The following is a 55,758-nucleotide window of genomic DNA, read 5'->3' as shown; positions in this document are numbered from 1 at the left end:
GGACAAAGGCAGGAAGGTGCTGAAGTCCGCCGTTGCGCTGCTGGCCGACCTGCCGGACCACCCGATTCTGGACCGCGGCAGGATCATCGGGCTGTGGCAGTACGATCCGGGCAGGGCCAGGATCGCGTACTGGCTCTTCGATGGCCCCACGCCCGCCGCGGAGCAGCGCATCGCCGAGGTGGAGGCCTGGATCCAGGAGGACCTGGGTGATTTCCGGTCCTTCAGCCTGGATTCGGTGGCCTCACGGCAGGAACGCTGTCTCTTATACACATCTAGATGTGTATAAGAGACAGCCGCCAACGGCCAGGCCGGCCGCTGAGCCGCCCGGCCGCTGAGCCGCCCGGCCGCTGAGCCGCCCGGCCGCTGAGCCGCCCGCTACGCCACCGGCGAAGGATCCGCTGATCCGCCAGGCGGGCGCCCGGCGTCGCCGCTCCGGTGCGCGCGAAAGAAGTCCCGCAGCAGCGCACCGCATTCCTCCTCCTGCACCCCCGCGTAGACCTCCACCCAGTGGTTGAGCCGGCGCTCGCGGAGGATATCGAAGACGGATCCGGCCGCGCCTGCCTTCTCGTCCCAGGCCCCGAACACCACCCGGTGGATCCGTGCCAGCACGATAGCCCCGGCGCACATGGCGCACGGCTCCAGCGTCACCACCAGTGTGCAGTCCTCGAGCCGCCAGCCGTCGCCGCGCCCGCCGTCGGGGATGGAACGCTCACGGAGCCGGGCGGCAGCCTCACGGATGGCCACGACTTCCGCGTGGGCAGTGGGATCCCCGTGCGCCTCCCGTTCGTTGCGGCCCGATCCGAGCACGGTGCCGTCGGGACCGATGACGACGGCGCCGATGGGCACGTCCTCGGTGGCCAGGGCCCGCCGGGCTTCTTCGAGGGCAAGGCCCATCCATTCGACGTGTTGTGGATCTGCCGGGGTCATGGGTCAATGATAGTTTCTAAGGGTACTTAGCTTCTGAGGGCACCTCGCCGGGAGAGATGATGAAATCGGTGACTGATCGGTTCGGCCGGTGGCTGGGCCCGTACGCGGCACTCTGGATCACGCTCATCGTCGGCGGCATCCTGGTGATCACCCTGACGCTGCTCGGAGCCGAGGTGTACGACAGCGTGGTGGACCAGAACGGTGTTTCCGGCCTGGACAAACCTGCCCTCGAACTCGCCAAACAGTACCGGACTCCGTGGCTGGACAGCACGGTCACCGCCTTCACCAACATTGGCGGCGGCATCGGCATGCCCATCCTGGCGAGCATCCTCGTGGCCTGGCTGATTTATGTCAGCCGCAGCTGGCGGCCCCTCATCCTCGTGGGCGGCGCCGCCGCCGTCTCCGTTACGGCCACCAGCGTGGGCAAGACGCTCCTGGGCCGCACCCGCCCGGACCACATCGATGCCGTGCCTCCCTTCGAGTTTTCTCCCTCATTTCCCAGCGGCCACACGCTCAACAGCACGGTGGTGATCGGCGTGGTGGTCTACCTCGTGTGCCTCCAGGTCAAAAAGACCTGGGTCCGGGCCGGCGTCGTCGCGGCGGGGGCCGTGTTCATCATCGCCATGGGCCTGAGCAGGGTGTTCCTTGGCCACCACTGGATGACGGACGTGATGGCCGCCTGGCTGCTCGGGCTGGCGTGGGTGGGCATGGTGATCCTCGCCCACAGGCTGTTCCACGTGATCCGGCGCCGGGAGCACGCAGGGCCGGCACCCACCTTCGAGCACCCCGCACACCTGCCGGACAAGGAGGCCCCCGAGGCCGGTGGAGATGCCGGAAGCCGGGGCAGGAAGGCAGCCTCCGGATGATAGTTTTGACGCATGCGCACACTCGTCGTGGACCATCCGCTGGTCGCCCACAAACTCACCGTCCTGCGGGATAAGAACACCCCGTCGCCGGTTTTCCGCCAGCTGACCGAGGAGCTTGTTACGCTCCTCGCCTATGAAGCCACCCGCGACGTCCGCACGCAGCCGGTGACCATCGAAACGCCGGTTTCCACCACCGTGGGCACCGCGTTCACCAAGCCCACGCCGCTGGTGGTTCCCATTCTCCGAGCCGGCCTCGGCATGCTCGAGGGAATGACCAAGCTGGTCCCCACCGCCGAGGTCGGCTTCCTGGGCATGGCCCGGGACGAGGAAACCCTGGACATCATCACATACGCGGAGCGCCTGCCGGAGAACCTGACGGACCGGCAGATCTTCGTCCTGGACCCCATGCTGGCCACCGGCGGCACCCTGCGCGAGGCCATCAAGTTCCTGTTCAAGCGCGGCGCCTCGGATGTCACCTGCATCTGCCTGCTGGCCGCCCCGGAAGGACTCGCCAAACTCGAGGAAGAGCTCTCGGACGCCAACGTCACCATCGTCCTGGCCTCCATCGACGAGAAACTGAACGAGAAGTCCTACATTGTGCCCGGCCTGGGCGACGCTGGAGACCGCCTGTACGGCATCGCCGGCTGACCGGTCCGGGTCTTCCGGAACCCAGCGTGCCCGGCTAGCCTGTGCACCATGGACTGGAAACTCGAACTTGTGTTTGTCCCTGTGTCCGATGTGGACCGCGCCAAGGATTTCTACGTCAACAAGGTGGGCTTCAACGCCGACTACGACGAGCGGCCCATGGACGGCATCCGCTTCGTCCAGCTCACCCCGCCGGGCTCCGGCTGCTCGATTGCCATCGGCGAGGGCCTCAACGATGCCCCTCCCGGCACGGCGCCGAGCCTTCAGCTGGTGGTCAGCGATATCCACGCCGCCCATGGCCAGCTCAAGGCCAACGGCGTGGACGTCAGCGACGTCGACGTCCAGGCGTGGGGCCACTTCGTCTACTTCGCCGATCCCGACGGCAACAAGTGGGCGGTGCAGTACATCCCCCGGTCCGCCACCTAGGTCCGCACCGGCCACGTCTCCAGCGGCCAAAGTAACAGACACGCGGCCTGCGTGTGTGGTGAGGCAGGATGGATTCATGAACCTGCCTGCCGATTCCGTCGCCGCAACCCTGACTGCCCGCGCTGTCCTGTTCGACATGGACGGCACCCTGGTGGATTCCACCGCGGTGGTGGAACAGGTGTGGGGTGAGTTCGCCGCGCGCTACGGCCTGGACATCGCGGAGATTCTGCGGACCTCCCACGGCGTCCAGGCGGGCGACACGGTGCGGCGTTTCGCCCCGGCAGGTGCTGACGTGGTGGCTCTCACCGCTGAACTCGGCGCGATGGAACGGGTACGGACAGAGGGCATCGTGGCTCTTCCCGGGGCCGCCGATCTGCTTCGCAGCCTCCCCGGGGACGCCGTGGCACTGGTGACGTCCGCCGACCGGATCCTGGCGGACATCCGGATGGACGCGGCGGGCCTGCCCATGCCGGCCACGGCCGTCACGGCCGATCTCGTCACCCGGGGCAAGCCGCATCCGGAAGGCTACCTGCGCGCCGCTGAACTCCTTGGCGTGGCGCCCGAAGAGGCCGTGGTCTTCGAGGACGCGCCCGCCGGTATCGCCGCCGGCGTTGCGGCCGGAATTCGCACCGTGGCCGTGGGCCCGAACGCTGGCGTCATTCCGGACGGCGTCCTCCACATCCCGGACTATTCCGCGGTTTCGGCTTCGGTGGAGGCCGATGCCGACGGCCGCCGGGTCATTTCCTTCGTACTCTGACGCGCGTGCTCTGACGCGCGTGCTCTGACGCGCGGGCGGCAGCCGCCCTGCCGGTCAGGACAGGTCGCAGGCTGTCGCGCCGCCCACGGTCCGGGCCTGGAAGTTTGCCGCCACCCATGCTGAGATCCTGGCGGCGGCGTCCGAGCCCGTTTCACCTTGCATCATGCTCCCGCCGATGAAGTAATGGATCTTGCCGTCGGCCACCAGCCGCTGGAACTGCTCCAGCGTTGGTGCGGGATCCGTCCCGTTGAACCCTCCCACGGCCATCACCGGAAGTTCGGTGGCCAGCTGGTATCCGGCCGGGGTTGGAACCCACGACGGCGTGCTGGTGCCCAGGAGCCCGCCCATCCCGCCGCCCCCGAGGCCTGCCGCGGCGCCGGTTCCCCGCGTGCCGGGTGCCCTCAAGCCAAAACCGCCCGGATTGCCCCGCGCTGCACCGGTCACCGACGGCCCTGCGCTCACAATGGCACCGGCATGGGCTGTGGCCGCGGTGGTAAGGGAGTACGCCAGCGGCGCGGCGAGGACCGCCGCGACGGCCAGTGCCGCCGTCGTGCGATGCAGCGTCTTCCCCACCTGCAACTTTCCCGGCTGTGCCGTCCCGGCAGGTGCGGCGCCGGGCCGCGCGCCCCGGACGGCTGCTGCGAGGAGCAGGACAGCCGCGGCGAGTGCGCCCATCAGCACGGCCCAGCGCAGCCACGGGAGGTAGGCCGGAGACCTGCCCAGCAGCTGGAACGCCATGCTGCCCGCGGCCGCCACCGCAGCGGCCAGCGGCAGCGCGGCGGCGGGACGGTCGCGCCGCTGCCACAGCAGAATCCCGCCCAGACCGGCCAGGCCCGCGATCCCGGGCGCCAGCGCCACCATGTAGTAGGGATGGATGATCCCGGCCATGAAGCCGAAGGTGAGGCCGGTGACCAGCACCCACAGGCCCCAGATGACCACGGAAGCACGGACAGCGTCCGTTCGCGGTGCCTGCCGGCCGATCCACACCAGCGCGCAGGCCAGGATCAGGACGGCGGGGAGGAGCCACGCGATCTGGCCGCCGAACTCGCTGTTGAACAGCCGCAGCAGCCCCGGCGTTCCCCAGCCGCCTCCGCCGCCCACGCTGCCGGTCTCGTCGCCGCTGAGCGGGCCCAGGCCGTTGTAGCCCAGCGTCAGTTCCAGGATGGAGTTGGTCTGCGAGCCGCCGATGTACGGGCGGTTTTCCGCGGGGATGAGTTCGACGGCGGCCAGCCACCAGCCGGCAGCCACCACCATGGCGGCGCCGGCGCCGGTGAGGTGCAGCACCCGCTTGCCCAGCCCGGCAGGGGCCGCGAGCAGGTAAGCGGCGGCCAGGCCCGGCACTACCAGCAGGACCTGGAGCTGCTTGGTGAGGAATCCGAAGCCGAGCAGCACGCCGGGCGAGCAGGAGCCAGCGGAAGGTCGCGTCCTGGATGGCGCGCAGCACCGCGTAAGCGGCCGCCGTCATGAGCAGCACCAGCAGGGCGTCGGGGTTGTTGAAGCGGAACATCAGGACCGCCACCGGAGTGAGTGCCATCACGGCTCCCGCCAGCAGGCCGCCGAGGTGGGCCAGCCGGCCATCGCCGGTGGCCGGGGCCGCGGCACGGCGCACGGCAAGGTACACGATCCATACGGTGGCCACTCCCATGAGCGCCTGCGGCACCAGGATGCTCCAGGAGTTCAGCCCGAAGAGGCGCACGGAGAGGCCGGTCATCCACAGCGCGGCAGGCGGTTTGTCCACCGTGATGGCGTTCGCGGCGTCGGACGAGCCGAAGAACCACGCCGTCCAGTCCTGCGAGCCGCCTGGGCCGCCGCCGAGTAGAACGCGTTGGCCCAGCCGGACGCGCCCAGGTTCCACAGGTAGAGGGCAGCCGTTCCCAGGAGAAGCGCGGCAAGCTCCAGCCGTGCCCGCATGGCGGCCACCGTGTTCCTGGCCGCGGCGCCCGGGACGGCTGTGCCCGGACCGGCGTTGCCCGGGACGGCTGTGCCGACTTGGTTGGCGCCCGGTCCGGGGGTGCGGCCGGGCCACTGGCTGGACCGGTGTGTGCGGCGGGGCGTGAGCCGGTCGGCTGGGCGGGGGCGGAACCCGGCGGCTCGGGGTGCCGGGTGCCAGGGGAATGGTGTTGGTCATGGTTGCCTACTTGCTCAGCTTGTACACGGTGGAATTGCCCACGGTCTGGGCCTCGAAGTTGGCAGCCACCCACGTGGCCACCTCGGAGTTTCCTCTGCGGGGCCGCCGCCACCCATGCCGCCACCACCCATGCCTCCGCCGGAGATGAAGTAGCCGATCTCGCCGTTGGCCACCATTTCCTGGAACTGCGCCAGTGTGGGGTAGGGGTCGCCGCCGTTCCAGCCGCCCAGGGCAATCACATTGGTCCCTGTGGCCAGTTCCAGGCTCGCGGCCTGGCTGGCGCCCGAGACGATCCCGGACCATCTCGCCGTGCTGGACTTCAGCAGCGAGGCGAGCTCGGAGTCCGGCGCAGCGGCGCTGCCAGCCTGGCCGTCCGCGGCGCCGTCCGCGCCGCCAGCCTGGCCGTCCGCGCCGCCAAGCCTGCCGATTTGCCCGCCGGGGCCGCCCATCGCGGACGCGGTGGGGCCCGACGTCGGGATGGAACCGGAATGGGGCTGGGAAGCGGTGGCAAAGGTCCAGGCCGTGCTGCCGAGCCCCCGGCGAGCAGCGAAAGCGCCACGACGCCGCCGCTGCCGCCCGCCGGAACCGTGCCGGAACAGCGTGGTGGCTGTCGAGCCGGACCAGCAGCGCTGCCGCGCCAGAACGCCCAGGACCACGGCCGCGATCCTGATCCACGGCAGCCAGGAAGCGTCCCGGCCCAGGAGCACTGCGGACCAGACCGACCCGGCCAGGACAGCGGCGGCCAGGACGATCCGCGCGGGCCAGTAGCCGCGCCCGCGCCACAGCTCGACGGAGCCGATGCCAATCAGGGCGGCGATGGCCGGGGCCAGGGCGACGGCGTAGTACGGGTGGACCGTGCCGCCCATGAAGCTCAGGATCCCCGCGGTGACCAGCAGCCAGCCGCCCCACAGCATCAGGGCTGCCCGCGTGCGTGAGGGGCGGGCTTCGCGGCGGGTGAACCAGAGGCCGGCCGCGAGCAGGATCAGGGCCGAGGGAAGCAGCCAGGACACTTCGCCGCCAAAGCTGGCGCCGAACATCCTGGTGATCCCGGCCGCCCCGCCGAAGCCCACGTTGCCGCCCAGGCCGCCGCCGGGGCCGCCACCCAGGCCGCCGCTGCCCAGGCCTCCTCCTGGTGCGCCGCCGTTCGATCCGGTGATGCGGCCCAGGCCGTTGTAGCCGAACGTGAGCTCCAGGAAGCTGTTGCCTTCCGAACCGGCCATGTACGGACGTTCCGAGGCAGGCGTGAGCTGGAACAGGGCAATGTAGCTGCCTGCCACCAGCACAATCCCGGCGGCCGCTGCCAGCAGGTGCAGCAGCCGCCGGCCGAGCGGGGCGGGTGCGGCCCAGAGGTACGCGAGAGCGAGGCCGGGCACGATCAGGAATCCCTGGAGCATCTTGGTCAGGAACGCCAGCCCGATCACGGCACCGGCCGCGGCCAGCCATTTCCAGCCCGCCTTTTCAATGGCGCGGGTGGTGAGGAAGGCGGCGAGCACCAGGCACAGCGTGAGGAGGGCATCCGGGTTGTTGAACCGGAACATCAGGGCGGCCACCGGGGTCAGCGCGAGCACCGCCCCGGCGAGCAGCCCCGCGGCCGGACCGGACACCCGCTTCACCGTCAGATATAAAAGCCCGACGGCGGCCACCCCCATGAGCGCCTGGGGCACCAGCACGCTGAGGGGCGAGAATCCGAAGATCCGTCCCGCGAGGCCGGGAATCCACAGGGCCGCCGGGGGCTTGTCCACCGTGATCGCGTTGCCTGCGTCCAGCGACCCGAACAGCAGTGCAGTCCAGTCCTTGGTGCCTGCCTGGACGGCCGCGGCGTAGAAGGAGTTCGCGTATCCGGTGGCCTCGAGGTTCCACAGGTACAGGACGGCCGAGAACGCCAGCAGCAGCGCGGCCGAAGGCCGGACCCAGCGCGGCTGGTTGCCTGTCAGCAGCGAGCGGAGGCGTGAATTCGAGGCGGGGGCCCCGGGCATGACCGGCCCTGAAGCGTGCTGTCCGGGGTCCTTGGTTCCGGAGTCCGTATTTCCGGCGCCCCTCGTTCCGGCGTCCGTGGTGTCGGTGTGCTTGACGCCTACCGCAGGGGCGGAGGCTGTGTGGCTGGTGGCGGTCATTTACCTGGCCTCTTCTGTGCGGAGCTCGGATGTGTAGGGCTCGGATTCGGTGGCGGCGGCGGCGGTGGCTGTGGCGCTGGCGGCGGCAGGCGTCGGTTCCGGCGGCGACTGCCGCCGTCGGAACACCCACAGCCTGAACAGCAGGAACTTCACGGCGGTGGCCGCCAGGTTGGCCGCAGAGACGGTCACCAGCTCCAGCCAGCGGTCCGGCGTCGTGCTTTCGTGGACGAAGGCGAGCGCCCCGGAGGTGAGGGCCAGCCCGATCCCGAAGACCAGCAGCCCTTCAAAGTGGTGGCGGGCAACATCGCTGCCGCCGGCGATGCCGAACGTGAAGCGCCGGTTTGCCGCGGTGTTGGCCACGGCCGTGGTGAGCAGGGCCAGGAGGTTGGCGAGCTGCGGGTCCATGAGGTTGCGGCAAAGGAAGAAGAGCACCAGGTACGCCAAGGTGGACGCCACGCCGATTGTCCCGAAGCGCACCAGCTGGCCGAACAGGCTGCCGCCCGGGCTTTGCTCCTGGCTGCGGGAACCCGCGGGCAGGGGGCCGCGGGTCAGGGCGGCCCGGAGCTCCGCCACGGGGATGCGCCCGGACAGCATGTCCTTGCTGAGCCGGGCCATGCCGCGGACATCGGCCAGGGCCGTCTGGATAATGTCCACGCTGGAGTCGGGGTCGTCGGTCCAGTCCACCGGGACCTCGTGGACGCGGAGGCCGCACTTCTCGGCGAGGACCAGGAGCTCGGTATCGAAGAACCATGCGTTGTCCACCGTGTGGGGCAGGATCTGCTGGGCGATGTCGGCACGGATGGCCTTGAAGCCGCACTGGGCGTCGCTGAAGTGCGCACCCATCAGGGACTGGAGCAGGAGGTTGTAGCTGCGGGAGATGAACTCGCGCTTGGGTCCGCGGACCACGCGGGAATTGCGCGTCAGCCTTGTGCCGATGGCGAGGTCGGAGTGGCCGGAGATCAGCGGTGCCAGGAGGGGGCCCAGGGCGGCCAGGTCGGTGGAGAGGTCCACGTCCATATAGGCCAGGACGGGCGACGGCGAAGCCAGCCACACCTTCCGGAGGGCGTTGCCGCGGCCCTTTTCCTCGAGGTGCACCACGGAGACCTCACGGAGCTCCCTGGCCACGCGCTCGGCGGCCTTGAGCGTGCCGTCTGTGCTGGCGTTGTCCGCCACGGTGATGCGGAATGAATGGGGGAAGGTGCCGCGAAGGTAGGCGTGCAGCCGGCGCAGGCACTCCTCCAGGTCACGTTCCTCGTTGTACACCGGGATGGTCACGTCGAGCACGGGGACCGCGGCGTCGGTGTCGATGGGTGAACGCCGCGGGTGCCTCGTGAGCGTGCGGGCCGGGCCGTGTCCGGACGCCAGCGCGGCGTGGCGGGGAGCATGCGGCTGGGGGTGCAGCGGAGGGTGCGGCTGGGATCCGGAGGCCTGGTCTGTGAGCGTCATGCATCAACTGTGGCCGCGTCCCATATGAGGGTTTTAGGTCGAAGCTGTGCACGGGCTGTGGAACTCCGGGCCGCCGCACAGGAGGGCCCGGGCCGCCGTCCGGGTGCCGCATTTTTGCACCACTTTCCAGGCCGCAAGCCTTGGCACAGACGCCGAAGGGCCCCGGATCACGCGGATCCGGGGCCCTTCGTCAACCTCAAAGCGGTGCAGAAATGCGCGCCGCCCTCAGTTGCTCACAGTCTGGGTTAGTACCAGTTGTTGGCGAGGTGGAAGTTCAGCGCGCCGCAGGGGGAGCCGTAGCGTTCCTTGACGTAGTCCAGGCCCCAGTTGATCTGCGTCCGGTAGTTGGTGAGGTAGTCCGCCCCGGCGCTCGCCATCTTTTCGGCAGGCAGGGACTGCACTACGCCGTAGGCGCCGCTGCTCGCGTTGGTGGCGGTGGTGCGCCACTCGGACTCCTTGGTCCACAGGGTCTGCAGGCACTGCATCTGGTCCGCGGCCCAGCCATAGGAAGCGAGCTTGGCGGCCGCATAGGCCTGCGCGCCGGCGGGGTCGTTCACGGGGACGGCGGCCGCGGGCTTGGGAGCCAGGGCAACCTTGGCGGCCGGGGCAGCAGCAGCCTTGGCCGGCACCGGGGCTGCCTTTGGGGCGGCGGGCGCCGGAGCGGCCTTGGGCGCCGCCGCTTGGCGACGGACTGCGGAGCCAGCGCGGCTGCGGTCGGAGCGGGCAGGGCAGCGATGAGCGTCTTGTCGAAGTTGAGCGTCGGCGCGGGGGACGCCGTGGCTGTCGCCGCTGCGGAGCTGGCCCGGGGTGCGGACTGCTCAGCTGCCTGGCTTGCCGCGCCGACGCCGATGAGCACGGCGCAGGCGGTGGTCACTACGGCTGCGCGGCGGCCGAACGACGGGATGCCGGCGGTGATCCGGCCCCAGTGTGTGGCGGGCGCTGCCGGCTCGGCGCGATGGCGGGAAAGTTTCTGCCGGGACTGCTTGGGAGCGCCTTCAGGGCGCGCTTTTACCTTGAATTCAGACATGGTGGATTGCCTCTCAACACCTGCGGAGTTAGCTGTCGGGTTCGGATGAGGTCATCCGGCCGCACGGAAATTCACGTGTCGGCTTCACCCCAAGGGCTGATGCGAAAAGCCCGGGACTCTGGTTCCCCCCGCCTCTGCCTGGTCATGCGGAATCCGGGAAAGCGGCAGAGCTGGGCGTCCATCCGGAAGTGCTGCCCTAACGGGAGCAACACCCTATCGACGGTACAGGAGGCAAACGCTTAAGTCACATTTGGGTAACGGAGATCACGACGACGGCGCGTCGCCTTGCGCCGGCAGCCGGACGGCGAATTCGGTCCGGCCGGGCCGCGAAGTGACCTCGACGGTGCCGCCGTGGGCTTCCACGATCGACTGCACAATGGACAGCCCCAGGCCGCTGGTTCCCTCTGCCGAAGCGGACCCCGGGGCCGCCGTTCCCGAAGCCGCCGCCGCGGTCCGTCCGCCGGAGCCGGCGGGCGAGAGGACCTGCGCCGGCGTCGCACGGGACGCGTCTGCGCGGGCGAAGCGTGCGAAGACGCGGTCCACGAACTCCGGCGGGATGCCGGCGCCGTCGTCCGTCACGGTGACCACGGCGCTGCCGTCGGCCGATCTCATCACGCCGGTCACCACGGTGGTTCCCGATCCGGTGTGCTTGCGCGCGTTGGACAGCAGGTTGGCCAGCACCTGGTGCAGCTGCGAGGCGTCGCCGCGGACCACCACCGGCTCTTCAGGTAGTTCGAGGTGCCAGATGCGGTCCGGGGCCATGACTTTTTCGTCGCTGACGGTCTCGATCACGAGCTGCGTGAGGTCCACGTCGCTGAGCTTGAGCGGCTGGCCCTCGTCCAGCCGGGCGAGCAGCAGGAGGTCCTCCACCAGGGTTGTCATCCGCTCGGACTGGCTTTGGACGCGGGCCAGGGACCTTTGGCCGTCCGGCGTGAACTTCTCGGTCATGCGCATCAGCTCGGTGTAGCCGCGGATGGCCGTGAGCGGGGTGCGGAGCTCGTGCGAGGCGTCGGCCACGAACTGGCGGACCTTCATTTCGCTCTCCTGCCGCGCCTCCAGCGCGTTGGAGACGTTATCCAGCATCTGGTTGAGGGCGTGGCCCACGCTGCCCACTTCAGTTCCGGGATGGGCGTTCGACGGCGGGACGCGGACGGCGAGCGCCACCTCACCGGCATCCAGCGGCAGCCGCGAAACCTGCGTGGCCACCTCCGAGAGCTGCTCCAGCGGCTTCATGGTGCGGCGGATGAGCACCGTTCCGGCGAGGCCGATCAGCACGATTCCGCCCAGCGACACGATCGTGATGGTCACAACAAGGGACGTCAGGGTGCTCTGCTTGTCGGCCAGGGGAAGCCCGGTCACCATGACGTCGCCGTAGGGCGTCTGGGCGGCAACCAGCCTGTAGGCACCGGTGGACAGGGTGCGGTCAACGGGTACGCCGTCGCGGCGCAGTCCCAGGAGGACCTTGTCGTCTGCCGCCGAGAGTGTCTTGCGGGTGGCGTCGGAGGCCAGGAATCCTGCGCTGCTGACTTCGCCGGCCTGGATCCTGGCCGCCAGGGTGCCCACCCGCTGGCCCCTGCCCTCGAGGGGATCGGGCCCCTTGCCCGAGGCGCCGAACGGGGGACGGCCAAAGTCCCGGGCCCTGTCAGCGGCCCCGGTGAGCTGCTCGTCGAGCTGGCGGGTCAGGAAGGAGTCCATGCTGGCGTAGCTGAACAGGCCGATCGCGGCGCAGATGGCCACCAGCAGAGCCATGGCCACGAGGACAAGGCGGGTGCGGAGATGCCAGGTGCCCGGCTTCAGCCAGCTGCGGCGCTGGGTCCGGACGGCACCGGAAAGGTTTGCCACGGCCTAGTCTGCCGGTTTGATGACGTAGCCCGCACCGCGGACCGTGTGGATCATGGGCGGGTGCACGGCATCCACCTTCTTGCGCAGGTACGAGATGTACAGCTCGACAATGTTGGCCTGGCCGCCGAAGTCGTAGTTCCATACGCGGTCCAGGATCTGGGCCTTGCTGACGACCCGCTTGGGGTTCTCCATGAGGTACCGGAGGAGCTCGAACTGGGTCGCGGTGAGCTGCAGCTCGTCGCCGGCGCGGGTGACTTCCCGGGTGTCCAGGTTCAGGACCAGGTCTCCCACCACCAGTTCGGCGGAATCCATGGCGGCCACGCCCGAACGCTGCACCAGCCGGTGCAGGCGCAGCAGGACTTCCTCCATGCTGAAGGGTTTGGTCACGTAGTCGTCCCCGCCCGCGGCGAGGCCCACGATGCGGTCCTGCACGGCGTCCTTGGCCGTCAGGAACAGCGCCGGAACCTCCGGCGCGAAGGCGCGGATCCTGCCGAGCAGCTCTACGCCGTCGAAGCCGGGGAGCATCACGTCCAGCACGAGGACGTCCGGGCGGAATTCCTTGGCGAGCTTGACGGCCTCGGGGCCGTCTGCGGCCACGGCAACCGACCAGCCTGCCATGCGCAGGCCCATGCTCATCAGTTCGGACAGGCTGGGTTCGTCGTCAACCACCAGGGCACGGATGGGTGAGCCGTCCGGGTGGGTGAGCTGGGGAAGGTTGTTGGTCATGGAGTGCGAAGTGGCCATGGGACAACTCTCCGTTCCGGGGTTTAGCCGGCGCTTTGGTGTTCCTGTGCGCCGGCTGTGAATCCAAGCCTAGCGAGCTGGAAGGCGCAGCGTGGGGATTTCTCGGGTCACAGGCATGGCCCTTGCCCTGCACAGGCCAGTCACAGGAACGGTTCCCAGTCTGGAATGGACAACTTCCGCACGCCTGAAGGAGATAACAATGAGCGGACAGCAGTACCCACCTGTTCCGGAAACCACGCCCCTGCCGCCGGCTGCCCGGTCGCAGGCCGGCGATCAGCCGTCCGGACAGCACCAGGCAGCTCCCCATGCAGGGACGGGCGATCACCAGGGAGCCCCCCAGAGCGAAGCCCGACGGAACGCCCAGGCGGCCGAGCCTGCCACGGCAGCCATTCCCGAGCCCGCACCGGGCCGGGGCGCCGGGTGGGGTGCGCCTCCGGCCGGCAGCCCAGGCGATGCGGCAGCCAATCCGAAGCCCTGGACCATGAAGCGCGGACTCGTGGTTGCCGGCGCGGCCACTGTCTTGGCGGCCGGGGCGGGCGCTGGCGTTTACAGCCTGAGTGGTAACGCAGCTGCGGCCAACGGGACCGCGGCATCCGGTGCCGGGGGCCAGGGCGGACTGGCACCGGGAGGAGTACAGCGGGGCGGCGTACCGCAGGGCGGCTTTGCCAACGGCGCCGTGCCCGGCCAGGGAGGCGACTTCGCGCCGGGCGGGTTGGGCGGCATGGGCAGCGGCGTTTCGTCGGCCGTCCACCCGAGTACGTCATCGAAGAGGGCAGCCAGTACGTCACGAAGGTGGCACAGCTGGGCACCGTCGCGAACGTCTCCTCGGGTTCCGTCACGGTCAAGAGCGCGGACGGATTCACCTGACTTACACGGTGGGCGAGGCCACCGCCGTGAGTAATCAGCAACAAAGACGCCAGCAGTCATCTGCGAGCGGGTTGACCGTAGCGGACATCGCCGCCGGGGCCACCGTGAGGATCGTGGCGGCCAAGGAAGGTTCGGCCTTCCCTGCCGAAACCGTGCAGCTGATCGCCGCACTGCAGACGGGCCAGACGGGGCAGACCAGCTGAGACTGGTGCCTGGTGCCTCGTGGTTGCCGGCGAATGGCGGGTGCCTGCGAAAGCAGCAGGCGCCTCTCTCTGGATCGCGTCTCTGGATCGCGGCAACGGCGGTGCGTCCAGGTCCGCCGGCCTGGGCGCAGCCGGGACGCACGCAGCGGCTTGACCCGTGCCGGCGTGCGTGCTTGGCCCAAAATCTTTTGTCCGAATGGCGTCATAGCTGGACAACTAGGGATTTGCGGCGCCGGAATTCCCGCATCTGAAATGTCGCTGAATATTTGACGAAAAAGAAGGGTTTAGTCGAATTTAGTTCGAAAAACGGCCCTTTCCGACCGACCGGTCTGGAAAAAAATCTGGAAAAATTGGGCCTCGTAGAATTGTGATTTGACCCACAAACCCGCGATTCGTCTCACGATGCGGACGGAGTGGTCCATTGTTACTTGCAAGTTTTCATTGTTACGTTGCACACTTTCAATTGTGAACAAGAACTCAACAGCAACTGCAGCCGCAGAATATTGGCCCAGCACACCCGCTGCCGCCGAGATGCGCTGTTGTCGAATGCACGCCTAACTTTCTACCCCCACAAAGTTTTTAGGCATTCGCCCCCAGCCCAGCGTCGGGCGCCCCTCCCCAGAACTCATTGCGGGGAACCAAGCATTCGAGCCGCGATGACGGCCATTCACATTGAGGTAAGCATTCATGTCAGTTGCATCTGGATACGTCCACATCTCCGTCCGTAACGCCAACAAGGCCGGCCAGACGTCGGGCCTCCGCCAGGGATTCGGTACCCGTCCGGCCTTCCCACCGGCAGGCCAGGGAAACAACTTTCCCGCCCCCGGCTATGCACCCCAGGGCTACAACCCCAATTCTTACGGCCAGCTGCGCGCCGTGCCGGCTGAGGAAGCCGCACCGCTGACCGCGCCGACGCCCGTCGTCGCTCCGGCCGCCGGCGGCTCCGTCCGGCCCGTGCCGAACGACAACGTGGCCCGCGGATTCGTCCTTTACATGGGAATCGACGAGGAAACCGCGGCTGCTGCGGGCACCTCCATCGCCAAGCTCGCCCAGGAGATCCGGGCGTACGCCCAGTCACTCGTCTCCGGCGCCGAGAGCTATGCCGCCGTCGCCGTGGCGCCGGCCAGCGCGCCGGGTTCCGCACTCGACGTCGTCCGTTCCACGTTCGGTGACCCCACCGTCAACACCCGGCAGCGCACTGAGAGTGCACGCCTGCAGCCCGCACAGGATCCCCGTCCGTCGGGCGTGCTGATCGACCTCGCCCGCCGAGAAGTCCACCTCGACGGCGAGTCCCTGAACCTGACGTTCAAGGAGTTCGAGCTCCTCAACTACCTCGTGGAGAACGGCACCCGCACCGTGGGCCGTGACGAACTCCTTGAGGGCCTGTGGCGGAATGCCGAAGAGGTGCCGAACGAGCGCACCATCGACGTCCATATCCGCCGCCTCCGCTCCAAGCTGGGCCGCCTCGCCAACACCGTGCGCACTGTGCGCGGCCAGGGCTACCGGTTCTACGAGCACCCCGAGGTCGTTGTCTGGGCCGCGCCGGAATACTCGATCTAGCTCTTCCTTAAGCGCCAAAGCGTCCGTCCCCAGTTGGGGCGGGCGCTTTCGCTTTCGCGGCACGATCCCTCGCCGCCTCCGGGGTGGGTTTGGTGGGGCTCTATTGACGTTTCTTGCTCCGTCGTAGGCTCTCAGCCGGGCCAGCAAGACCCTGCGCGGCATTTCCGGGCCTGGGTCAAGGAGCAGAAAGTCGAAATCGCCGACGGCAACGTGGTCGCCTGGCATGTGGTGCTGGAGGTGACCTTCGTCCTGGAGGACTGACCCGTACTTCCCGCCCAACTGGGTCGCAGGTCGCGTCGTTCTCGGGCCTGAATACGACGCGTGCTGCTACCTAGTTGGGTAGTAGGGTGAGTCCATGAGCGCGCACCACAAGAAGCGACTGGTGATCATGCGCCACGCCAAGGCCGATTGGCCCGGAGGTGTGGCGGACCATGACCGTCCCTTGGAGGAGCGCGGCCACCGTGAAGCACCGCTGGCCGGCAAGTGGCTGCTCAAACACAACATCGTCCCGGACTTCATCCTCTGCTCCAGCGCCCTCCGGACCCGGCAGACCTGCACCTGGGTGTGCAGCGAACTCGGCGACAAAGCGCCGACGCCGAAACTTGAGGACGGGCTCTACGCCGCCTCCGCGCTCCGCATGCTCACGGTGATCAACCACGTTCCGGATACCGTCACCACCCTCATGGTGATCTCCCACATGCCCGGAGTGCAGGACCTGGCCATGCACCTGGCATCCCGTGACTCCAACCACGACGCCTATATGGACGCGGCAACCAGGTTCCCCACCAGCGGGCTGACCATCCTCGAGACGGAGAAATCCTGGGCGGAGCTCGACGGGCAGGACGCACGGATCACGCATTTCAAGGTCCCCCGCGCCCACTAGCGCGGACAAGGCCGGTACTACCGGGCCGCCCGCGGGTACCCTTGAACTCAGTGCCGTCTAGTGGGGAAGGGCCCGCCATGCTGAATTCTGCTTTGAACCGGTGGCGGGGTCGCGCCCGGCGGTTCGCCGCCGCCGTCGTCGTTCTGATGCTCTTCGCGGGCGGTGCGCCGGCCGCCTCCGCCGCTCCCTCGGGCGAGCAGCTGTCCACCAGTGTGGTGACCGACGCGAGCAACCCCTGGGTGCTGGTCAACAAGTCCCGGCCGTTGAACCCGGTGCAGTTCGTGCCGCGGGACCTGGTCTCGTGGGGCGGGACCGGCCACCTGCTGCGCGCCCAGGTATCCGGCGCGATGAGCCAGCTCTTCACCGGGGCGCGTGCTGCCGGACACTTCCTGGAGGTGGTGAGCGCCTACAGGTCCTATGCGTCCCAGAGCGCGCTGTACAGCTCCTACGTCCAGATGTACGGGCAGGCGTATGCGGACCAGATCTCGGCGCGGCCGGGTTACAGCGAGCACCAGACGGGGCTCGCGGCGGACATCGGCAATGTGGGCGGCGGCTGCGGCCTGACCGCCTGCTTCGGGACCACCCCGGGCGGGCGCTGGGTGGCGGCGAACGCGCACCGCTACGGGTTCATCGTGAGGTACCCGGCGGGCTACACCAACGTCACCGGCTACGCGTACGAGCCCTGGCATCTGCGGTTCGTCGGAGTGCAGCTGGCCACGGACATGAAAGTCCGCGGCATTCCCACCATGGAGCAGTACTTCGCGGCCCGCCCGTCCATCAAGAGCGGCGCCGACGTGCTCGCGGCAGATTCCGCGGGCATCCTGTGGAACTATCCGGCCAACCGTGCAGGCGGTTTCGGTGCCCGGGAGCGGATCGGAGCGGGCTGGGCAGGCCTGAAAGCCGGCTTCGTGGCCGACTGGAACGCCGACGGAGTGAACGACATCATTGCCCAGTGGAAGAGCGGAACCCTCACGGTTTATCGCGGCAAGCTCTCCGGCGGCTTCCTCAGCCCGATTACGGCCGGCACGGCGGGCTGGCAGTCCATGGACATCACCGTGGGCAAGTGGCACAACGGCCAACGGTTCCCCGGCGTGGTGGGAACGGCTGGGGACGGCGCCATGTACTTCTACCCGAATGCCGCCGGCGGTGCCCTGGGCGCCCGGCAGCAGATCGGGAACGGGTTTCAGGCTGTCTCTTATACACATCTAGATGTGTATAAGAGACAGGCGGCAGGACCTGCTGGTCACCACCGCGGCCGGGGACCTCATGCTGTACAGGTCCGACGGCGCCGGCAGGTTCGCGCGGGAAGCGCGCCCGAAGGTGGGGAACGGCTGGGGCGCCGTCGCCCAGTCCCACGCCTCGTTCGGATTCCAGGGCCCGGGAACGCGCGGCCTCACGGCCAAGACCGCTGACGGCCGGCTGGTCTACTACAGCCTGGGCAGCGGCCGGTTCACCGGAAGCCGCCAGGTGGGCAACGGCTGGCAGGCGCTGAGCGTCTTCCGGTGACCAAGGCCGCCGGCGGCCCCCAACCGGGTTTCGCCGGCCGCTCGGCGTGGTTTCAGCGGCCGCCCAGTCGTTTCAGCGGCCGCCCAGTCGTTCCAGCGGCCGCTCAGCGGCGGGGCGTCCGGCCGGCAGCTGTCGAGGGAGACGTTCCTGAGCCGGATGTCCTCGGCGCTGCCGCCGGCTGGCCAGGCTGGCGGGATGCAGGCTGGCGGGGTGCCGCGGTCCGCTGCCCGGCCTGCCGCGGCGTAGCCGTGCGCGACGTGGCTTGGCGCGCCGCGGAAGTGCGTGCCGCCTGAGTGCGCTGGGGTGCTTGGCGCTGGGCGGTCGCAGGGGATTGCCGTGCGCCTGCCGGCAGCCTGGCGGCCGGCCGCCGCGTTGACGCACGGGCAGGGGCCGCTTCCGGGCCGGGACGCCGGACCGCGCCCGCAGCCGCCTGCGGGCGGCCAGACTGCTCCGGCGAAGAGCACCACCAGGGTCAGCGAACCCGAGGCGGCCGCCAGGTAAAAGTAGATGTCCGAGTCCCTGGTGGTCACAGCCTCCCCGAGCGCCCCTGCGTCCTGATTGAATGCCAGGCCCCACATGCGCAGGAAGGCGATGCTGCAGCCGATCGACAGGCTGGTCCCGATGCCGCCGGCCAGGAGCGCCAGGTAGCGCCGGCGGGCAAATGACTCGGCCACAGACGCCACGTATCCCACGGCCACTGCGCCCAGGAAGGCGAACAGCGCAGCCTCCTCAAGGGTGACGGCCGTCAGCACGAGCGCGCCGAGCGCGGCGAAAACGGCGCCGACGGCTGTCTTCCCGCTGTTACCCATGTGGCTCATGGGACTAATCATCCCTGAGGATGAGGCCGCTTCTGCACGTAGCCACGCATGATGGCCATGATGGCGGCAACACTTTGGTCACGGGTCCGCTCCGGGTTGTACGTCTGGCGGTCGAGTCCCACCACAAAACAGGCGCCGAATATCGCCGTTTCCAGGCTTCCCCGGGAGATGGAGGCATCCACGGGATACTCCGCGGCCACCCTTTCAATGGCCGATCCGATCACGCCGAGAAGCCGCGCGCGGAGCTCGGCGAACGTGTCCTGCCATTCGCTGGGGGTGCGCCAGTTCTCGCTCACCCACAGCCGGGCGAAGGACGGATACTCCGCCATGAAGTCCATCGCCTGCCCGATCATGGCGTCCATGCCGGCGAGGGAGTCCGCTGTTTCGCCCTGCACGCTGAGGAGCCTGGCTTCGAGGATGTCCACGCCGTGCCGCAGGAGCTGGGCGATCAGATCGGACTTGCTGCCGAAGTTGTAGTACACAGTGCCCTTCGAGACGCCGGCTGCCGCCGCGATCTCGTCCACCGTCACGCCTGCCGCGCCGCGCTTACCTATCAGCTCCATGGATGCCTCGAAGAGCTTCTGCTTGGTGGCGTTGGTCCGGGCGGGACGCAGCTTCTTGAGCTGGACGGCCGCCTGGCCGGCCTCCGATGGGGTCATACGGCGATCTCCGGTTTCAGGGTCTTGAGGGTCCAGAACTTGTGCTTTCGGACGGCCAGCGTTGAGAGCACCACCCCCAGCAAAGTGTAGCCAAGGAGTCCCGCCACGGTGGACGGAATCATGGACAGGTCCGCGCCGTAGATGAGGTGCCGCATGCCGTTGACCACGTAGCCCATGGGCAGGATCTGGTGCACCACGTGCAGCGGCTGCGGCGTGGTCTGCCACGGGAACGTTCCGCCGGAGGAGACAAGCTGTAGCACGAGAAGTATGAGCACCACCAGCTTCCCCGGCGAACCCAGCAGGGCCACCACGCCCTGGATGAGGGCGCTGAAGGCTGCAGCCGCGGCAAGCAGGAACAGCCACATGAGGACCGGATGGGCAGGATTCAGCCCCAGCCCCACATTCACCACCACGGTGAGCAGGCTCGCCTGCACGGCGGACACGGCAAAGAACGGCAGCCAGCCTCCGACGGCGATCTTCCAGGCGGGCGCGTTGGAGGCGAGGGCGCGCTGCGTGACGGGGCGCATGGCCTGGATCAGCATGAACACGCCGATCCACAGGGCCAGGGTCAGGAAGAAGGGAGCCAGCCCGGCACCGTAGGAACCCGCCTTGGCCTGCGACACGTTGTTGACGGCCACGGGGTCGGAGATCACCCCGGAGAGGTTGCTCTTCTGCGCTTCATCCGGGTTCGGCACCTTGCCCGCGCCCTTGGACAGCTCGGTGGCCAGCGTCCGGGAACCGTCCGCGGCGGCGCGGGCACCGGTCTCCAGCTGGGCTGCGCCGTCGTCGAGCTTCCCGGCTCCGTCGGTGAGCGCGGCGGCGCCGTCCACGGCCGTCTGCTGTCCGGCCGCCAGGGTTGTGGCGCCGTCGGAGAGCCGGTCCGCGCCGCCCGAGGCGGTCGAGATGGCTCCAGTCAGCGCAGGAGTTGCTGCGGCGAGACTGGCCGCCCCTGCGCTTACGGCCGCTGAGCCGTCGGCGAGCTGCTGGATCTGGGCGGCATCGGCTTGGATTTTCGCCCTCGCGTCAGTGACAGGGCTTGAGGCCGCGGCGGCGTCGAAGTCCGCGAGGACCCTGGCGGCCTGCTCCGGCGTAAGAACGCCGGCGGCGACGAGCCTGTCGTTGGACTCCTGGACCCGTGTCCGGAGTCCGGTGTCTGCGGCCTGCAGCTGCCCGACGACGTCCTGGACTTTGGTGTTCAGCGCCGCGTTTCCGGCGGCGACCTGGGCTGCGCCGGCCGAGAGCTTCTGTGAATCGGCGGGAAGTCCGGCAGTCTTGTCCTTGAGCTGTGCGAGCCCGCCGCTCAGCTGGCCGGCTCCGGACGCAAGCTGCGCGGCGCCGTCGCGAAGTTTGACTTCGCCGTTGTACAGCTCGGCCGCACCCGCCTCGAGCTGCCCGGTGCCTTGGTGCAGGGTGCCCGCGCCGTCTCGGAGCCGGGCGACGCCGTCGGCCAGGGTTCCCGCGCCGCCGCCCGCCTTCACCATTTGCGTGTGGATGGTGCCGAAGCCCGTCAGCAGCTGGTTGGCCGTTTCCGCGCCGACCTCCTTGGCGACGGTGGCGTGCACGGCGGTGGTGAGCTTATCCACGATGGTGCTGAGCAGGTAGTTGTTGGCGTCGTTGGTGGTGACGTTCAGCATGGCCTGGCTGGCCGCATCGAAACTTCCGGGGAGGCCAGGTTGCTGGAAAAGTCGCGGGGATTTTGAGCGCAAAGGCGTACCTTCCCTCGCTGACGCCCTGGTCGGCTTCGGCCGCGGACCGGACGGGCTGCCAGTTGAACACGTGCCCTTCCACGAGGCTGTCCGCTACCTTCTGCCCGGCCTGCAGACGGCCGCCGTCGCTGGTGGCCGCCCCGGTGTCCTCCATCACGAGCGCGGCGTCGATCTGGTTAAGGTTTCCGTACGGATTCCAGTTGGCATAGAGGTACACCGCGCCGTAGAGCAGGGGAACCATGGTCAGCGCCAGGATGGTCAGCTTGGGCAGCAGGCCGCCCGTCATGCGCTTGAGTTCGGAGCTGGCCAGCCGTAGCACTGTCACTTTGCGTCCTCGGTTTCGGGTTGTTCTTCGGTGCTGGCCGGCTTGGGTGCCGCGTTGCCGACGACGGCGGCCGGGCCGGTCCAGCCGGGCGGGAGGGCAGTCACGGTGGCGACGACGGCGAGTGGCCGGCCGCCGTCGTACGCCAGTTCTTTGAGCCGCGGCAGCCAGTCCGCCGGATCGGCGCTGTCTCTTATACACATCTAGATGTGTATAAGAGACAGGTCCAGGACCAGGAGGTCGGTGCGCGGGTTGGCGAGCGCCAGGGCCGTCAGGAGTTCGGTGCGGCGCCGCGGCGTGAGCTGCTCGGCCCACATCCCGGCAATGTCTTCGAAACGGTTCACCTTCAGCCAGGGCTTGCTGAGGAGGGCGCCGCGGTACCGGCGGGGAATGAGGGACAGGTCCTCTGTCACGAGGTCCCGGACGCTCAGGTGCTGCTCGGGTTCGTTGACGCCGGGGGAGTCCACCAGCGCGCCGGCGCCGCGGAGCTGCTTGATTTTGGCCTGCCTGTCCCAGCTGACAGTGCCGCCGCCGGGCTTCATCCGGCCGCTGAGGGCCAGGGCCAGCGCGGTCCGCTGGTCCTGGCGGTCGGCCGTGACCAGCAGCAGTTCGCCGCGGGATGCCTGCAATGACGTGGGCGGGAGGAGATCGTCCCGCCGGCCGTTCACGCGAAGCTGTTGTACGGAGAGCAAAGGGAGCCTTTCGCAGATGTCGTCTGCAACAAGGCTAACTGAACTGACTAGTCAGTTCAAATAGCACTGCACCACTGTGACCCATCAGTCATCCAAAAAGCGAGCGAAGAGAACGACGGCGGGGGTGAGGGCACGCTAGGGCTGGCCGCGCCGGCAGTGCGGGCATGCTGGCGCGGCGAACTCGCATCCTCAGGCTCGCTATATGCGCGCCCTTTCTGGTACCTCCCGCGCGAGGAGGACCGCTACTAGGCCGAGCGCTGAACCGGTGACGCGTCGCTGCCACTTCGTCCAGCTCGGCCTGGCGGAGAGGAATGCAGAGATCGCCCCGGCGCCGAGGACGATCAGCGCGTTCACAAGCATGCTCATGGCAATCTGGATCGCTCCGAGGGAGAAGCCCTGGACAATTGTTCCTCCCCGGCCCGCATCGATGAACTGCGGAATCAGCGCAAGATACATCACGGCCGTTTTTGGGTTCAGCAGATTCGTGAGGAGCCCCGTGCGGAAGAGCTTCCGGGCGGAATCGCGAGAGAGTGCGCGAACGTCGAAGACGCCCCGACCGCCGGGCTTGAGTGCCTGCCACGCGAGGTAGGCCAAGTAGAGGACTCCTGCGGCCTTCATTCCGGCATAGAGCCACGGCACCGCGACGAACACCATCGCGAGCCCGAGGTTCGCCATCGTCATGTAGACGAGGAAGCCAGCACAGGTGCCTGCGAGAGAAATCATTCCCGCCACCGGCCCTTGACTCACACTGCGCGAGACCAGGTAGACCATGTTCGGGCCCGGCGTGAGCACCATGCCGAGTGCCGTTAGAGCCATCCCGCTTGCCGCTGCCATCGAGACCCCCGTTCCGAAGTCTGTCCCCGCGATCATGAGCGCACCGTCCTGCTCGCTGGTTGCAAATATCGTGTCTGCGGATCGGCAGCCCAAGGAAGAATCGTCATGACTCCAACAATGATGTAATAGCCTTATGCATCTCAACCCTTACGGTGAGTACGCGGTACTCCTCGCCGCCTCGCTGGCCAACGCTTGGCCAACCGACAGGGACGGTCTCGTGCAGCGGACTCGCGAGTTCGGTATGACGATGGACTACAAGCCCCCCGCCGGAGACGATCATGAGCAAACCCGCGACGTCATTGACGCGTGGCTCTCAGTCGTCGATGAAAGCGATCCGCAGAACAGGGCCGCTCTGTTGAACGCCCAGATGGCTGCTGCCGCCGCCTATCCGCGCCTCACCGATCACGACGGTGAAGGATGGCATCTTCACTACCGCGACCCCGACCAGGCCCTTCCGCAGGTATTGCTCGCCGTGATCAGTGTCGGAACTGCACTGCACCTCAGCACTCGCGGCGCTCACAGACTCAGCCGATGCGCCGCAGGGAGTTCATCCGGCGATCCCTGCAGGGCAGTCGTGGTCGATGTCACCCGCAACGGTCGCCAGCGCTACTGCTCCGTGCGCTGCGCAAACCGTGACAACGTCCGCAAACACCGCGCCCGCGCGAAGCTAGGCCGCAATGTGTCGTAAGCCGGCTCCCTCACGGGTATCCGATGAAGTGTCCCGTGCAGGGGGCTAAAGGGCAGACTCTCCGAAGAGCAGCTCCTGCTTAGCCGGCGGTATCCGCCGTCGTCCGCTCGGTTCACAACGGCGCCGGTCAGAGACCGTACTTCTCCAGGAGCCGGAGCCAGACTTCGCTGATGGTGGGGTAGGAGGGGACGGCGTGCCAGAGCCGGTCGAGGGGCACCCCGCCGACGACCGCGATGGTCGCCGCGTGCAGCAGCTCGGCGATGTCGGGGCCGGCAAAGGTGGCGCCGAGCAGGACCTTACGGTCCTCGTCGATCACGAGCTGCGCCCAGCCCTCGTAGTTCTTGGCGTGCAGTGACGAGCCGGCAACGGCGATGGGCAGTTCCACGGACGACACGTTGTAGCCGTCCTTCCGGGCCTGTTCCACGGACCGGCCGACATTCGCCAGCTCCGGGTCCGTGAACACCACATTGGGAACGGCATGGTCGTCTGCCGTCTGCGCATAGCGGCTCCAGTCCGCGGGCTCGCCCTTCAGCTCACCTTTGGCGCGGGCCGCGATGGCGGCGCCGGTGGCGCGGGCCTCGTACTTGCCTTGGTGCGTGAGCAGGGCCTTGCCGGCTGCGTCCCCCACCGCATAGAGCCACGGTCCGTCGTCACTGCCGGCGGCGCCTTGCACCAGGCCGGTGGTGTCCGTGCTCAGCCTTAAGGCCTTTCCGTCGGCGGCTGCGAGCCCCACGCTCTCCAGGCCGAGCCCCTCCAGTGCCGGGTGCCTGCCCGTCGAGACCAGCAGCTTGTCCACCGAAACAGTTTCGCCGCCGTCGAGCGTCAGGGTCAGGGAGCCGTCCCCGTTTTCGCGGACGCTCTGCGTCTTGGTGTCCAGGCGGATTTCCACCCCGTCGGCGCGGAGCCCGGCGGCAACGAGCTTCGCGGCCTCCGCGGGAAAGTTCCGCAGGAGGCCGCTGCGCGCCACCAGCGTCACGGCCGATCCGAGGCGGGCAAAGGCCTGGGCGAGCTCCGTTCCGGCGACGCCCCCGCCCAGGACGGCGAGCCGTTCCGGAATTTCCTTGGCTGACGTTGCCTCGCGGGTTCCCCAATAGGGAACCTCGGCAAGTCCGTCGATGGGCGGCCGGTCAGGCGTGGAGCCGTTCGCCAGGACGACGGCGTGACGCGCCGTCAGCACGTACGAGTTGCCGTCCAGGCCGGCGACTTCCACGGCCCGCGGCGCGGTGATCCAGCCATGCCCGCGGACCAGCTCAATGCCGGACTCCTCCACCCATGCGACTTGGCTGTCGTCCTGCCACTTGGAGGTGAAGCTGTCGCGGCTTTTCAGGACGGCCGCGGCGTCGAGGGTCCGGGTGACCGCCTCGCTGGCCCCGGGGACCGTCTGGGCACCGTGGAGCGCCGTGCCGGGACGGAGCAGGGCCTTGGACGGCATGCAGGCCCAGTAGGAGCATTCGCCGCCCACCAGTTCGGCCTCCACCAATACGGCGGTCAGGCCGCCCTGGACGACCCGGTCTGCGGCGTTTTCACCTGCGGCGCCGGCGCCGATCACAATGACATCGAATTCCCGTTCAACAACATGTGGCGTCATGGCAACAGCCTACGCCGGGGGCCTGCATCGTTTCCGGGGCAGACATGCCGACCGCTGCCGCCCGGGTCCGTAACAATGCGCCGTCCCGTTCAGGGGACATGGGACATCCGCTACGGTGTGGGGACGTAGCGCAACAAAGGAGTTCCGATGCCGTCCTCTAATAACGTTCCGCCGGCGAGGTTCAGCGCCCAGGCCCGCCTTCGCGCCCTGCAGTCGGACATCATGGACCTCATCCTGGACCGCGAACTCGAAGCCGGCGATGCGCTGCCCACGGAAAACGAACTGTGCATCGCCCTGGGCGTAGGCCGGAACACGCTGCGGGAATCGCTGAAGGTCCTGCAGGCCCTGGGCGTCATCGAGATCCGCCACGGCTTCGGAATGTTCGTGGCGCCCAGCAATTTCGAGGCATTGGCCGACGGCCTCATTTTCCGTGCCAGGCTGTCCCTGCGGCACCACGGGCTGGAGGCGCTGCAGCTCGTGGACGTGCGCCAGGCCCTGGAATCGGGCCTCATCGGCAGCTCGATGGACCTGATTACGGCTGAGCAGCTGGCCGCCATCGAGGAATCGGTGGTCCGGATGGAGGAACTGGCGGCGGCGGGCGAGCCCTTCGTCGACGCCGATTATGACTTCCACAGCAAGCTCTTTGCACCCCTGAACAACGAGCTCCTGCTCAACCTGCTGGGTGTCTTCTGGAAGGTCTACCGCAAGATCCACACCGAGATCGGTGCCGGGGCCGAGGACCTGGCCGCGGTGGCTGCGCTGCACCGGAACGTCTACGCGGCCGTGGCGGCCGGTGACAAGGCGCGTGCCGCCCAGGAGCTGACCCGTCACTTCGACGGCATCCGCCGCCGGATTTCGGACGCCGTCACAAACTGACGCACCACCCGCGCAGGCTGCCGACGATCCCGGCTTAAAGCAGAAGATCCGCACCGGGTATCCGGTGCGGATCTTCTCTCTGTGCGCCCAAAGGGATTCGAACCCCTGACCTTCTGTTCCGTAGACAGACGCTCTATCCAGCTGAGCTATGGGCGCATCTTCCGGTTCCTGCCGAACTCTTCGCTCGGCCCGAACCTCGAATAACTTTACGCGAGGTCCGCCCCAGTTCCAAATCGAGAACTGTGTAATCTCCGTAACTAGACCGGTCTATGTGACCTTCGTCACTAATTTCAAGATTTCTCAATCCCGGATCCTTGATTTTCCGCGGAATTTGCTCGCCGAAGGGGCGGACATCCGATGTCTGACTATGAAATGGGCCAGGTGAACAGAAATAGCATTTAGCTCACACCGCTGAACCCGACGAAGGGAACCATAATGGGCCATCTGGCGCGACTGCCGCTGCTTGAGAAAGCACCCACCACACATGCCGGCCTCCTGGCGTGGGTTGAAGAGGTCGCTGGGCTGACCCAGCCGGACCGGATTCATTGGGTCGACGGCTCCGAGGAAGAAAACACCCGCCTGACCGACGAACTGGTCGCCGCGGGCACGCTGAAGCGGCTGAACCAGGAGCTCTTCCCGAACTCCTTCGCCGCGTTCTCAGACCCCGCTGACGTCGCCCGCGTTGAAGAGCAGACGTTCATCTGCTCCGAAAAGGAGCACGACGCCGGCTTCACCAACAACTGGATGGCTCCGGCCGAGATGAAGGAGAAGCTGCGCGGGCTGTTCTCCGGCTCCATGCGCGGCCGCACCATGTACGTCATCCCGTTCGTCATGGGCCACCTCGACGCCGAGGATCCCAAGTTCGGTGTCGAGATCACTGACAGCGCCTACGTTGTGGCATCCATGCGCATCATGGCCCGCATCGGCACGGACGTCCTGAACCGGATCACTGAGACGAACGCGTTCTTTGTCCCGGCCCTGCACTCCCTGGGTGCCCCGCTGGAGGCCGGCCAGGCCGACGTTCCGTGGCCGTGCAACCCGGACAAGTGGATCGTTCACTTCCCCGAGGAACGGTCCATCTGGTCCTTCGGATCGGGCTACGGCGGAAACGCCCTGCTCGGCAAGAAGTGCTACGCCCTGCGCATCGCCTCCGTCATGGCGCACGATGAGGGCTGGCTGGCCGAGCACATGCTGATCCTCAAGCTCACCTCGCCGGAACAGAAGACCTACTACGTCTCCGCGGCGTTCCCGTCCGCCTGCGGCAAGACCAACCTGGCCCTGCTGGATCCCACCATCGAAGGCTGGAAGGTGGAGACCCTCGGGGACGACATCACCTGGATGCGCTTCGGCAAGGAAGGCGAACTCCGCGCCGTCAACCCTGAAGCGGGCCTGTTCGGCGTCGCTCCCGGCACCGGCTGGGGAACCAACCCGAACGCGATGCGCGCCATCGCCAAGGGCAACAGCATCTTCACCAACGTCGCAATAACCGACGACGGCGGCGTGTGGTGGGAGGGCATGACTGAGGAAGTGCCTGCTCACCTCACCGACTGGCAGGGCAACTCCTGGACCTCCGACTCCGACAAGCCGGCGGCCCACCCGAACTCCCGCTTCTGCACGCCGATCGACCAGATCGACATGCTGGCCGAGGAATACCACAGCCCCAATGGCGTAGAGCTGTCCGCGATCCTCTTCGGCGGCCGCCGCAAGACCACCATCCCGCTGGTCACCCAGGCGCGTGACTGGTCCAACGGCATCTTCATGGGCTCGACGCTTTCCTCGGAGACCACGGCCGCCGCCGCGGGCGCCGTTGGCGTCGTGCGCCGCGATCCGATGGCCATGCTCCCGTTCATCGGCTACGACGCAGGGGACTACCTGAACCACTGGGTTAACCTGTCCGCCAAGGCCAACCCGGAGCGTCTGCCCAAGATCTTCCTGGTGAACTGGTTCCGCCGCACGGCCGAGGGCGGCTTCGCCTGGCCGGGCTTCGGGGACAACGCACGCGTCCTCAAATGGGCCATCGAACGCCTCGAAGGCAAGGCCGACGCCGTGGAGACACCCATCGGCTTCGTGCCGACCGGCGAGTCCATCGACCTGACCGGCCTGGACATGACCCCCGCCCAGGTGGAAGCGGCAGTGCGCGTCGACCCCGAGGAGTGGAAGACCGAGCTCGCTTCGATCGAGGAATGGTTCGCCAACTTCGGCAGTTCGCTGCCCGAGGCGCTCCAGGCTGAGCTTGACGGGTTGAAGGCCCGCCTGGCCTAGACCGCCTGCCATACAGTACGACGGCGGCCCCGCACCTTTCGCTGGAAGGTGCGGGGCCGCCGTCGTGCGTTGCGCGAACGGACACTTAAGCCCCGGTGCCCAAGTGTCCGTTCGCGCTGCTGCGGTTATGAAGCGAGCCAGATGTCCGGGCCGAAGACCTCGTAGTGGATCTTGGTGGCGGGGATGCCCGCATTGATGGCCTCGTTGCGGATGTGCTTCATGAACGGCAGCGGCCCGCAGAGGTACAGCGACGCATTGGCGGGCAGGTCCACTTCGCGCAGGGACATGAAGCCGGACTTGGAACCGGCCTGCGGCTCCTCGAGCCAGAGCTGGAGGTCGGCACCTTCGAGGCGGTCGACGTCGTCCGTCATCTGGCCGCGCAGGGCCCAGCTGTCCAGCGTGCTTTCGGCGTGCAGCACCAGGACCTGGCGGTCCGAGCCGGACTCGGCCAGGGAGCGCAGGATGGACGCCGTGGGCGTGCAGCCGATGCCGGCCGAGGCCAGGACCACGGGGCCGTCGCCGTCCCGGAGCGTGATTTCGCCGTAGGGGTTGGAGATTTCGATGACATCGCCCACGGCTATTTTGTTGTGCAGGACGGGGGAGACCTCGCCGCCGTCGTCGAGCTTGGTGGTGAAGCTGCGGCTGGTGCCGGTGTCGCCGGAGAGGGAGTACTGGCGGACCTGGCGGAGTCCGTCCGGAAGGGTGATCTTGACGCTGACGTACTGGCCGGGGAGGGCCGCGGTGACGGGGGTGTCGTCGGCCGGTTCCAGGGTGAAGGTCATGGAGCCGGTGCCGGCCGGGGTCTTGGCGGCGACTGTCCAGGGGGTCCACATTTTGCCGTTGGCCTGTGCTGCGTAGAGGCCCTTCTCTAGCTTGATCAGGGCGTCTGCCATGAGCCAGTAGACCTCGGTCCAGGCTTCGGCGATTTCCGGGGTGATGACCTCGGCAAGGTCTTCCGCAATGGCGGCGAAGAGGTGCTCATAGACCACCTGGTACTGAGGTTCGGTGATGCCAAGGGAGGCATGGCGGTGGGCGATGCGGGCCAGTACGGTCTCCGGCAGTGTGCCGGGGTTGTTCACCAGGTGGGTGGCGAAAGCGGCGATGCTTCCGGCCAGGGCCTGCTGCTGGTTGCCGTTGCGCTGGTTGGAGCGGCTGAAAAGCCCGTCCAGCAGTTCGGGGTGGGCGGCGAAGAGGCGGGCGTAGAACTTGGGCGTGATCTCCCCGATCCGGGAACCGACCAGCGGCAGGGTGGCCTCGATGACGGGGAAGGATTTGTCCGAGAGCATGCTGACTCCTGAGGTAGTGGCCCGGGGCTTCGTCCGGACCGCGGTCGGATACTTGCATTTAAAATGCCAATATCCATACCCAAGTTCTACACCTTGTAGAAATAAATACCAAACCAGGCGGAAGCGGGTTAGAGTCCGGGGCGCTGGCGGATCGCCTGGAATACGGGCGCCATCTGGCCGGAACCGGGCAGCTCGGCCACCACCACCTCATCCAGTTCGCGGTAGAAGGCTTCCCGGGCCCGGGCAAGCGCACCCCGAAGCCGGCACTCCTTGATCAGCGGGCAATCGCCGCTCGGGGAGACGCACTCCGCGGCGTCCGTCCGGGTGTCGAGCTGCCGCAGGACCTTGCCGACGGTAATGACCCGGCCGGCCGCGTTGAGCCTTGACCCGCCGTTGCGTCCGCGCTCGACGTCGATCAGGCCCAGCAGGCGCAGCTTGGCCATGGCCTTGCTGACGTGGTTGTAGGGTGTGCCGACGGCGTCCGCCACGCTCTGCGTGGTGAGCAGATCACCGTCCGGCGCGGCAGCCAGCACCATGAGGGCGCGCAGGCTGACGTCCGCGAAGGCGTTGATTTTCATGTCACCAGCTTAATGACCCGCGCCAAAGGACGGGACCATCCGGTCTAGTCCACCCAGATGGCTGGTTCGTTGGTGTCCGCGGCCAGTTCGCCGAAGTCCCATTCACGGGTGGCCGTGTTCGCCGCGTAGGGAAGGACTGCAGCGAACACGGCTCCGTCGCGGTGCTCGGTGGCCACGTGAATGGCGTCCGAGCCTTCCTCGACCAAAGTGATGTCGCAGACTATCGCCGCCGCCCGGAAGTCTTCCCGGTTCTGGCGCAGCAGTTCGGTGAGGTCGCTGATCATCTCATCGGCGTCGAACTCGTCATCCGACCCCGAGGCCGCATCAGCCGGCGAGACGGCGACAAGCCGGACCTCGCCGTCGTTCTCCACCACCAGCGCGAAGGGCAGGAAGCCGCCGTTGCGCTCAAGCTGCTCCTGGGCGGCGCCCATGCCGGTGCCCAGGAGATTTTCCAGGTCCGTGGCGGTGGATTCCGGCACGGACGTGCGCCACGACGACTCGGCCGGCGAGGAAGGGGACTCTGCCATCTGCGCGGTCCTACCGGCGGACCAGGGCCAGCACGCGGTCGCGCACGCGTTCCATGGTGGCCTGGTCCGTGGCTTCAGCATTCAGGCGCAGGAACGGCTCCGTGTTGGAGGGGCGCAGGTTGAACCAGTAGCTTCCGTCCGTGGCCGTGAAGGTGCTGCCGTCCAGGTGGTCGACGTCAACGTCGTCGTTCGCAAAATCGGCGCGGACCCGCTCCACGGCGCCGGCCTTGTCCTCGATCTCGGAGTTGATTTCGCCGGAGGAGATGTAGGGCTCGTACTCGCGGCCGAGCTCCGAGAGCGGGCCGTCCTGTTCGCCCAGGGCGGCCAGCACGTGCATGGCCGCGAGCATTCCGGTGTCCGCGTTCCAGAAGTCCCGGAAGTAGAAGTGGGCAGAGTGCTCGCCGCCGAAGACGGCGCCTTCCTTGGCCATGACGGCCTTGATGAAGGAGTGGCCCACGCGGGTGCGGACGGCGCGGCCGCCGTCCTGCGCGACGAGTTCGGGCACGGCCCGGGACGTCAGCAGGTTGTGGATGATGGTGGGCGTCTCTTCGCCCTGGGCCTTGGCCCGTGCGATCTCGCGGCGGGCCACCATGCCGGTGATGGCCGACGGCGACACGGCGTCACCGTTTTCATCGATGACGAAGCAGCGGTCGGCGTCGCCGTCGAAGGCGAGCCCGATGTCTGCACCGTGTTCGACGACGGCGGCCTGGAGGTCGCGCAGGTTCTCCGGCTCCAGGGGGTTGGCCGGGTGGTTCGGGAAGGAACCGTCCAGCTCGAAGTACAGGGGAATGATGTCAAAGGGGAGCTTCGGCAGCAGGGTGTCGCCGAGCACCGCGGGCGTGGTGAGTCCGGCCATGCCGTTGCCGGCGTCCACCACCACCTTCAGGGGGCGGGAACCCGAGAGGTCCACGAGCTGGCGCAAGTATTCGGCGTAGCCCTTCAGGACGTCCTGCACGCCGATCTGCCCGCGGGTTTCGGCGACGGGGATGCTGCCCGTGTTCAGGTACTGCTCGGCGAGGGCCTGGATTTCCTTGAGCCCCGTTTCCGAGGAGATGGGAACGGCTCCGGCCTTGGCCATCTTGATGCCGTTGTATTCTGCGGGGTTGTGGCTTGCCGTGAACGTGGCCCCGGCGGCGTTCAGGGCGCCGCACGCGTAGTACAGCTCGTCCGTGGAGATCAGGTCCAGCAGCTGGACGTCGGCTCCGCGCGTCGCCGCGCCGTTGGCAAAGGCCTTGCTGAACTCGGGGGAGGAGGGCCGCATGTCGCCGCCGACCAGGACGGTCTGGCCTTCCAGACCCAGCACGTCGACGAAGGCGGCCCCGACCGCTTCGACGATTTCAGCGGTGATGGAGTCGCCCACGATGCCGCGGACGTCATACGCCTTGAACGAAGCCGAAAGGTCAAAAGTACGGGTCTGGTCGCTAGTCACGGGATTTATCTTACGGGGAAGCGGGGTGTGGCCCGCGAAACCGGGGAAATGGAAGCGGCGGCGGGTTGCGGTCCGTATCCGTTCCGGACCGGGGCTTGTCCACATAGGCGGATCCGCGGCTTGGGAGTGTCAGAGGCGGCTGGGATACTGAATCAATGGCCAATAACCAGCACGCTGCAGTTCTTCCGTCCGCTTCCAGCCTTCCGCCCCGCACGGAACAGGGGGCAGTCTCGGCGACCCGGGCCCAGGCCCTGGAGGTGCTGCGGGAGCTGGTAGGCCACCCGGAAGCCGACTTCCACGACGGCCAGTTCGAGGCTATTGAGGCCCTGGTCGACGCCGGCCGCCGTGCCTTGGTGGTGCAGCGGACGGGCTGGGGGAAGTCGGCGGTCTACTTCGTGGCCTCGCTGCTGCTCAGGCGGCGCGGAGCGGGCCCCACACTCATCGTGTCACCGCTGCTGGCGCTGATGCGCGACCAGGTGGCGGCCGCCGCCCGCGCCGGTGTCCGGGCCGTCGCCATCAACTCCGCCAACCAGCTCGAGTGGGACACCGTGCGCGAACAGCTGGCCGCGGACCAGGTGGACGTACTCCTCGTTTCACCCGAACGGCTCACCAATCCCGGCTTCCGCGAAAACCAGCTGCCGGAGCTCATCCGCCGCACCGGGCTGCTGGTCATTGACGAGGCACACTGCATTTCCGACTGGGGCCACGACTTCCGGCCGGACTACCGCCGCATCGCGGACCTCATCACGCAGCTGCCGGACGCGGTTCCGGTGCTGGCCACGACGGCCACGGCCAACTCACGCGTGGTCCACGACATCGAGGAGCAACTCGGCGACGGCGTGCTGACCATCCGCGGCGCCCTGGGCCGGGAGTCCCTGCGCCTCGGTGTGCTCACGCTGCCGGATTCGCGTGAGCGGCTCGCCTGGCTGCTGACCCACCTGGCGGACCTGCCGGGCAGCGGGATCATCTACACGCTGACCGTGTCAGCGGCCGAGGACACGGCCCGGCTGCTCGCCGAGGCAGGCCATGAGGTGCTCGCCTACACGGGCCGCACCGACCCCGCGGACCGCGAACGGGCTGAGCAGCTCCTCAAGGACAACCAGGTGAAGGCGCTCGTCGCCACCTCCGCCCTGGGGATGGGCTTCGACAAGCCGGACCTCGGCTTCGTGGTGCACCTCGGCGCCCCCTCCTCACCGGTGGCCTACTACCAGCAGGTGGGCCGTGCCGGGCGTGGCGCCGCGAACGCCGACGTCCTGCTGCTTCCCGGCTCCGAGGACCGCGAGATCTGGCAGTACTTCGCCACCGCGTCCATGCCGTCGGAGGAGAAGGCCACCGCCGTGCTGACCGCCCTGGCGGAGGCCGGATCGGCAGTGTCCACCGTGGCGCTCGAAGCCCGGGTCGACCTTCGCCGGACGCCGCTGGAACTGCTGTTAAAGGTGCTGTCCGTGGACGGCGCCGTGGAACGCGTCGGCGGCGGCTGGCGGTCCACGGGTACGCCCTGGACCTACGACGCCGAACGGTACCGCCGCATTTCGGAAGCGCGCGTGGACGAGCAGGACTCCATGGTCATCTACCAGGACACCGCAGGGTGCCGGATGGAATACATCACCTCGGTGCTGGATGACGAGACCGCCTCCGCGTGCGGCCGATGTGACAACTGCGCCGGCCGGTGGTTCCCCGCGGACATCGCATCAGCGGCCACCGAGGCAGCCGGCCAGACACTGAGCCGGGCGGGCATCGTCCTGGAACCGCGGCTTCAGTGGCCCAGCGGAATGGACCGGCTTGGAGTGCCGGTGAAGGGGAAAATCAAACCCGAAGAGAACCTCGCCGACGGCCGCGTCCTTGCCAGGCTCACGGACCTGGGCTGGGGCGGGGCGCTGCGGGAGCTCTTTGCCGCGGGAGCCCCGGACCGCACCGTGGATCCCGGCATGCTGCAGGCCTGCGTCCAGGTGCTGCGCGAATGGGGTGCCGGCGACTCCAGGGTTCCGGGCTGGAGCGGGGCGGGGCGTCCGGCGGCCATTGTGAGCATGCCGTCGCGCGGCAGGCCCGCCCTCGTGGACTCGCTGGCCAGGGGCATCTCGGAGATCGGCCGCATCCCCTACCTCGGGCAGCTGCAGCTGGAGCACGGCGGCCCCACGGGCGGCCGCGGCGGCAACAGCGCCTACCGCCTGGCCGGCGTCTGGGACCGCCTCTCGGTAGGCCAGGAACTCGGTTCGGCCCTTGCCGGTTTCGGCGGCCAGAGCGTGATGCTCATCGATGACCTGGTGGACAGCCGCTGGACTGTCACCGTGGCCGGCCGTGCCCTCAGGCAGGCCGGCGCCGGGGCGGTTCTGCCGCTGGCACTGGCCCAGGCCGGCTGACCTCCGCTCCGGCATTCCGGTGCAGCATGAGGCTGTCTGCGGTGCTGAGCAGCATCAGCAGGGCGATGGACAGGAACGCGCTCCGGTAGGCGGCCACCCCGCCGTCGTCCGTTGCGGCCCCGAGGACGCTTCCCAGCCCACTGGCAAGCACGGGTCCTGAGCCGAAAACGCGGACCAGCAGCGCGCCGATGGCGATCCCGGCTCCGGTGGCAAGCTGGACCATCGTGGCCGAAACGGCGTTCGCCGATGTGAGCTGGCCGGGATGGATATCGGCGTACTGGACGGATGCGTAGGCCGAGAATCCGATGGAGCGGAAGACGCCGCTGCACACGAGGAGCGCAAAGATCAGGGGTTCCGGGGTTCCCCGAGTCAGCAGCGCGCACAGGACAAAGGTCGCCGCCGAGGCCAGTGAGGCGCAGACCAGCACCGGCCTGAAGCCGAAGCGCCTGATCAGCGGCGTGGTGGCCGGCTTGATGCCGATGTTCCCGAGGAACACCGCCGCCACCATGATGCCCGCGTGCAGCGGGCTCCACCCGAAGCCTTCCTGGAACATCAGGGGAAGGAGGAAGGGCACGGCGCTGATGGTCAGCCGGTAGATGAAACCGCCGGTGTTCGTTGCCCGGAAGGTCCGCGTGCCAAATACCGTCAGGTCGAACAGCGGGTGCGCTGCCCGCCGCATCCAGGCGGCGGCCGCGGCCAGGGCCAGGACCCCCGCCGCGATGCTGGGCCAGGTCCAGGGACCGTCCGGGTGGCTGCTGGCCAGTTCCAGGCCCACCACCAGCGCACCCACGCCGATGGTTGTGAGGGCGAGCCCGGCCCAGTCCAGCCGGCGGTGCCGGTCGCCAGCCACGGGCGGAACAAGGCGCAGCGCGGCCAGGAACGCGGCGATGCCGAGCGGGAGGTTGATCAGGAAGATCCAGTGCCAGGACAGGTAGGTGGTCAGCACACCGCCCACGAGCGGCGCCAGCACCGGCGCCAGTAGCCCGGGCCACACGAGGTAGGCGGTGGCCCGCAGCAGCTCCGCCTTGGGCGTCCCGCGAAGCACCACGAGCGTGCCCACGGGGACCATCATTGCCCCGCCGAGGCCTTGCAGCACGCGGCTCAGGGTCAGCATGGTCAGGTCCTGGCTCGCCGCGCAGAGCAGGGAAGCAACAGTGAAGACGGCAATGGCCAGGCAGAACACGCGGCGCGCGCCTAGCCGTTCGGCCAGCCAGCCGCTGAGCGGGATGCCCATGGCCACCGTCATCAGGTAGGCGGTCATGGTGATGTTCACGCCTGCGGCCGGCACGCCGAAGTCACCGGCGATGCTGGGGATCGCCGTGGTCAGCACGGTCCCGTCCAGGAATTCCATGAAAAACGTGGCGGCCACGAGCAGGGCAAGCCGCGGATTCCACGGCTGCACCGCTGTCGGTTCCGACCGCGGGGAAGACGGTTCCCGGCTCATGAGCCCCTCGCCAGTTCCAGAATGGCCATGGCGGCGTTGTGGCCGCCGATCGCGCTGACGGCCCCGCCCCGGCGGGCTCCGGAGCCGCACAGCAGGATGCGGTCATCGCCGGTGGCCACGCCCCAGCGGCGGGCCGGGGTGTCCAGCGGCGCCCCGTCGTCCACGAACGGCCAGTCCAGGCCTCCGTGGAAGATGTTGCCGCGCGGCATGCCGACCGCCCGCTGGATGTCCAGCGTGGTCTTGGTTTCGATGCAGGGGCTCCCGTCCGGAGCGGTCATGAGCAGGTCCTCGATGGGCTCTGCGAGCACGGAATTGAGGGAGCTGAGCACGGCCGCCTGCAACTCGGCGCGGCGTCCCTCGTTGTTCGCTTCCGTAATCAGGCGGTCGGGGACGTGGAGTCCGAACACGGTCAGGGTGTGTGCCCCGGCAGCCTGCAACTCCGGCGACAGGATGGTGGGGTCCGTCAGCGAGTGGCAGTAGATCTCGCACGGCAGGGGCCGCGGAATGGCCCCGGTCTCCGCGGTCCGGTAGGCCAGGTCAAGCTGGTCCCAGGTCTCGTTGATGTGGAAGGTGCCGCCGAAGGCCGCTTCCGGGCTGACCGTCTGGTCCAGCAGCTGCGGGAGCCTCTTGAGCAGCAAGTTCACCTTGACCTGCGCCCCCTCGCGCGAGTGGTTGGGACGCAGGTCCTCCTGGCCGGAGGCCGCCCCGCCCGTCCGCAGCCTCGCCAGCACCGCGGGGGCAACATTGGCGAGGACCCAGCTGGCCCCGGCCACCCGATCCTCGCCCGCGCACCTGTAGGTGACGGTTCCCGAGGGGTCGATGCCTGTCACTTCCGCGCCGGTGAGTACCGTGGCTCCTGCTTCCCGGGCGGCCCGTTCCAGTTCGCCGGACACCGAACCCATGCCGCCGATCGGAACATCCCAGTCGCCGGTGCCGCCGCCGATCAGGTGGTAAAGGAAGCAGATGTTCTGCTGCAGGTCTTCGCTGCCGGCCCGCGCGAACGTCCCGATCAGGGCGTCGGTCAGCACCACCCCGCGCACCAGGCCGTGCTGCAGCGCCTCGGCGATGGATTCGCCGACGGGCCGCTCCGTCACCGCCTCCCACGCGGCTGTTGCCCCGGCGGCCTCCGCCAACCGCCTTGCTTCGGACCTCGTCGGCAGCGGGGACAGCATGGTGGGCCACAGGGCCTCGGTAAGTTTGCGGCAGTTGCCGTAGAACGTGTCGAACGCCTCCGCCTCGCCGGCAGGCGCGCCGATGGCGGTGAACGATGCGGCGGTGCCCGCGGCGTCGCCGTTGTCGATGAGGAGGCCGCGGCCAGGGTTCGACGGGTCGGGCGTGTAGGAGGAATAACGCCGGCGGGCCAGCCGGATGTTCAGGCCGAGGTCGTCGATGATCTGCCGCGGCAGGAGGCTGACCAAATAGGAGTAGCGGGACAGGCGGGCGTCGACGCCGTCGAACGCCTGGGCGGAAACGGCGGCGCCGCCGGCGTGTCCGAGCCTCTCCAGCACCAGCACCCGCAGGCCGGCCTTGGCAAGGTAGGCGGCGGCCGCCAGTCCGTTGTGCCCGCCGCCCACGATGATCGCGTCGTATGCCTCGTTGCCAGTCATGCGATTATCCTGCCACCGGACAGGCCGGGTCCGCGTTGTCCGTCCGCAACCCGGACGGGCGAACCCGAACGGACACGCCACGCACGGAAGCACCAGGAAAGACGCGCCCGGGAACGCAAAAGGCCCCGGTCCGAGGACCGGGGCCAAACGCGGAGACGGGGGGATTTGAACCCCCGGTGGAGTTGTGCCCCACACTTCATTAGCAGTGAAGCCCATTCGGCCGCTCTGGCACGTCTCCAATTGCTATTACTAGCCAACCAAGGATACGCAGAACCGGCCATTCAGTGCAAAACGGCTCGCCTGGAACAACGCGGGGTCACTTCTGGCCCATCCGGAGGCCCCACATGGGCCGGAAGTGACCCCGCGTTGCTTTGGGACGGCCGGATCATGCACTTCCGCCGGCCAGCGCACGCCAGAGGAAGTGCTGGCTGCGGCTCTGGAGCGCGGCCGCCTGCCTGTTGTCCGACGCGCCGGCATGCCCGCCTTCCAGGGCTTCGTGGAACCATACGTTGGGGATGCCCATGGCCAGCATGCGCGCAGCCATCTTGCGGGCCTGCGCTGGGCCCACGCGGTCATCCGAGGTGGCCGTCCAGATGAAGGTCTCCGGATAGTCCACGCCGTCGTGCAGGAGGTGGTACGGCGAGAACGTCCGGATGAAATCCCAGTGCTCCGGAACATCCGGGTCACCGTATTCGGCGATCCACGAGTGGCCGGCCGAGAGCTTCGTATACCGGCGCATGTCAAGCAGCGGCACGCCGCACGAGACGGCGCCGAACAGTTCGGGGTAGCGCGTCAGCATGTTGCCCACCAGCAGCCCGCCGTTGGAGCCGCCCACGCAGCCCAGGCGCTCCCGGGAGGTGACGCCCCGGGAAATCAGGTGCCTGGCGACGGCGGCGAAGTCCTCGAAGGCCCGGTGCCGCTTTTCCTGCAGCGCGGCCCGGTGCCACGACGGGCCGTATTCTCCGCCGCCGCGGATGTTCGCCACCACGTAGACGCCGCCGCGGCTGTGGGCCGGGTGTCCGTCCGCATCGACAGTGCCCGCGGCCCCGCCGGTGCGCCGCTCGAGCCACGCCCGTCCGATGGCGCCGCTGTAGGCCGGAGTCCGCGAGACCTCGAAGCCGCCGTAGCCGGAGAGCTGGGTGGGGTTCTGCCCGTCGAGCACCAGGCCGCGTGCGGCGACCTGGAAGTACGGCACTTTCGTGCCGTCCTCGGATACCGCGAAGTGCTGCTGCACCTCGTAGTCGTCCTCGTTGAAGAACGACGGCGATGTCTTGACGACCGCATGGCTGCTCGCCACGCCCGCGGCGGGACTTCCCCCGGCCGGACTTCCGCCCGCGGGATCTTCGGAGGCGCCGCCGGCAGGCTGGCGCGTCAGCGCTGTCTCTTATACACATCTAGATGTGTATAAGAGACAGCCGGTGGCTACGAGCCAGAAGTCGTCGCCGGCCCCGGCCGGTCCGGCGGAGTGCCGCCCGCCGTCGGCATCCCCGCCGGCCTCATCTTCGTCGTCCACGGCAAAGGCATTGACTGTCTCTTATACACATCTAGATGTGTATAAGAGACAGGTGGAGGCCCACGCGCCGGAAACCGAACCGTCCCCGGAAACCGAACCGTCCCCGGAACCGGGCCGTGAAGGGTCCAGCACCCGGATTTCCGATGAGACGTCCCGCAGCAGGTTCAGCAGCAGGAAGTTCCGGGTCCAGCTCCAGGACTGCAGGGACGTGTGCTCGTCCGGGGTGAAGAGGACGGTCAGCCGGCGCTCGCCGGCGAGGAAACCCTCAAAGTCCGCGGCCAGGAGCGAACCGGCCGGATAGCTGGTGCCGTCCGCGGTCCACTCGGCCTGCGGGCGGAAGAGCAGCCAGTCCCGGTGCGCGCTCAGGTTGACGTCGGTGGGCACATCCACCGGCACCCAGGACCCGTCCCGCATCACCGATGTGCTCCGGTTGAAGAAGTCGATCCAATCCACCGCGAACGTCCGCTCAAACCCGGGAGTGGAGTCGTGCGCCACGATCGCCATCATGTGGTCCTCGGGGATCTCGAAGATCCGCGGCGCGTCAGCCAGCCGCTGTCCCCGGCGCAGCTTCACGCCGGTACGGGCGTAGGAGGACGCCGTCCGGGGCAGGTCTTCGGCGGTGCTGGCGACCAGCAGCGTGTCCGCATCCAGCCACGAGGCGTTGCCCTTCGCCGTCGGCAGGTCAAAGCCGCCCGCGGCGGCCTCCACGAAACTCAGGGACTCGACGTCGAATTCGCGGTGGCGGTTGGCGTCGCCGCCGTCGGGGGAGAGCGCCACGAGGGCCCGCCGGTAGGGCTGGCCGGGCTCGGGCCGGAGGAAGTTCGCTCCGTGGAAGACCCATTCCTCGCCCTCCGCGGCGGCGAGCGCGTCCACATCGAGCAGCACCTCCCATTCTGGGGCGTCGCTGCAGTAGCTTTCCCAGGTGGTCCGGCGCCAGAGCCCCTTCGGGTTCTGCGCGTCCTTCCAGAAGTTGTAGTACCAGTCGCCGCGCTTGTTCACCATGGCAATCTTGTCCGTTGAATCGAGCACCTCGAGGATCTCGCCTTCGAGGCGGGCATAGTCCGCGTCCTCCAGCAGATCCTCGGTGCGGGCATTCTGCTCACGGACCCAGGCCAGCTGCTGCTCACCGTAGATGTCCTCAAGCCAGATGTTTTCGTCGGTGGGCTCCGGTGCGGTCCCCGGGGGAACAGGGCCGGACGCGGGAGCGGAATCAGCTGCGGTGGTGGTCATCGCCCCATCCAAACAACATCCCGGCTCAGCTAGCAAGTCACATGCCGATACTCTGGATGCCGTGGTCACTACGCAAAGCATCCGAACGGCACTGATAGGCGCCGGTCCCAGAGGTGCCAGCGTGCTGGAGCGGCTGCTCGCCAACTGGGCGGCCGCCGCGCCGTCCGGGTCCGGCCAGGACACGTCGTCGGGCCCGGACGCCGCGGCGCCCGGCCTGCACATCGATGTGATCGATCCTTACCCGGCCGGCCCGGGGCACGTCTGGCAGCCCGGCCAGTCGCGGCTGTACCTGATGAACACACAGTCCTTTTACCCCACCCTCATCCCCGAGGACCCAGACCTCGCCGCCCCGGTTGCCGGCACGACGTTCGACCGCTGGCGGGCCGGCCAGCAGCAGGATCCCCTCCCTTCGCTGTCGGACGACGAGCTCGCGGAGCTCGCGGTGCTGGGGTCCCGCGATTTCCCCAGCCGCGCGCTGTACGGGCGCTACCTGCGCTCCACGTTCGAGGAGCTGCTGGCCGCACTGCCCGACCGCGTTACCGTCACCGTCCACGAAACGTCGGCCACCGCCGTGCGCCCGACGCCGGACGGAACGTTCGACGTCGTCCTGGCCGGCGGCGGGGCCCTCGCCTGTCTCTTATACACATCTAGATGTGGTGCTGGCACTCGGCCATCTGGCGTCCCGCCTCAGCCCCGAGCAGCGCCAGCTGCAGGCGGCGGCCGCCCAGCTGGGCCTCCGCTACCTTCCGCCTGCCGTCCCGGCCGACGTCGACTGGTCCGTCATCCCCGCGCAGGAACCGGTGCTGGTCCGCGGGATGGGGCTGAACTTCTTCGACGTCATGGGCCAGCTTACGGAGGGCCGCGGCGGGAAGTTCGTGGACGCCGGCGACACCCTGGAGTACCTGCCCTCGGGCCAGGAACCCCTGATAATTGCGGCGTCCCGGCGGGGAACCCCGTACCGTTCTAAGGCCACCCTCGACGGCTACTATCCGGCGTCGGTCACGCTGAGGTACTGCACGGAGAGTGCACTGAAGCGGTTTGCGAAGGCCGGAATCGTCCCGGCCTTCGACCACGACATCTGGCCCCTCCTGCACCGGGACGCGCTCTGGGCCTACTACTCCACGCTGGTGCGCTCGCAGCCCGGTGCGGCGCCGGATCCGGCGAAATTCCTGGCGGAGCTGGACGAGGCCCTGCATCCGCACGCCCACAGCACGGGCAGGTGGGAAGAGACGTTCAACGCCGTCATCGCGGAGCACGTCCGTCCCGCCAGCAGGCTGGACCTGCGCAGCCTCGCGGCGCCGCTGGCGGGCCGGTCCTTCGGCTCCCGGGCGGAGCTGGACGCCGCCGTCGTCGACTATCTGCTCGACGACGCCCGCCGTTCAGCGCTGGGCGAGGACGACCCCGTCAAGATGGCCATCGGCGCGCTGCACCACGGACGTGCCGTGCTGAAATCGGTGGTGGCCGACGGCGGCATCACCGACGAGTCGTGGGTCGCCGGGCTGCGCGGCTGGTTTGAGTCGTTCGTGGAGGGCCTCGCCAGCGGACCGCCTGCCCTCCGGGCGGAGCAGCTGGCGGCCCTTGCCCGCGCCGGCGTGGTCAGCTTCGTCGGGCCGGACCCCAAGTTCGGTCTCGACCGCAGCAAAGGCGCCTTCACGGCCGCGTCGCCGTGGGTCCACGACGACGCAGCCCAGGCCCGGACCATGGTGGAGGCGCTCGCGCCGCCAACCGGGTGGCCGTCAACGAGTCGCCGCTCCTGGAACAGCTGCTGGCGGACGGCCTGGTGCGCCCGCGGACCATGATGACCGTGGAAGGCACGCCGGTGCAGGCCTCGGGACTGGACGTCAGCCCGCATCCCTACCGCCCCGTGGCCGCCAACGGAGTAGTTGCCGATCGGCTTTTCGTGCTGGGCCTGCAGCTCTCGGCGTCGCAGTGGGGACCGCCATCGCCGCCGAGGCGCTCCAGCAGGCCGGGCCCGTTTATGCGAGCGGCCAGCGGACCCCTGCGCGACGCCGACGAGATCGCCCGCGCCATCCTCGGCGGCAGACACCGGGGCTAGCCCCTGCGGGCATCTCCGGTAGTCGTTCCACGCGACGGAGTACCGGAGCCAGCCGGCGACGTTGTGCTACCTGGCGGGCTTCACGCGCCCGTGGCCTGGGCCTCAGCGCCCTGGCCGGTGTCCTGGACGATCTTGAACCTGGCGCCGGTGGGATCGGCCAGGGTGGCCAGCCGTCCGAACGGCGTATCGTCAGGTCCGTCCACGAGGGTTGCACCCATGCCAACGGCCTTTTCGATGGACGAGTTGGCGTCTTCCACGGCGAAGTAGACCTGCCAGTTGGACGGGACTTCGGCGGGGAGGTAGCCCGACGCGTCCATGATGCCGGCCTTCGCTTCCCGCCCGGCGCCCAAGGTGGTGTAGCGGAATTCCGGCGTGTCGCTCATGACGTCGGTGTTCCACCCGAAGACGTCCTCATAGAACTTCACCGCGGCGGCGTAGTCCTTGGTGTGAAGCTCGTGCCAGGCAGGTGCGCCTGGCTCGGCGACGAGCTCGTAGCCGCGCATTTCGCGGGGCTGCCAGACGCCGATAGCGGCACCGGAAGCATCCCCGAAGAAAGCCATGTGTCCCTGTTCGGGAACATCCATGGGTTCCATGTAGACCTGGCCGCCGTTGGCCGCGACAGCGGCAGCCGTGGCGGCGGCGTCGTCGGTGCGCAGGTAGGTGGACCACATGTCCGGCATGGCCGCCTGTTCTTCCTGCTTCTGCATGATTCCGGCGACCAGTTTGCCGTTCTTGTTGGCGGTGATGTAACCGCCGTATTTTTCCTGGTCCCCGGTCTGGAAGTCCCAGCCGAACAGTTCGCCATAGAACTGCCGGGCGGTCTCCGTGTTGGAGGTCATCAGGTCAATCCAGCAGGGTGCGCCGGGCGTGATGTCAGGGGTGGGCATAGTCAGCTCCTGTTGTGGGCCGCGGAGCAGTCCGCAGGTCAAAGGGATATGGAGACAGGTTCGACACTATGCCCGGGGTCTGACGGTTTCAATGGCCAGGACGTCAGCGCTGGTCCGAATACGACGTTGCGGGTTCCTGGTCGTCGTCCGCTTCGACCCACTCAATGAAGTCCTTCAGGGACATGCACCAGTAGTAGTCCGAGTACCTAAGGCTCTGCTTGTCAGACTTGGTCATGACGGCGAACCTCCCCCAATCCCTGCGACGCGGATGCCCTTTCCGCTTGTGGCGGCAGGAGCAATGCTGATTCCAGTGAACGCCCTCGGCGGCCGTCCGCGCATGCGTGGTGCGTACTCGATTTCTGCGGAGCAGGTACTCGGTCTACCTGCTTTTGGAGTCATCGCCAGCAGCTCTACTTGCTTACGCAGAAGGGCCGGCCGGACCAACCTTTCGATTGGCCCAACCGGCCCTACTTTGTGCTCTGACTGCACTGCGCGGAAGGTAAGAGATTCGAACTCTTGGTACGGGGTTACCGCACACTGGTTTTCAAGACCAGCTCCTTCGGCCGCTCGGACAACCTTCCCTAACTAGTAGTGTTTCATAGGCAGTTGGCTGCAACAAAAACCGGAGTGTGGCGGTTGCTGCCGGTGCACACTATTTTTGGGCAGTAATCAGCTAGGAAATCGGGAGTTCTCCATGAAAGCCGTCTACATCTCGGAGCCGGGCGGGCCCGAAAAGCTGGAAGTCCGGGACGTGCCCGCCCCGGTGCCGGGCGAGGGCGAGGTCCTGATCGACGTCGTGGCCGCGGGCCTGAACCGTGCCGACGTGCAGCAGCGGAAGGGCTACTACCCGCCGCCTCCCGGCGCCTCGGAAATTCCGGGCCTGGAAGTCTCCGGCCGCATCGCCGGATTCGGTCCGGGCGTCACGAAGCCGTTTTCCATCGGAGACAAGGTGGTGGCCTTGCTCGCGGGCGGCGGCTACGCGCAGCAGGTAGCGGTCCGCTCGGAGCAGGTAGTGAGGATTCCCGACGGCGTTGACCTGGTGACCGCGGCGGCCCTCCCGGAGGTTGCGGCCACCGTGTACTCGAACCTCATCATGACCGCACAGCTTCAGCCCGGCGAGACCGTCCTGATCCACGGCGCCACCGGCGGAATCGGCACCATGGCCATCCAGTTCGCGAAGGCCATCGGTGCAACTGTCGCCGCCACGGCCGGTACCGAGGAGAAGGTCAGCACGGCCAAGGCCTTCCTCGGGGCGGACATCGCCATCAACTACGCCGAGGAGAATTTCGCCGACAGCCTCCGGGCCCAGAACGGCGGCAAGGGCGCCGACGTGATCCTGGATGTCGTTGGCGCCAAGTACCTGCAACAGAACGTCGATGCCCTTGCGGACTACGGCCGCCTCATCGTCATCGGACTGCAGGGTGGCGCCAAGGGCGAACTGGACCTGGGGCAGCTCCTCCGCAAGCGTGCGGCCGTCGTTGCCACAGCACTCAGGCCCAGGCCGGTGGAAGAGAAGGGCGTGATCATGACCGCCGTCCGCGATGCCGTCTGGCCCCTGATCGCGGCAGGACGGATCCACCCGCTCGTGGCAAAGACGTTTCCAGTGGGCCAGGTCCGGGCAGCCCATGAGTACTTCGACTCCGGTGAACACGTGGGCAAGATCCTGCTGGTCATGTAGCAGGCGATTGCCGCCGGTTCTGGCGGGCGGGTCCTTCACCATACATACCCGGTATTGCCATGTCCGGACAATGCCGCTAGGCTCGAACCATACGCGGTATGCACCGGTCTTGGGGGTCGGTGCATACCGCGGCCTTCCTAGCCAAGGAGCAACATGTCCATCCGCCACAGCCTCCTCGCCCTGCTGCAGGACCAGCCGCGCTACGGCTACCAGCTCAGGGCCGAATTCGAGGACCGCACCGGGTCCACCTGGCCGCTGAACATCGGGCAGGTCTACACCACACTGGACCGCCTCGAGCGCGACGGCCTCGTCAGCAACGACGGCGGCGACGGCGAAGGCCACGTGGTCTACAGCATTACGGCCGCCGGCAAGGCCGAGGTCCAGGGCTGGTTCGCCACGCCGGCGGAGCGGACCAATCCGCCGCGGAACGAGCTCGCCATCAAACTGGCGCTCGCCGTCACGCTGCCCGGCGTGGATGTGGCCGCCATCATTCAGGCGCAGCGCGTGGCTTCCATGCGGGCGCTGCAGGACTACACGAAGTCCCGGCGGGATACAGCTGCCAGCCAGCGCCCGGGCGACACCGCCTGGCTGCTGGTGCTGGATTCGCTGATTTTCCAGACCGAAGCGGAAGTCCGCTGGCTGGACCTGTGCGAAGCCCGCATGGTCCAGCTTTCGCAGACGGCCGGCACGCACACTGCCGTACGCAAAACGTCCAACGGGGTCACTGTGGAAGAGGCAGCCCCGCTCAACGCGGAGACGCGGCGTTGAGCGTCCACGCGCCGCGGCAGGTCCTGGAACTCGCCAGGGTGAGCAGGACCTTCGGCCGGGGTGCGACGGCGGTCGCAGCCCTGCGCGACGTTGACCTCACCGTCAGCGCGGGCGAGTTCGTTGCTGTGATGGGTCCGTCCGGGTCCGGCAAGTCATCCCTGCTGTCGCTGGCCGGCGGACTGGACCGCCCGACGTCGGGCGGTGTCTTTGTGGAATCCACGCCGCTGGCGGGGCTCGGACTCAACGAACTCGCGCGGCTGCGCCGGCGCGCAGTGGGTTACGTCTTCCAGGACTTCAACCTGATCCCCACGTTGTCGGCGGCGGAAAACGTGGCCCTGCCGCTGGAACTGGACGGCGTGCAGGCCAAGAAAGCCCACCGCCAGGCCGTGGACGCCCTGCGGCAGGTGGGCATCCCCGAACTGGCCGACCGGTTCATGGACGAGATGTCCGGCGGGCAGCAGCAGCGCGTGGCCATCGCGCGGGCCATCGTGGGGGACCGGAGGCTGATCCTCGCCGACGAACCCACCGGGGCCCTGGATTCGACCAGCGGCCACGGCGTGATGGAGGTGCTGCGGGAACGGGCAGACGCCGGGGCTGCCGTCATGCTCGTCACTCACGAGGCCCGGCACGCGGCTTGGGCGGACCGGGTGGTGTTCATCCGCGACGGCCGGATCGTGGACGAGGCGGCGGCCATGCACGATCCCGCGATACTGCTGGCACGGACCTGCTTCTGACGTGGCGATCGACCTCAAACCGGCGCCCGGCGGGCGCCGGCACAGCTTCCGCGTCGCCCTGCGGATGGCACGCAGGGACATCAGCCGGCACAGGGGCCGTTCGCTCCTGATCGTCCTGCTGATCATGGTGCCCGTCGCCGGCATGGCCGGGGCCGCAACTCTTGTGCAGAGCATGCAGGAGACACCCGCCGAGCGTGTCCAGCACCAGCTGGGGAGCACGCAGGCGAGGCTCCGGACCATGGGCGCCTACAACGCGGACATGGTCCAGAACCCCGTCGTGGAAACAGTGGCGGGGTCGCGGAACTACGCCCGCGACCCGGACTTCGTGCCACGGGACCCCAAGGACGCCATCCCGACCGGATACAGCGTCCTCACGGAGTCGCAGCTGACGCTCAGGGTCTCGGTGGGCGCTGCCGAAGTCCCGCTCCTGGGTTCTGTGCGGTTTCCCGGGTTCCATCCGGACGCGCCGCTGATCGCCGCGGCCATGGGCATGGGACTCCTCGCCTGCCTTCTTGCTGCTGCCGTGCCTGCCGGCCAGGTCGCCAGGCAGGCTGTGCTGGGCGCGCTGAAGTCCCGGCAGGGCGTCGTCGGCAGCCCAGCGCTGGCCGGCCAGAATCGGCGTCCTCCTGCTGATCATTGCCGTGGCTGCGCTGGCGGCGGGCACGGGCCTGGGCATGGTTGGAGACGCCCCCGATGTCCTGGCGTCCCGGACGCCGCTCGTGGCCGGGCTGCTGATAGGGGGCGCCGTCCTGACTGCGGCCGCCCTGGTGCTCCTCACGGGCGGCGTGGTGGCGGTGCTGACAGCCCGCAGCGGGTGGCTTCCGTTGCCCGCACGGATGGCCGCCAGGGACGCGGCACGCAACCGCAGCCGCACCGTCCCCGCCGTGGCCGCCATCCTTGCCGCCGCCACCTTGGCCAGCGCCGTGATGGTCCTGGCCGCCAGCCAGTTTGAGAGCGCACGGCAGACGCACCCCTGGTCGGCGCGGGAAAACCAGGCGGCCCTGCCCCTCGCTGAGACGGGACCGCTGCTGGCGGACGGGTCGGTGGCACCTGTCAGGGTCATTGATCCCGCGGCGGTCACCGGCGCGCTTGAGGGTGCGCTCGGGACGGTGGAGTGGACGCGGGTGTTGGCGTCACCGGTGGCTCAGAACTGCAATATGAGGGCCGGGGCCACGGGTTCCTCCCGTCCGGATGACGGCAACTGCCTCGAGTACAAGCTGGCCGTGCCGGCAGGCAATGAATGCCCCGCCACGCAGCAGGGACTGGTCCTGAACGCCGGCGACTCGCGCTGCCAGGGATCGATGCTTCCTCTGGGAATCAGCGGCCAGATCCCTCAGCTCATCGTCGGCGGCGCGGCAGAGCTCGAAGCCCTGCTGGGGAGAAAGCCGGGCAGGGATGCCCTGGAAGCGCTTGCGGGCGGCGGGATGGTGGTGAGCAACCCGGTCTTCGTGAAGGACGGGCAAACAGTACTGCAGGCCTATGACCTCCGGCGGCCTGTGACCGGACCGAACAATCGGGCTGACTTCGAGGTGGTCAGCGACCACAGCCTGCCGGCGGTGGTGGAAAGCCCGGAGGTGCCGGTGCCCTACTATGGCGTCATCTCAGCCGACGCCGCCTCCCGTCTGGGCATCCATGTGGAACCGGCGGCCCTGCTGATCCAGCTCTTCGGGTACCCGTCCGCAGCTGAGCTGGACAAAGCCTCGGCCGCGCTCGCCGGAATCTATGGGACCCAGCCCGCCGCCCTCCATGTTGAGGCGGGCGCGGACCGCGACAGTTCGTCCGTGCTGTGGCTGCTCGTCGGCCTGAGTGCCCTGATCACGCTGAGCGCCGCTGGGATCACCGCCGGGCTGGCCCTGGCGGATGCCCGGAGCGACCACATGACCCTCGCCGGAGTCGGGGCGCCGCCGCGGCTCCGGAAGTCCATGGCGGGAGCACAGTCGCTGATGACGGCTGGGCTGGGGACGTTGATGGGACTTATAGCGGGAGTGGTGCCTGCCGTCCTGGTCACGGCGGCAACCCGTACCCTCGCCGCCCCGGTGGTCCCATGGCTGCAGCTGCTGGCCCTGCTCGTGGCCGTGCCGCTGAGCGGAGGGGCCCTGGCGCTGTCTCTTATACACATCTAGATGTGTATAAGAGACAGCCCGCCTGCCCATGTCCCGGCGCGGCGTGGGCGCTTAGCGCCTCCTGTCTCTTATACACATCTAGATGTGTATAAGAGACAGCTGCACGGTTGGCCCGTTCAGCGCGCCTGCCCTACCGCTCGGCGCGCCGGCCGGCGGCACCTCGCAAATGTGCCCGGCGGTTCCTGGCGCCCTTGGTAGGGTGCGCAAGAGAGAGCCACATCACATTTTTGATCTCAAGGAGGAGACATGAGCAGCATGCCGGATGGCAGTGCTCGGACGGCGGACGAGGATCTGGAGCTAACACCGGATCCCTTGCTGCCGCCTACCGCCGTGGACGAGGCCGTCCTCGAGGCGGAAGACCGCAACTGGACGCCCGCGAAGATCGCGATCTGGGCAGCGATAGCGCTGCTGGGCGGCGTGGCCTGGTTCATGCTGGCGATCATCCGGGGGGAGACGGTCAATGCGATCTGGTTCGTGTTTGCGTCCGTCTGTACGTACCTGATCGGCTACCGCTTCTACTCGAAAGTGATCGAACGGTACATCACCAAGCCGAACGACCGCCGCGCCACCCCGGCCGAATACAAGGCCGACGGCAAGGACTATGTCCGCACGGACCGCAACGTCCTGTTCGGCCACCACTTCGCCGCCATCGCAGGCGCCGGGCCGCTGGTGGGACCCGTCATCGCAGCCCAGATGGGCTACCTGCCCGGCACCATCTGGATCATTCTCGGCGTCGTGCTGGCCGGTGCCGTCCAGGACTACCTGGTCCTGTTCTTCTCCATGCGCCGGGGCGGCCGCTCCCTGGGCCAGATGGCCCGTGAGGAACTCGGCGTAATCGGCGGCACCGCCGCCCTCATCGCCACCCTGCTCATCATGGTGATCATCGTCGCCATCCTGGCGCTCGTCGTCGTCAACGCGCTCGGCGAAAGCCCGTGGGGCGTCTTCTCCGTGGGCATGACCATCCCGATCGCCCTCTTCATGGGCGTGTATCTGCGCTTCATCCGGCCCGGCAAGATCATGGAAGTTTCCCTTATCGGCTTCGTCCTGCTCATGGCCGCCATCATCGGCGGCGGCGCCGTGGCCGGCACCGAGTGGGGCGCCGCGTTCTTCCACCTGGACAAGGTCACCATCGCCTGGGGCCTGATCGTCTACGGCTTCATCGCCGCCATCCTTCCGGTGTGGCTGCTCCTCGCTCCGCGCGACTATCTCTCCACGTTCATGAAGATCGGTGTCATCGTCATGCTGGCGCTGGCCATCATCGTGGTCCGCCCCGAAATCACCGTTCCGGCCTTCAGCGAGTTCGCCGGCCGGGACAACGGTCCGGTGTTCTCGGGAGCCCTGTTCCCGTTCCTCTTCGTCACCATTGCCTGCGGCGCCCTGTCCGGGTTCCACGCCCTGATCGCCTCCGGCACCACACCGAAACTGATCGAAAAGGAACGCCAGACGCGCCTCATCGGCTACGGCGGCATGCTGATGGAGTCATTCGTGGCCATCATGGCCCTTGTCGCCGCCATTTCGATTGACCGCGGACTGTACTTCGCCATGAATTCGCCGGCGGCTTTGACCGGCGGCACCGTGGAAACCGCGGCAGCCTGGGTCAACGGCCTGGGGCTCTCGGGCGTGAACATCACGCCGGACTTCCTGGCCCAGACGGCGGCCAACGTAGGCGAAGAAAGCATTGTCTCCCGCACCGGCGGTGCGCCCACGCTGGCCGTCGGACTTGCCCACATCATGCAGCAGTTCGTCGGCGGCACGGCCATGATGGCGTTCTGGTACCACTTCGCCATCATGTTCGAGGCCCTGTTCATCCTGACGGCAGTCGACGCCGGCACGCGGGTTGCCCGCTTTATGCTGCAGGATTCGATCGGGAACTTTGTGCCCAAGTTCAAGGAGGCGTCCTGGCGCGCGGGTGCCTGGCTCTGCACCGCCATCATGGTGGCCGCCTGGGGCGCGGTCTTGATCATGGGCGTCACCGACCCGCTGGGCGGCATCAACACCCTGTTCCCGCTCTTCGGAATCGCCAACCAGCTGCTTGCCGCCATTGCCCTTTCGGTCTGCATGGCCATTGCGGCCAAGCGCGGCTCCTTTAAATATCTTTGGGTCGTGGCGGCTCCGCTGGCCTTCGCTGCTGTCGTGACCATCACGGCCAGCTTCCACAAGATCTTCTCCCCGGTCCCGGCCGTGGGTTATTTCGCCAACAACGCGGCCTTCGCCAAGGCGCTTGCGGACGGCAAGACCTCCTTCGGATCCGCCAAGACCCAGGCCGCCATGGAGGCCGTGGTCCGGAACACCATGATCCAGGGATGGCTGTCGGTGATCTTCGTCGTGCTGAGCATCATTGTCATCATTACGGCGACGGTCGCCACCGTGCAGGCCTTCCGCAACGGGGCTGCCGGGGCTGCCCGGGGTGACCACGAGGATCCGGCCGTGCCGTCGGCGACCTTCGCGCCGGCAGGGTTTGTTCCCACGGCGGCGGAACGCGAAATCATGGCCGAGTGGAACCGTCTGCCTGCCGAACAGCGGCTGGAAAGGCCAGCGCACCACTGATGCGTGAGACGGCCGTGAAGGGGATAGCCGAAGGGTTCCGGGGGTTCGCCCGGTACCTCGGCGGCGTGATGGGGGCGGATGCCTACCGGAAATACCTGGCGCACCACGCCGCCTCGGGCCACCAGGGGCCGCCCATGACCGAACGGGAATTCTGGCGGGACCGGACCGACCGCCAGGACGCCAACCCTGAGGGCAGGTGCTGCTGACCATGCCCGTGTTGCCGTCCGGAGTCACGGTCCGCCGGATCGGACCCGGGGACGCCGCGTCCTTGAACGCCCTGGCACGGACAGACAACGTCTTCGACCAGGATCCCGCCACGGAGCGGTGGGGCGCCTTGACGCCCGACGGCGCCCGGGACTTCCTGTCAGACCCGTCGGTGCTTTTTTGGCTGGCTGAGGCGGACGGGCAGGTGGTGGGGTTCCTGCACTGCTACGTGCAGCGCCGCCGGAGTTCCGGCCCGTGGGCGGAACTGCTGCTGATGGAGATGGGGACCCATGCGGACTGGCGCCGCCGGGGGATCGGGCGGGGCATGGTGGCGGCGATGGAAGCGTGGATGAAGGAGAACGGGGTTGCGGAAGTATGGGTTCCGGCCAACACCTACGCCGCTGGCTTTTACCGCAAATGCGGTTTCGTTGCCGATGAAGGCGAAATCCTGGTCAAGGAGCTTCATTGACTGGACTCCGCATTCCGGGCCCGTGAGAGTATGAACGCATGAGCGATCCGAAAGACACTCAGCCGCAGCCGGCCGAAGACGCAGGTACTGCCCCGCACAGCGGGATCCAGGCAGGCGACGACGTCCCCGTGGAAGGCACCACCATCGACGGCGATGCCGTTCAGGGGGACGGGCACGCACCTTCTGAACCGGCCAAGCCCAAGGGCGCCAACCTGCAGGACCTGGTGGACGAGCCCGCCAAAGTGATGCGGATCGGCACCATGATCCGGCAGCTGCTGGAAGAGGTGAAGGCGGCGCCCCTCGACGACGCCGCGCGGGGCCGGCTGGCGGAGATCCACGAGCGCTCCATCAAGGAACTCGAGGACGGGCTGGCGCCCGAGCTCGTAGCAGAGCTGGAACGGATAAGCCTGCCCTTCCCGGATAACGCGACGCCGTCCGACGCCGAACTCCGGATAGCCCAGGCGCAGCTGGTCGGCTGGCTCGAGGGCCTGTTCCACGGCATCCAAACGGCCATTGCAGCCCAGCACGCAGCCCGGGAGCAGGCCATGACCCAGATGCAGCTGCGGCAGCTTCCGCCGGGGACTGTCATTGCCCCGGGTGTCGTGATCGGCGAGAACGGCGAGCCGCAGCGTGCGAAGGCCGCGCAGCCCGGAGCCGGCACCGCTCAACCGGGGCGGAAGGAAGATTCCGATCACGGCCCCGGCCAGTACCTGTAGGTCTTCTTTGGGCTTTTTCACGGCCGCCATGCAAGGGCGGAAAGACGACGCCGAACTCGGCAGGGGCCTGTGGCGCCGCGCCCACGACCGCTTTCACCGCGGACTGGACCGCTACCACCAGGTGTTGGAGGGCGTCGAGGACGAACAGCTCTACGCGGAGCTCGTCGAGGTGGCCAACCAGCTGGCGGACCTGTCCGGCCGCGTGCGCCGGGTCTGCGTCGAGGCGCAACGGCGTTCGCCAAGCGACGGGCTTGATATTCCGCATGCGCTCTCCGGCGTGCACCGCGCTTTGTCGAAGGCAGGGAATTCGCTGGCCGCCACTGCGGAGGCGGCAGCGATGCTCCGCCTCGCCGTCGGTCCCGTTCCGGTGGGTGCCGCGTCCGTGCGGCGCCGTGCCGAAACGGTCTTCGAGCAGGTGGCCGACGCCGAGCGGCTCTTGGCCGCATCCTCCTGACTCGGGGAAACCCGCGTTATTCCCGGCCTCGCCGGATTAAGCGCCTAGCTTAGCCTCGCTGCATGGGCTACGCCCGTGTGTCCATTGTTGGCAGGATGGACAGATGACTTCTTCACCAACACTGACATTCAATGACGGCAAGACCATCCCCCAGCTTGGCTACGGAGTGTGGCAGGTTGAAGACGACATCGCCGAAAAGGTGGTCTTCCAGGCCTTCCAGGCGGGCTTCCGCCACATCGACACGGCAAAAATCTACGGCAACGAGGCCGGTGTCGGCCGGGCCATTGCGAGCTCCGGGCTCTCGCCCGAGGAAATTTTCATCACCACCAAACTCTGGAACGCGGACCAGGGCTACGAGTCGACCCTCGCGGCGTTCGAGGAATCCATGGAGCGCCTCGGCCTGGAAACCCTTGACCTGTACCTGATCCACTGGCTGCAGCCGAAGCAGGACAAGTACGTGGACACGTGGAAGGCGCTCATCGAGCTGCAGAAGCGCGGCAGGGTCAAGTCCATCGGGGTCTCAAACTTCACCATCGAAGGTCTGCAGCGCATCATCGACGAGACCGGAGTGGTACCGGCCATCAACCAGGTGGAGCTGCACCCGTTCTTCAACCAGTCCGAGCTCCGGGAGTTCCATGCGTCAAAGGGCATCCTGACCCAGGCCTGGTCGCCGTTGGGCCAGGGCGGCGAGCTCCTCGAGGACGCCACCATCGCCGCCATCGCAGGCAAGCACGGTGCCACAGCGGCGCAGGTGGTCATCGCCTGGCATCTGGCGATCGGGAACGTGGTCATCCCGAAGTCCGTCACGGAGGCCCGGATTCGCGAGAACTTTGAGGCACTGAATGTCACGCTGGATACCGACGACATCGCGGCGATCAACGGCCTGGAGCGCACCGCGGCAGGCGCCGGGCGGATCGGCCCGGACCCCGCGGTCTCTGACTTCGCCTAAGGCGTCAGGACGCAGCCGCCAACTGGCGGCCCGGCAGGCTGCCATCCGCTGAGCCTGGACTGGCCCCGTCCGCTATTGATCAGCCCCTGATCAATAGCGGACGGGGCCAGCGTCCGTTGAGCCGGCCTTTAGGCTGCCAGCCGGTCCTGCCGCGTTTCCACGGCGTCGACTACAGCCCAGCCGTCCTCGCCCGAAATGCTGCGGCTGGCAAACCGCTCAGCGTCCGCGGCGGTATCGAAGACCTCGGTCCTGGCCCGCCCGCAGTCGGCATCGAAATACGTTACGTGGAATTCCTGATTCATTTCCATGAATCCATGGTGCAACCGGGGTCTGACAGTATTCGTGCTTCAGCCCGGTGTGTTGCGCAGCCGAAGCACCCGTTCCTTGGCCAGCATGGCTGACCGCTGGCTCTTTTCCGCTGCCCTGGCCGACTGCTTGGCCTCCGCGGCAGCCACGTCCCGCTCCTTCCGCGCCGCTTCCAGCGAGACCTCCAGTTTCTGAAGCCGTCGGCGGGCCTCGGCCACCGCGTCGGTCAGCCGATCGAAGGCCGCATAAGCTTCCTCCTGCGCCTCCGCGCGCAATTCCGCCTCGCCGGCAGCTCCCGCTGCAGCGCTCTCGGCCTCGGCGAGGGCTGTCAGCGCTTTGTCCCTGTCTCTTATACACATCTAGATGTGTATAAGAGACAGGCGGGCGGGGCGCCTGGCGCACGGCCTGCAGCCGGGGCTTCTCCGGGGCGCCAGACTGCCCGGATGGGCGCGGGGGCGCCGGAGGGCTGTCCGTCGAAGCTTGTCTCTTATACACATCTAGATGTGTATAAGAGACAGGGCTGGCCGTGTGCCGAGCGCGGCAGGAACCGCAACCGCACCGCTCAGATCAACCTGGTCCACGCCGTCGGCGGACAGAACCCGCAGCAGCATCCCGCACTGCACTGCGGCGGCCGCCGCCGGGTCCGCCGTGGCGGCGCGGAGGGTCTCTTCCACCTCCGTGGCCACAGGTCCGCTGATTTTCCGGCCGTGCCCCTCAGCAGCAAGCCTGGCGGCCGCCACAGCCTCGCCGAGCAGTTTCCGCCGCTCGCGTGCCAGCTCGCGCAGCGCGGCGGCGTCGAGCGAAGCCTGCGCGTCCTGCATCGTCTGGCCGAGGTCGCTGAGCTGCTGCATGGCCTCTGGCCGGTCGTGTGCCAGCATGTTGACTGCCCAGGCCGCGACGGAGGGTTTGGGAAGCTCGCGGATCGCTTGGGATAGCGAGCGGTCGGAGGTGGCTGCATCCTTGGCGGCGGCGGTCCGTGCGGCAACGAACTCGTCGAGCGGGAGCGCGTACAGTCGCCGTGCGACTTCCTCCAGAACCTCCACCATGCCAGCCATCTTAGGACCGCCTGCCGCGCGGCAGGAGGATCGGACACCCTGGCGGCGCATCGGCGAGGAGGCGGCCGTTGAGTTATCGCCCTGGTAAATGGGGGGTCAGTCTGCCGCCTTGGCGCATCCGATGCAACCGGTCGGCCACGTTCCGCAGTGTTCTGGCAAGACTCCTGTACAGCCCGACGGCCAGCGCGTTCAAGAAGAGAATCACCACCAAAACCGCGCCTGCCACCAGCAGGAGGAACGCAAAAATGATGAGAGCCGGCAGGAGCATGAGGAAAACGGCAATAATTACCCCGACATAGGCGAGGGCATAGCCGACGATCGTCGCCTGATCCACTGGAATCCGATCAACAGCCAGGTGACTGGCTTGTGGTGCTGCTTTTTCCCTCGGCAGCGTTGGGTGACGCGGTCTCCGTCAGCTTCGACAACCGGAGACCACCTTGCGGAACGTGCAT

At 68.0% G+C, this 55,758-nt stretch carries 53 protein-coding genes, 3 tRNA genes, 4 pseudogenes and 1 riboswitch (1 of these 61 only partly in view); of the genes and pseudogenes, 27 read left to right on the top strand and 33 right to left on the bottom strand.

Going from position 1 to position 55,758, the window contains the following annotated elements; all coding sequences use genetic code 11:
- Positions 1–286, top strand: the 3' portion of a protein-coding gene (locus tag B1A87_RS15065) for a DNA glycosylase AlkZ-like family protein (protein ID WP_144275831.1). It extends 968 nt beyond the left edge of the window; 286 of the gene's 1,254 nt are visible here — the last part of the coding sequence; its start codon lies beyond the left edge, outside the window; it ends in the stop codon at positions 284–286.
- Between the two features lie 89 nt (positions 287–375).
- On the opposite strand, the gene tadA is transcribed toward B1A87_RS15065, so the two are convergent.
- Positions 376–927, bottom strand: a complete 552-nt coding sequence (tadA, locus tag B1A87_RS15060) for a tRNA adenosine(34) deaminase TadA (RefSeq protein ID WP_078029911.1) — start codon at positions 925–927, stop codon at positions 376–378.
- Positions 928–986: 59 nt separating this feature from the next.
- On the opposite strand from tadA, the gene B1A87_RS15055 reads away from it, so the two are divergent.
- The 4 genes from B1A87_RS15055 to B1A87_RS15040 all read left to right on the top strand — a co-directional run bounded on the left by B1A87_RS15055 (position 987) and on the right by B1A87_RS15040 (position 3,621).
- Positions 987–1,793 carry a phosphatase PAP2 family protein gene (locus tag B1A87_RS15055; protein ID WP_078029997.1) on the top strand — a complete coding sequence of 269 codons (807 nt, stop codon included), beginning with the start codon at positions 987–989 and terminating at the stop codon, positions 1,791–1,793.
- A 12-nt stretch (positions 1,794–1,805) separates the two neighbouring features.
- A complete protein-coding gene (gene upp, locus B1A87_RS15050; protein WP_078029912.1) occupies positions 1,806–2,441 on the top strand; it encodes a uracil phosphoribosyltransferase in 636 nt (211 codons plus the stop codon).
- Positions 2,442–2,489: 48 nt separating this feature from the next.
- Positions 2,490–2,864 (top strand): VOC family protein, encoded by a 375-nt coding sequence (locus B1A87_RS15045; protein WP_078029913.1) that lies wholly within the window; start codon positions 2,490–2,492, stop codon positions 2,862–2,864.
- A 76-nt stretch (positions 2,865–2,940) separates the two neighbouring features.
- Positions 2,941–3,621: an HAD-IA family hydrolase gene (locus B1A87_RS15040; RefSeq protein ID WP_078029914.1), complete on the top strand. Its 681-nt coding sequence runs from the start codon at positions 2,941–2,943 to the stop codon at positions 3,619–3,621.
- Between the two features lie 54 nt (positions 3,622–3,675).
- Here B1A87_RS15040 and B1A87_RS15035 read toward each other — a convergent pair whose 3' ends face one another.
- From B1A87_RS15035 to B1A87_RS15005, 8 genes and pseudogenes are all read right to left on the bottom strand, one after another.
- A complete protein-coding gene (locus tag B1A87_RS15035; protein ID WP_313902479.1) occupies positions 3,676–5,013 on the bottom strand; it encodes a hypothetical protein in 1,338 nt (445 codons plus the stop codon).
- A 64-nt stretch (positions 5,014–5,077) separates the two neighbouring features.
- Positions 5,078–5,332, bottom strand: a pseudogene (locus B1A87_RS24675) (glycosyltransferase family 39 protein); the annotation flags it as partial.
- Positions 5,333–5,763: 431 nt separating this feature from the next.
- A complete protein-coding gene (locus tag B1A87_RS15030) occupies positions 5,764–7,863 on the bottom strand; it encodes a glycosyltransferase family 39 protein (protein ID WP_260680869.1) in 2,100 nt (699 codons plus the stop codon).
- Positions 7,864–9,309, bottom strand: coding sequence for a bifunctional glycosyltransferase family 2/GtrA family protein (locus B1A87_RS15020; RefSeq protein ID WP_078029915.1), 1,446 nt, complete (start codon positions 9,307–9,309; stop codon positions 7,864–7,866).
- Between the two features lie 245 nt (positions 9,310–9,554).
- Positions 9,555–9,866: a hypothetical protein gene (locus tag B1A87_RS24060; protein WP_260680868.1), complete on the bottom strand. Its 312-nt coding sequence runs from the start codon at positions 9,864–9,866 to the stop codon at positions 9,555–9,557.
- Complete coding sequence (locus B1A87_RS24055; protein ID WP_260680867.1) at positions 9,863–10,336, bottom strand: hypothetical protein; 474 nt, start codon at positions 10,334–10,336, stop codon at positions 9,863–9,865. The genes B1A87_RS24060 and B1A87_RS24055 overlap by 4 nt, the downstream gene beginning before the upstream one ends.
- A 5-nt stretch (positions 10,337–10,341) precedes the next feature.
- A riboswitch (cyclic di-AMP (ydaO/yuaA leader) is annotated at positions 10,342–10,505 on the bottom strand.
- Positions 10,506–10,600: 95 nt separating this feature from the next.
- A complete protein-coding gene (locus B1A87_RS15010) occupies positions 10,601–12,178 on the bottom strand; it encodes a HAMP domain-containing sensor histidine kinase (protein ID WP_078029917.1) in 1,578 nt (525 codons plus the stop codon).
- A gap of 3 nt (positions 12,179–12,181) precedes the next feature.
- Positions 12,182–12,922, bottom strand: coding sequence for a response regulator transcription factor (locus B1A87_RS15005; RefSeq protein WP_056630944.1), 741 nt, complete (start codon positions 12,920–12,922; stop codon positions 12,182–12,184).
- A gap of 893 nt (positions 12,923–13,815) precedes the next feature.
- On the opposite strand from B1A87_RS15005, the gene B1A87_RS24050 reads away from it, so the two are divergent.
- The 5 genes from B1A87_RS24050 (at position 13,816) to B1A87_RS14980 (ending at position 17,847) form a co-directional block, all read left to right on the top strand.
- Positions 13,816–13,992 carry a hypothetical protein gene (locus B1A87_RS24050; RefSeq protein ID WP_260680866.1) on the top strand — a complete coding sequence of 59 codons (177 nt, stop codon included), beginning with the start codon at positions 13,816–13,818 and terminating at the stop codon, positions 13,990–13,992.
- A 687-nt stretch (positions 13,993–14,679) separates the two neighbouring features.
- Entirely contained in the window at positions 14,680–15,552 is an 873-nt protein-coding gene (locus B1A87_RS14995; protein ID WP_078029918.1) for a winged helix-turn-helix domain-containing protein, read from the top strand.
- Positions 15,553–15,585: 33 nt separating this feature from the next.
- A complete protein-coding gene (locus B1A87_RS25075; protein WP_395940254.1) occupies positions 15,586–15,813 on the top strand; it encodes a dodecin domain-containing protein in 228 nt (75 codons plus the stop codon).
- Between the two features lie 94 nt (positions 15,814–15,907).
- The gene (locus tag B1A87_RS14985) at positions 15,908–16,435 is read left to right on the top strand and encodes a histidine phosphatase family protein (RefSeq protein ID WP_078029919.1); all 528 of its coding nucleotides are present in this window, start codon (positions 15,908–15,910) and stop codon (positions 16,433–16,435) included.
- Positions 16,436–16,512: 77 nt separating this feature from the next.
- A complete protein-coding gene (locus B1A87_RS14980; RefSeq protein ID WP_260680865.1) occupies positions 16,513–17,847 on the top strand; it encodes a D-alanyl-D-alanine carboxypeptidase family protein in 1,335 nt (444 codons plus the stop codon).
- A gap of 15 nt (positions 17,848–17,862) precedes the next feature.
- Here the strand turns inward: B1A87_RS14980 and B1A87_RS14975 are convergent, their stop codons facing one another.
- From B1A87_RS14975 to B1A87_RS14955, 6 genes and pseudogenes are all read right to left on the bottom strand, one after another.
- Positions 17,863–18,759, bottom strand: a complete 897-nt coding sequence (locus B1A87_RS14975; protein ID WP_144275830.1) for a hypothetical protein — start codon at positions 18,757–18,759, stop codon at positions 17,863–17,865.
- An 8-nt stretch (positions 18,760–18,767) separates the two neighbouring features.
- Positions 18,768–19,418: a TetR/AcrR family transcriptional regulator gene (locus B1A87_RS14970; protein WP_078029921.1), complete on the bottom strand. Its 651-nt coding sequence runs from the start codon at positions 19,416–19,418 to the stop codon at positions 18,768–18,770.
- Positions 19,415–21,449 (bottom strand): annotated as a pseudogene (locus B1A87_RS14965) (YhgE/Pip family protein). The gene B1A87_RS14970 and the pseudogene B1A87_RS14965 overlap by 4 nt, the downstream one beginning before the upstream one ends.
- Complete coding sequence (locus B1A87_RS25070) at positions 21,446–21,649, bottom strand: hypothetical protein (RefSeq protein WP_395940253.1); 204 nt, start codon at positions 21,647–21,649, stop codon at positions 21,446–21,448. The pseudogene B1A87_RS14965 and the gene B1A87_RS25070 overlap by 4 nt, the downstream one beginning before the upstream one ends.
- Positions 21,650–22,138: a hypothetical protein gene (locus B1A87_RS14960; RefSeq protein ID WP_395940252.1), complete on the bottom strand. Its 489-nt coding sequence runs from the start codon at positions 22,136–22,138 to the stop codon at positions 21,650–21,652.
- 198 nt (positions 22,139–22,336) lie between these two features.
- Complete coding sequence (locus tag B1A87_RS14955) at positions 22,337–23,008, bottom strand: LysE family translocator (RefSeq protein ID WP_221937587.1); 672 nt, start codon at positions 23,006–23,008, stop codon at positions 22,337–22,339.
- Between the two features lie 97 nt (positions 23,009–23,105).
- Between B1A87_RS14955 and B1A87_RS14950 the strand changes: the two genes are divergently transcribed.
- Entirely contained in the window at positions 23,106–23,660 is a 555-nt protein-coding gene (locus B1A87_RS14950; protein ID WP_078029923.1) for a CGNR zinc finger domain-containing protein, read from the top strand.
- Positions 23,661–23,787: 127 nt separating this feature from the next.
- Here the strand turns inward: B1A87_RS14950 and B1A87_RS14945 are convergent, their stop codons facing one another.
- A complete protein-coding gene (locus B1A87_RS14945; protein WP_078029924.1) occupies positions 23,788–25,248 on the bottom strand; it encodes an NAD(P)/FAD-dependent oxidoreductase in 1,461 nt (486 codons plus the stop codon).
- Between the two features lie 147 nt (positions 25,249–25,395).
- On the opposite strand from B1A87_RS14945, the gene B1A87_RS14940 reads away from it, so the two are divergent.
- The gene (locus B1A87_RS14940) at positions 25,396–26,124 is read left to right on the top strand and encodes a FadR/GntR family transcriptional regulator (protein ID WP_078029925.1); all 729 of its coding nucleotides are present in this window, start codon (positions 25,396–25,398) and stop codon (positions 26,122–26,124) included.
- An 82-nt stretch (positions 26,125–26,206) separates the two neighbouring features.
- Here the strand turns inward: B1A87_RS14940 and B1A87_RS14935 are convergent.
- Positions 26,207–26,280 (bottom strand) — tRNA-Arg (locus B1A87_RS14935).
- A gap of 279 nt (positions 26,281–26,559) precedes the next feature.
- Between B1A87_RS14935 and B1A87_RS14930 the strand changes: the two genes are divergently transcribed.
- On the top strand, positions 26,560–28,386 hold the full coding sequence (locus tag B1A87_RS14930; RefSeq protein WP_078029926.1) for a phosphoenolpyruvate carboxykinase (GTP): 1,827 nt from the start codon (positions 26,560–26,562) through the stop codon (positions 28,384–28,386).
- Between the two features lie 125 nt (positions 28,387–28,511).
- On the opposite strand, the gene B1A87_RS14925 is transcribed toward B1A87_RS14930, so the two are convergent.
- The 4 genes from B1A87_RS14925 to B1A87_RS14910 form a co-directional block, all read right to left on the bottom strand.
- Entirely contained in the window at positions 28,512–29,672 is a 1,161-nt protein-coding gene (locus B1A87_RS14925; protein ID WP_078029927.1) for a globin domain-containing protein, read from the bottom strand.
- A gap of 128 nt (positions 29,673–29,800) precedes the next feature.
- Positions 29,801–30,250 (bottom strand): Rrf2 family transcriptional regulator, encoded by a 450-nt coding sequence (locus tag B1A87_RS14920; RefSeq protein WP_078029928.1) that lies wholly within the window; start codon positions 30,248–30,250, stop codon positions 29,801–29,803.
- Positions 30,251–30,294: 44 nt separating this feature from the next.
- Entirely contained in the window at positions 30,295–30,777 is a 483-nt protein-coding gene (locus B1A87_RS14915) for a hypothetical protein (RefSeq protein WP_078029929.1), read from the bottom strand.
- Positions 30,778–30,787: 10 nt separating this feature from the next.
- On the bottom strand, positions 30,788–32,206 hold the full coding sequence (locus B1A87_RS14910; RefSeq protein ID WP_078029930.1) for a phosphomannomutase/phosphoglucomutase: 1,419 nt from the start codon (positions 32,204–32,206) through the stop codon (positions 30,788–30,790).
- 155 nt (positions 32,207–32,361) lie between these two features.
- Between B1A87_RS14910 and B1A87_RS14905 the strand changes: the two genes are divergently transcribed.
- Positions 32,362–34,566: an ATP-dependent DNA helicase RecQ gene (locus B1A87_RS14905; RefSeq protein ID WP_078029931.1), complete on the top strand. Its 2,205-nt coding sequence runs from the start codon at positions 32,362–32,364 to the stop codon at positions 34,564–34,566.
- On the opposite strand, the gene B1A87_RS14900 is transcribed toward B1A87_RS14905, so the two are convergent.
- From B1A87_RS14900 to B1A87_RS14885, 4 genes and pseudogenes are all read right to left on the bottom strand, one after another.
- Positions 34,511–36,010: an MFS transporter gene (locus B1A87_RS14900; RefSeq protein WP_078029932.1), complete on the bottom strand. Its 1,500-nt coding sequence runs from the start codon at positions 36,008–36,010 to the stop codon at positions 34,511–34,513. The genes B1A87_RS14905 and B1A87_RS14900 overlap by 56 nt on opposite strands.
- Complete coding sequence (locus B1A87_RS14895; protein ID WP_078029933.1) at positions 36,007–37,617, bottom strand: NAD(P)/FAD-dependent oxidoreductase; 1,611 nt, start codon at positions 37,615–37,617, stop codon at positions 36,007–36,009. The genes B1A87_RS14900 and B1A87_RS14895 overlap by 4 nt, the downstream gene beginning before the upstream one ends.
- Before the next feature lie 150 nt (positions 37,618–37,767).
- Positions 37,768–37,855: transfer RNA gene (locus B1A87_RS14890), tRNA-Ser, on the bottom strand.
- Positions 37,856–38,002: 147 nt separating this feature from the next.
- A pseudogene (locus tag B1A87_RS14885) lies at positions 38,003–40,360 on the bottom strand (prolyl oligopeptidase family protein).
- Between the two features lie 61 nt (positions 40,361–40,421).
- Here B1A87_RS14885 and B1A87_RS14880 point away from each other — a divergent pair.
- Positions 40,422–42,416, top strand: a pseudogene (locus B1A87_RS14880) (FAD/NAD(P)-binding protein).
- An 80-nt stretch (positions 42,417–42,496) separates the two neighbouring features.
- Here B1A87_RS14880 and B1A87_RS14875 read toward each other — a convergent pair.
- From B1A87_RS14875 to B1A87_RS14870, 3 genes are all read right to left on the bottom strand, one after another.
- Positions 42,497–43,303, bottom strand: coding sequence for a VOC family protein (locus tag B1A87_RS14875; protein WP_078029936.1), 807 nt, complete (start codon positions 43,301–43,303; stop codon positions 42,497–42,499).
- Between the two features lie 103 nt (positions 43,304–43,406).
- Entirely contained in the window at positions 43,407–43,538 is a 132-nt protein-coding gene (locus B1A87_RS24045; RefSeq protein ID WP_260680864.1) for a hypothetical protein, read from the bottom strand.
- Positions 43,539–43,796: 258 nt separating this feature from the next.
- Positions 43,797–43,884: transfer RNA gene (locus B1A87_RS14870), tRNA-Ser, on the bottom strand.
- 113 nt (positions 43,885–43,997) lie between these two features.
- On the opposite strand from B1A87_RS14870, the gene B1A87_RS14865 reads away from it, so the two are divergent.
- The 5 genes from B1A87_RS14865 (at position 43,998) to B1A87_RS23095 (ending at position 48,698) form a co-directional block, all read left to right on the top strand.
- Entirely contained in the window at positions 43,998–44,981 is a 984-nt protein-coding gene (locus B1A87_RS14865; protein ID WP_078029937.1) for an NAD(P)H-quinone oxidoreductase, read from the top strand.
- A gap of 153 nt (positions 44,982–45,134) precedes the next feature.
- Positions 45,135–45,749, top strand: coding sequence for a PadR family transcriptional regulator (locus B1A87_RS14860; RefSeq protein ID WP_078029938.1), 615 nt, complete (start codon positions 45,135–45,137; stop codon positions 45,747–45,749).
- Positions 45,746–46,483, top strand: a complete 738-nt coding sequence (locus tag B1A87_RS14855; RefSeq protein WP_078029939.1) for an ABC transporter ATP-binding protein — start codon at positions 45,746–45,748, stop codon at positions 46,481–46,483. The genes B1A87_RS14860 and B1A87_RS14855 overlap by 4 nt, the downstream gene beginning before the upstream one ends.
- Positions 46,484–47,124: 641 nt before the next feature.
- Positions 47,125–48,606, top strand: a complete 1,482-nt coding sequence (locus B1A87_RS14850; protein WP_260680863.1) for a hypothetical protein — start codon at positions 47,125–47,127, stop codon at positions 48,604–48,606.
- Complete coding sequence (locus B1A87_RS23095; protein WP_185982341.1) at positions 48,528–48,698, top strand: hypothetical protein; 171 nt, start codon at positions 48,528–48,530, stop codon at positions 48,696–48,698. The genes B1A87_RS14850 and B1A87_RS23095 overlap by 79 nt, the downstream gene beginning before the upstream one ends.
- On the opposite strand, the gene B1A87_RS24040 is transcribed toward B1A87_RS23095, so the two are convergent.
- Positions 48,685–48,813, bottom strand: coding sequence for a hypothetical protein (locus tag B1A87_RS24040; RefSeq protein WP_260680862.1), 129 nt, complete (start codon positions 48,811–48,813; stop codon positions 48,685–48,687). The two genes, B1A87_RS23095 and B1A87_RS24040, sit on opposite strands and share 14 nt — an antisense overlap.
- 39 nt (positions 48,814–48,852) lie before the next feature.
- On the opposite strand from B1A87_RS24040, the gene B1A87_RS14840 reads away from it, so the two are divergent.
- The 6 genes from B1A87_RS14840 to B1A87_RS14815 all read left to right on the top strand — a co-directional run bounded on the left by B1A87_RS14840 (position 48,853) and on the right by B1A87_RS14815 (position 53,945).
- Entirely contained in the window at positions 48,853–51,153 is a 2,301-nt protein-coding gene (locus B1A87_RS14840) for a carbon starvation CstA family protein (RefSeq protein WP_078029940.1), read from the top strand.
- Positions 51,153–51,359 (top strand): YbdD/YjiX family protein, encoded by a 207-nt coding sequence (locus B1A87_RS14835; RefSeq protein ID WP_078029941.1) that lies wholly within the window; start codon positions 51,153–51,155, stop codon positions 51,357–51,359. Before B1A87_RS14840 ends, B1A87_RS14835 begins: the two co-directional genes overlap by 1 nt.
- Positions 51,360–51,361: 2 nt before the next feature.
- A complete protein-coding gene (locus B1A87_RS14830; protein WP_144275828.1) occupies positions 51,362–51,826 on the top strand; it encodes a GNAT family N-acetyltransferase in 465 nt (154 codons plus the stop codon).
- Between the two features lie 38 nt (positions 51,827–51,864).
- On the top strand, positions 51,865–52,542 hold the full coding sequence (locus tag B1A87_RS14825) for a bacterial proteasome activator family protein (protein WP_078029943.1): 678 nt from the start codon (positions 51,865–51,867) through the stop codon (positions 52,540–52,542).
- Between the two features lie 7 nt (positions 52,543–52,549).
- A complete protein-coding gene (locus B1A87_RS14820) occupies positions 52,550–52,996 on the top strand; it encodes a hypothetical protein (protein ID WP_078029944.1) in 447 nt (148 codons plus the stop codon).
- A 103-nt stretch (positions 52,997–53,099) separates the two neighbouring features.
- Positions 53,100–53,945, top strand: a complete 846-nt coding sequence (locus B1A87_RS14815; protein WP_078029945.1) for an aldo/keto reductase — start codon at positions 53,100–53,102, stop codon at positions 53,943–53,945.
- 128 nt (positions 53,946–54,073) lie between these two features.
- Here B1A87_RS14815 and B1A87_RS14810 read toward each other — a convergent pair whose 3' ends face one another.
- A complete protein-coding gene (locus B1A87_RS14810) occupies positions 54,074–54,253 on the bottom strand; it encodes a hypothetical protein (RefSeq protein WP_078029946.1) in 180 nt (59 codons plus the stop codon).
- A gap of 39 nt (positions 54,254–54,292) precedes the next feature.
- Positions 54,293–54,610, bottom strand: a complete 318-nt coding sequence (locus B1A87_RS24035; protein ID WP_260680861.1) for a hypothetical protein — start codon at positions 54,608–54,610, stop codon at positions 54,293–54,295.
- A 4-nt stretch (positions 54,611–54,614) separates the two neighbouring features.
- Between B1A87_RS24035 and B1A87_RS24030 the strand changes: the two genes are divergently transcribed.
- Positions 54,615–54,752 carry a hypothetical protein gene (locus B1A87_RS24030; protein ID WP_260680860.1) on the top strand — a complete coding sequence of 46 codons (138 nt, stop codon included), beginning with the start codon at positions 54,615–54,617 and terminating at the stop codon, positions 54,750–54,752.
- Here B1A87_RS24030 and B1A87_RS24025 read toward each other — a convergent pair.
- Entirely contained in the window at positions 54,749–55,297 is a 549-nt protein-coding gene (locus B1A87_RS24025) for a hypothetical protein (protein ID WP_260680859.1), read from the bottom strand. The two genes, B1A87_RS24030 and B1A87_RS24025, sit on opposite strands and share 4 nt — an antisense overlap.
- 82 nt (positions 55,298–55,379) lie before the next feature.
- A complete protein-coding gene (locus B1A87_RS14800; protein ID WP_078029950.1) occupies positions 55,380–55,640 on the bottom strand; it encodes a hypothetical protein in 261 nt (86 codons plus the stop codon).
- Between the last annotated feature and the right edge of the window lie 118 nt (positions 55,641–55,758).

It is taken from the genome of Arthrobacter sp. KBS0703 (assembly GCF_002008315.2).
GTDB lineage: Bacteria > Actinomycetota > Actinomycetes > Actinomycetales > Micrococcaceae > Arthrobacter.
This window is presented reverse-complemented; position numbering and strand designations above follow the sequence as displayed.

Coding starts and splice junctions, on each gene's coding strand:
- tadA (WP_078029911.1), bottom strand. CDS start 927: ATGACCCCGGCAGATCCACAACACGTCGAATGGATGGGCCTTGCCCTC.
- B1A87_RS15055 (WP_078029997.1), top strand. CDS start 987: ATGAAATCGGTGACTGATCGGTTCGGCCGGTGGCTGGGCCCGTACGCG.
- upp (WP_078029912.1), top strand. CDS start 1,806: ATGCGCACACTCGTCGTGGACCATCCGCTGGTCGCCCACAAACTCACC.
- B1A87_RS15045 (WP_078029913.1), top strand. CDS start 2,490: ATGGACTGGAAACTCGAACTTGTGTTTGTCCCTGTGTCCGATGTGGAC.
- B1A87_RS15040 (WP_078029914.1), top strand. CDS start 2,941: ATGAACCTGCCTGCCGATTCCGTCGCCGCAACCCTGACTGCCCGCGCT.
- B1A87_RS15030 (WP_260680869.1), bottom strand. CDS start 7,863: ATGACCGCCACCAGCCACACAGCCTCCGCCCCTGCGGTAGGCGTCAAG.
- B1A87_RS15020 (WP_078029915.1), bottom strand. CDS start 9,309: ATGACGCTCACAGACCAGGCCTCCGGATCCCAGCCGCACCCTCCGCTG.
- B1A87_RS24055 (WP_260680867.1), bottom strand. CDS start 10,336: ATGTCTGAATTCAAGGTAAAAGCGCGCCCTGAAGGCGCTCCCAAGCAG.
- B1A87_RS15005 (WP_056630944.1), bottom strand. CDS start 12,922: ATGGCCACTTCGCACTCCATGACCAACAACCTTCCCCAGCTCACCCAC.
- B1A87_RS14995 (WP_078029918.1), top strand. CDS start 14,680: ATGTCAGTTGCATCTGGATACGTCCACATCTCCGTCCGTAACGCCAAC.
- B1A87_RS14985 (WP_078029919.1), top strand. CDS start 15,908: ATGAGCGCGCACCACAAGAAGCGACTGGTGATCATGCGCCACGCCAAG.
- B1A87_RS14980 (WP_260680865.1), top strand. CDS start 16,513: ATGCTGAATTCTGCTTTGAACCGGTGGCGGGGTCGCGCCCGGCGGTTC.
- B1A87_RS14975 (WP_144275830.1), bottom strand. CDS start 18,759: ATGAGCCACATGGGTAACAGCGGGAAGACAGCCGTCGGCGCCGTTTTC.
- B1A87_RS14970 (WP_078029921.1), bottom strand. CDS start 19,418: ATGACCCCATCGGAGGCCGGCCAGGCGGCCGTCCAGCTCAAGAAGCTG.
- B1A87_RS25070 (WP_395940253.1), bottom strand. CDS start 21,649: ATGTGTATAAGAGACAGCGCCGATCCGGCGGACTGGCTGCCGCGGCTC.
- B1A87_RS14955 (WP_221937587.1), bottom strand. CDS start 23,008: ATGATCGCGGGGACAGACTTCGGAACGGGGGTCTCGATGGCAGCGGCA.
- B1A87_RS14950 (WP_078029923.1), top strand. CDS start 23,106: ATGCATCTCAACCCTTACGGTGAGTACGCGGTACTCCTCGCCGCCTCG.
- B1A87_RS14945 (WP_078029924.1), bottom strand. CDS start 25,248: ATGACGCCACATGTTGTTGAACGGGAATTCGATGTCATTGTGATCGGC.
- B1A87_RS14940 (WP_078029925.1), top strand. CDS start 25,396: ATGCCGTCCTCTAATAACGTTCCGCCGGCGAGGTTCAGCGCCCAGGCC.
- B1A87_RS14930 (WP_078029926.1), top strand. CDS start 26,560: ATGGGCCATCTGGCGCGACTGCCGCTGCTTGAGAAAGCACCCACCACA.
- B1A87_RS14925 (WP_078029927.1), bottom strand. CDS start 29,672: ATGCTCTCGGACAAATCCTTCCCCGTCATCGAGGCCACCCTGCCGCTG.
- B1A87_RS14920 (WP_078029928.1), bottom strand. CDS start 30,250: ATGAAAATCAACGCCTTCGCGGACGTCAGCCTGCGCGCCCTCATGGTG.
- B1A87_RS14915 (WP_078029929.1), bottom strand. CDS start 30,777: ATGGCAGAGTCCCCTTCCTCGCCGGCCGAGTCGTCGTGGCGCACGTCC.
- B1A87_RS14905 (WP_078029931.1), top strand. CDS start 32,362: ATGGCCAATAACCAGCACGCTGCAGTTCTTCCGTCCGCTTCCAGCCTT.
- B1A87_RS14900 (WP_078029932.1), bottom strand. CDS start 36,010: ATGAGCCGGGAACCGTCTTCCCCGCGGTCGGAACCGACAGCGGTGCAG.
- B1A87_RS14895 (WP_078029933.1), bottom strand. CDS start 37,617: ATGACTGGCAACGAGGCATACGACGCGATCATCGTGGGCGGCGGGCAC.
- B1A87_RS14875 (WP_078029936.1), bottom strand. CDS start 43,303: ATGCCCACCCCTGACATCACGCCCGGCGCACCCTGCTGGATTGACCTG.
- B1A87_RS24045 (WP_260680864.1), bottom strand. CDS start 43,538: ATGACCAAGTCTGACAAGCAGAGCCTTAGGTACTCGGACTACTACTGG.
- B1A87_RS14865 (WP_078029937.1), top strand. CDS start 43,998: ATGAAAGCCGTCTACATCTCGGAGCCGGGCGGGCCCGAAAAGCTGGAA.
- B1A87_RS14860 (WP_078029938.1), top strand. CDS start 45,135: ATGTCCATCCGCCACAGCCTCCTCGCCCTGCTGCAGGACCAGCCGCGC.
- B1A87_RS23095 (WP_185982341.1), top strand. CDS start 48,528: ATGGCTGCAGCTGCTGGCCCTGCTCGTGGCCGTGCCGCTGAGCGGAGG.
- B1A87_RS14840 (WP_078029940.1), top strand. CDS start 48,853: ATGAGCAGCATGCCGGATGGCAGTGCTCGGACGGCGGACGAGGATCTG.
- B1A87_RS14835 (WP_078029941.1), top strand. CDS start 51,153: ATGCGTGAGACGGCCGTGAAGGGGATAGCCGAAGGGTTCCGGGGGTTC.
- B1A87_RS14830 (WP_144275828.1), top strand. CDS start 51,362: ATGCCCGTGTTGCCGTCCGGAGTCACGGTCCGCCGGATCGGACCCGGG.
- B1A87_RS14825 (WP_078029943.1), top strand. CDS start 51,865: ATGAGCGATCCGAAAGACACTCAGCCGCAGCCGGCCGAAGACGCAGGT.
- B1A87_RS14815 (WP_078029945.1), top strand. CDS start 53,100: ATGACTTCTTCACCAACACTGACATTCAATGACGGCAAGACCATCCCC.
- B1A87_RS14810 (WP_078029946.1), bottom strand. CDS start 54,253: ATGGAAATGAATCAGGAATTCCACGTAACGTATTTCGATGCCGACTGC.
- B1A87_RS24035 (WP_260680861.1), bottom strand. CDS start 54,610: ATGTGTATAAGAGACAGGGACAAAGCGCTGACAGCCCTCGCCGAGGCC.
- B1A87_RS24030 (WP_260680860.1), top strand. CDS start 54,615: ATGTGTATAAGAGACAGGCGGGCGGGGCGCCTGGCGCACGGCCTGCAG.
- B1A87_RS24025 (WP_260680859.1), bottom strand. CDS start 55,297: ATGGTGGAGGTTCTGGAGGAAGTCGCACGGCGACTGTACGCGCTCCCG.